This is a genomic window from Bradyrhizobium sp. (assembly GCF_016213215.1).
Lineage (GTDB): Bacteria > Pseudomonadota > Alphaproteobacteria > Rhizobiales > Xanthobacteraceae > Bradyrhizobium.
Map to the genome: position 1 here is coordinate 57,672 of NZ_JACRAW010000002.1, position 49,142 is coordinate 106,813.

Here is a 49,142-nt window from a genome sequence, read left to right on the forward strand (position 1 = left end):
CGCGAAGGCCGGCAGCGAGCTCATAGGATGGAAAAACGGCCTGACGTCTATTCCATATTCGTCAAACCTGCTTCTTATGTCGGCCGTCGTCAGTCCAAGCGAAGGATCGAGAACGACAGTCGTCATCCAGTAGCTGTTCACAAATTCGGGCGGCTCCACGTTTAGGGCTAATCCCGCGACATCCCCCAGTCGCATCCTGTACCATTGATAAAGTTTGCGCTTCTTCTCGAGAAGCTGGTCAATTCTCTCCAACTGCGCCAAACCGAAAGCTGCTTGCAGATCGCTCATTCTATACTTGTATGCGACCTCAGTATTAAGGAAGTTCTTGTAGTTTGCCCGACTACGTCCATGATCCCGGAGAAACTGGGCCCTTTCAAAAATTGCCTCGTCATCCGTGACAAACATCCCTCCTTCCCCAGTTGTCAGCATCTTCGTTCCGTGAAAACTGAAGGCAGCGATATCCGCGGCGCTTCCTGACATCTTGCCTGAGTACTTTCCGCCCAATGACTGGGCCGCATCCTCGATCACGTGAAGGTTGAACTTTTCCGCAATCTTGCGGATCGCCGGCATGTCGGCCGGCAGACCGTAAAGTCCGACCGGAATTACCGCTCGCGTCTTCGCGGTAACGAGCCGCTCAATCGACTCGGGCGAAATGCACCACGTCGTTGGGTCAATGTCCGCGAAGACGGGGTGTGCGCCGACGTACGTAATGGGCGCCGCGCTCGCAATCCAGGAACATTCAGGGACTATTACTTCGTCCCCATTTTTGATACCCAGTGACAGCAGAGCCAAATGAAGAGCCGACGTGCAATGCGGAACGGCAATTGCGTGGCGCACCCTGACATAGTCCGCGAAAGATTGCTCAAATCGACGGACGAAGGTGCCGGCTCCCCGATACCAAGCATCCCGCGCCGCCTCGGCAACATATGCCACCTCGAGATCGCTGACCGAGGGTCCTGCGTACGGTATGTACTCCGTCATGATCGTCACCTCCGGTATTGGCACGACAACTTTGACGCCCCACAAGCGGGCACACGTTAGCGCGACCTATGACCTCATCTCTTATATTTCCAGCACCTCACGTGGCTCATATCCCCATACGTCTTGCGCGCCGTTTCCAGAGATACCTTTGAAAAAGTCTGTGAAATATGGCCACCCACAAAGTAGGGATCAGATTAGCTGCCCTTGGCCCCACCCGAACCCTAATCGCCCAAGCGAATTCTCTTCCCGCTCTCGAACTGATTGCAGGGTCAAGCGTATCTGCAAATACTAATAGCGGCTTGTAGTCGGAGCTGGCTAAACCTCCGCCGGCGAGCGAGAATTCGCGCGCCGCGCAATATCTGATTTCTTTGGCCAAGGACTTCCGTACCAGCATTTCCCACGCCGCCCTCTTGGAATGTGAAGCAATGGTAAGGAAGAATTGCTCGAACGCTGCCCAAAGCTGCTGCATCTCCATCAAAACATTGCGCCGATACGCGACCGAATGGTTGGAAGGATGCCGACGATACAGCGCCTGAAGAGGGCCGGTTAGATATGCCACGTCCGTTTCGGACGCGATCCGCAGCCACAAGTATAGGTCGAACGTGTGAGGCAATTCAGGGGGCGCTGGGCCGACCTTTCTGAGCATCTCAGTCCTGAACATAGCCTCTGGTGCGAAAATCGGGTTAATCCCGCTGCGGCAACGCTCCGTTATCCATGCTTCACCGGAGTGGATAACAGGAGGCGATCCTCTCATCGCATAGGGGGTTTCCGTGGGCGCGTCGTCTCCCGAGAACTCATCCGCAGGCCCAAAAATCAGGCCAACATTCGGATGGAGCTCCATGAAGGCGAGAGAACGAGCAAGAGATCCTGAAGTCAGCAAATCGTCGGCGCACAGAAGAACCGCATACTCTCCCCTCACTTCGGACCAACAGCGATTTATGGACGCGACGATTCCCGCGTTACTGGTGAAGCTGACGAGCCGAACATTAGGATATTCGTTCGCCAAAGAGCGCGCTATGTCCAGCGATCCGTCTGTTGAGCCGTTCTCGACTATTACGACTTCATGATCGACGCATGATTGCTCGGCGGCACTTCTGACGCATTGCCGCAAATATTTGCCGTAGTTATAGGATGGAATTACAACCGATATCTTTGGCGACATGTCGGAGTCGTACCGAGAACAACGGGCTCGAACATGATGGTCCTGAACATTATTGAAGCTTTTCCTTTCGCCCGCCTGGTGAGATCATCTTCGCAAAGTCTACCACCCCGCGAATTGGGCTTGCGTTAGACAACATGAATGTTTGTCCGATACCGTACAACGAATAGTAGGTGGGCAAGGCAACCCTTAGTTGACGCTCGTCAAGTCTTGAGCGCTTAGCTACCTCAAGATGATCTATTTCGTACACATTCGACATCCCGGACACTCTTCGATCGCGATCACCCTCGACCTGTACTCACACGTCATCGGCCCGCTGCAGGAAGATGCGGCGACGCGGCTCGACTTGGCGTTCGGCCCTGCTATAAGGCGCCTGTCGCTGGCATCCAAAAAGCCTCGGTAGCAATTTCCGTAGCATTGGGCTTGTTGCCTCTTCCGCGGAAGTTGTATTTGCCAGTGATAACAATAGTTTGGAAGGGTGGCCGAGTGGTTTAAGGCACCGGTCTTGAAAACCGGCGTGCCCGCAAGGGTACCGTGGGTTCGAATCCCACCCCTTCCGCCAGAAAATCTCTGCAACGTGTTGCGTTCGCTAAACTTTCTTGACTGACTAAGTTGCTCAGTCCCAGCACCAGCCCCAGCGGATAAGGTGGAATGACGGAAGAGCAGAAGGATCCTGGGACTGCGTTTGCCGAAGAACTGGCTAAACAGCTTCCCGTGAAGGCTATCTACAAGGACGCCGGTAAGCCTGCCGCAAAGCAAGTTGGTCAACTCGCTCAGGACCTGGTGAAGACGATACAACTGGCGTTGGCACCGCTGCAATTTGCCGGCGCCTACCAGGATCGATTGAGAGCATTCATTGATCGGTCCGTCCGCGCCGTACCTGAGGAGCGGAGGGTCTCGCCGCCGCCGCAGATATTGGGCCCGATTGTGGAGGGAATCCGCTATGAGCCCGAGGGCACGCCGCTCGATGCGCTGTTTTCGGGCCTTCTCTCATCTTCGATGGATGCAGACTGCGTGGCGGTTGCTCATCCGGCCTTCCCGTCAATCATTCGGCAGCTCTCTTCTGACGAAGCAAAGATCCTAAGCGCGCTTAAAACCGGCAGATATCTGCACGTTTACACTCGTGCGTTCGACCACACGAAAAATCTGTTCGTTGGGCCTATTAAAATCGAGCTCGACGAACTGCCGAAGCAAGATCTCAGCTATCCCGAGAACGTGCCGATTTACATGCAGCATTTGGACAAGCTGGGACTTGCCGGCGTCTTCCAGGAGGGCAATCAAGAGCCGCTTGTCGAGGGAGGGCGTCAAACAGGCGTTCGCGTGCGATCGCTGTACCGTCTTACCGAATTCGGCGCACTGTTCGTAAAGGCTTGCACCTAGAAAGCGAGGCGAATTGTGGATTTGGAAAAAGAGATTCATGCTCTGTCGGCCGAGACGTTGGCGCACAGCATCATGATCGGCAACATCTTGAGCAAACTAGCGCGTAACCCCGACTTGAGATCTGCTATCGCGGAAGGATTTGATCAGTCGCTGGACGTAGCGCAGACCGTCGCTGTTCAATTCGGAACGGCTGCGTCTCCGGATCACACCTTGAAGGCGCTTAAGATTATAGAGGAGATGCGGAGCACGGTGCTGGGAGCAGGCCCTGGCCCAAACCGCCAAATCAAGTAGTCGTTCATTCGACGGGGTGCAAGCTGCGAGGGTGTGTATGCTTAAGCGCACTAGGTATGGTCTTCTTCGAGCCTTTATGCAGCAGCACGGCGCTTTGAGAATGTCTGCTTCTAACTACGACTTCGGGCATTTGGCGGAGGCCGCCAGAATTGCGAACGCAATTTTCATCCTCTTAGGCCCGCCATCGCGAACGCATCTCTCAATCGTCGATGCGCTCAATTGGAACGTAGGTATGCCTAGCACTAGGCCAAACGGAAGTTTGCTATGTGTGGAATGCGTCCCGGTCGAAGCGGTGGGAGCTCGACCGGCCTCTTGGTTTATTTACGCTCTCCCCGCGGGTCGAGAAGCAGTTGCATACCCTCAAACTCCACTCTCCCTGGCGGACTGGTGGGGTGAAAAAATTCTGACTAGGCCGGAAGGCGACCTGACGCGCCTTGAGATGGTGAGGATTATACGTGATCGGGACGGCGGAGCTCATCTGGATCTGACAATCACGTCCCCGGCCTACAAGGCTGTGTTGCTGCACGGGGCGGGATTCAATTACCGGCCATCAGCGGACCAACCCGAGCAGCCGGTCGAACATTCAGTCGAAGCGATCACCCGACAAATCGGAGAGGAAGTGATCCAAGCGCTCAAGGGGAAAGTGCTTGCGGCTCAATTGGAATTGCAGCACTTGGCCGCCGCAGGGTCGACCAAGTTGTTTGAAGAGAAGGACGAGTAACGCGCCCGATTTCAGCTTCGCTTCCCCAATTCAATCGTCATGCGTCGTTCCTTTCAGCGCGAGATAACAGCCCGCCGGCGCGCACCGGCGGGCGCTAGGGTTCGTCAGGCGACGAGAGATCCGCTGGCCAGCGAACGGATGATCGTGGCGATCATTCGATCTTCTACGTTCGCCGTCGGAAACTCCTCAATTTCCCCAGACCATCTGCCGTCGACCAGCGCGGTCGCTAAAGCCTGGATCCCTCGGAGCGTTTTCGGCTTCAAGTCCAGCATCCGCTCGCATAGCTGACGCTGCTCATAGCAGAGCGCGTCGTGAGCCTCGTTGGCGACATCGAGACCAGTTTGCTCCGCGGCAGCATCCGTTTGCGCTTGGTACTGATCGAGAGCTTGTATCAATTCGGCCGCCCGGTGTTGTCGCCGGTCGTCCGGCCTCGCAATGAATAGGTGCTCGAATCCCAGAACAGGCTTCGTGCTGGTGCGATCTTCAGGATGGGGCAGCCCGAGCCGCATCCGTTCCTCCTCGGTGCCGCTGAAATCCCAGCTCAAAAATCTTCGCCCGCGTAGCTTCTCGATGTCATCTTCTGTGCAGATGCATCGGCCTTCGGCCGTTTTCACATAACCGACCAAGCCGGCATCGGTCGGTCGCCAATCGAACGCTTCAGGCCGTTCGGGCCTGATAACCTCGAACCGATCTTCGCATTCGCTCAGGTGCTCATAAGCCTCGAGCTCGGCGGCATGCACCCGGCGGACGCGCTCGGCAAGCGCGACGAGCTCAGCGTCCGGGTCGGCGTCGGCCGCGACGAGCGGTGCGACTGCAGCGCTGGCGGACAGCGCGAGCGCGGCGGTTAGGACCGTGCGCCGGGACGAAATCGCAGATTTTTCGGGGTGAAAACCTGGCTCGGCGCCAGGCAAAATAGTGCTATTCTTAGAGTAAGCCTGAGGCATGGGTGATCTCCGTGCTTTGGGTCAGGCTCGCCGCGGTGGTATCAACACCGCGGTGGGCCGCTTCGTTGTCTACGAAGCGCGCGAATCCTACGGGTACAGAGTCTGCAATGCAAGCGGAGCGCGAGCGGTGCCACGGTACGCGCAATCAGGGGGGAGCAACTTTCTGCTTCCGGCGTCGCCTTACCCGATCGTGAGCCGCGATGAATCGTTCGGCCATTTCCCCCTGGGCGCCGGGTTGATCGGTTGGCTTGCTCGCCGGCGCCGCGGGCCTATGGCGGCTCTTTCTCCACCGATCGATCTCATCCAAGTCGAACATACCGGTATCCGGATCAAGCTTTGGGAAGCCACGCTTCTGAAGCTTCGGCAGCACTTCGTTGAATTGCGACAGAGTCAGGTGCAGCCGGCGTGCCGCCTTTTCCGGTGGCACGTCGCCCGGATCCACACGGTAACGAATTCCTCCCTGCTGAGGCTTGGTCATCGCTATTCCTTACTTGATCTCGCGCGCAAGTTGCGGAAGGCTCCTCATTCGAGGGGGCGCAATGCGCGGTTTTGTAGTCTTGGCAATCGCGATCGGGCTGGTCGTGTACGGCTTCAGCCGACTGTCTGCGCCGCCTGTAGCGCCCGCCATGGTCGCGCAGCTGCCGCCCTCGAAACCGCCTTTGCCAGTCGTCAGCCCCCCTCCCCGTCAAGCAGCCCCGCAGACGCAACAGGCGCGGTCGGCGGCGCCCCTCGACATTACTCCTAGCGCACAGCAGCCGGCCAAGCAGCCCTCGCGGCAAGCCTCGCCAGGGCAGCCTGAACCGTCGAAATCGAAGCGGGCCGCAGAGGTCCTAACCGCCGCCGCGATCGCTGCGTTGATCGTGGAGGAAAGCCGCCGTGCCTATCATGCTGGAGGGCGGCCGTGTGCTTGTCCCGATGACACCATGCGCAACGGCCGTGCTTGTGGCGGCCGCAGCGCGTACAGCCGGCCAGGCGGGGCCGCGCCGCTCTGCTACCCTACTGACGTCACGGCAGAGATGATCAAAAACTACCGAGCTCAGGTTGCACAACGATGAATACCGCGAGCAAATATCTACTTGCAATGGCCGCCCTACTTCACCTCTCAACTCCAGGCTACGGTCAACCTTCGGCGAAGCCCTCAAGCTACGATCAGATCCTGAAGTTCGCGCTCTCATCGAAACCGTACGATGCGGCCGCTCGCGCCACATTAGCACACCTGTTCGCTTCTTACTGTCGTGACGTTTTGGCGGCGGTACCCACGAACACGCCGGCAGAGGACGCCTGGATATCGCAGGAAGGAAATACGACCGACGCCAACAAGATATCGCGTCTGTTGCAAACGGCGGAGTGGTCCAGGCATCAATTGAAAGACACGTTCTCGACTTGTGTAACCAGAGCCTCAGAATTGATGGTCATCCAGTCAAAGAAAGAGTTGGATAGCGAAGCTGCTGCCTTTGTGAGTCTCGCCGCCAATTTCAACGAAGATACAGATCTCAGAAGCTACGCGCGGCGCCTCGGCATGAAGAGCATTGCGGATCAATTTGGCCTTCTCCCTACACTTCGGCGGGTTCTGATGATTGCCGCCTTGAGGACTTTGGAAGGAACGTAGATCACCGGGAGCCACACACGGCACGGCACCTCAACGTCGCGTATTGCCACCGTTCACGGCAGCACCACCACGACGCAGTCAGCGATCGTCGTCGGCTTGCATCTGCCTCTGTGAATAACCGGGATAAGCGAATGTTAGCCGCCACACACGCGCCGGGAGTGTCATGCTGCGCTTACCGAATCAGGATCGCCCTCATGAAGTGCCCCCACTGCGCTATCCACTTCCACGACAACTGGGACGACGAACATTTTAAACGGCGCGATCAGTATCTGGGCGAACTCTTAGGCGATGGTGCGAGAGGCTACTGGAGGTACCGCTCCGCCATCTGCCCCGAGTGCCGAAACTGGACGATCGAGGTGACCGTAACTGGCAGCGATGAGTCAGAAATGCCTTGGCGTCAGATCCACCCGATTGGTGCAAATCGCGGTCCTGTGCCTAATGAGGTACCGCCTCCGATAGCGCAAGATTACATCGAAGCCTGCAACGTTCTTCCCATAAGCGCTAAGGCCTCAGCAGCGCTGTCACGGAGATGCTTACAGAACATGCTGCATGCGGCCGGTTACAAAGCGAAGGATCTCGCGAGAGAAATAGATCTGCTTCTCAACGAAACCGACCCCAAGAAAGCTCTCACGCACCGTCTCCGCGAAACCGTCGATGCAATCCGCAACTTCGGAAACTTCTCGGCCCACCCGATCGATGACAAGACCACGCTCCAGGTCATAGACGTCGAGCCGCACGAAGCAGAATGGTGCCTCGAGGTGATCGAGGAGTTGTTTGATCATTTTTACGTTGGGCCTGCTGCTGCATCGGCAAAGAAGGCCGCGCTCAATGCAAAGCTGGCTGCTGGCGGCAAACCGCCGGCTAAGTGATCAGGATCTGCCTGCGATGAGCAGCGATATTGTATTTCTCTACGACCAGGTAATTGAGGCACTTGTGCGCTTGCACGCCTTCTCGTGCATGCGGGTAGGTGAGCTCGGTGGAGGAAACGATACCGAAGAAGACATCGATCACGTCGCCGAATTGATCGCGAAACGGGATCTCCTGACCTTTGCCGCATCAACTCGGAATTTTGCCGAGGCCACTAAGGCCGTCGCCGATATGCGCTCCATCGGTGTGCCGACTTGCAAGCTTAAGCCGCTGCCGGCGACCGCTCCATTTTTTGCGGAGGGCTCGGAAACAATCACTCTGTATCAAACGCTTAGCCGGATCCTTCACGCCGGATCGATCGAGCTCTTGCGATCCACTGCGGATTACGAATTCCAACTCGCAAGTTCGGACGAAGAATACCTGCAGATGATCGGACGACGACGGGGTCGAGCGACCGAGAAATCTGAGCCGCTGGTCCTGCTGAGAAGCGAGAAGGACCTACCCGCATTGCTGCGCTTAAGGTCAATGATCTTACGAACTTGCGCGTTTCTAAACGTGATCTCGGATAGACTCGCCGAGGAACGCAGCATTTATCTCCAGCGCGACTATCGGGACCTATAAAGTTGGCGTTTGGGGCTGCATCGACATTGTCGCCATGAGAAATCTACGGCTATCTATCTCCACGCCGTCACTCCGCTGTTCGCCGAGAACGATCCCGTCCAAGTTGTAGTTGCCGTGGCAGTTCCTGTCGATGGGGACGGAATTAGGCTGAAGAACAAGAAGGTATTTCCATTCGGGGCATCTATTGTGTACCCGGAAATACTACCTGACTTTGCAGATCCATTGCCCCAAGCCGTCCCACCAAGAACAAAGCCGCCAGCAGTCTGGGACACGGTTGGGGCAACCGATGTTCCGGAGGCGGTGCCAGCAGTTCCGGTCTGAGGCGTGGACGAGAGGAGGGACGAGTCGTCCACTGTGTAGACTGCATACTGCGCCGGCCCGAAGAGCGTGTTGCTCATCGTAAATGTGACCGTAACATTCGTTGTTCCGGTCGGTACAACTGCAGTGATGCAGCCTGCCCACTCCTGAGTTGATCTCGTTGAGTCCAGACAGGTTGTTGCTGCAACCCCGTTTATGCTCCCACTCGTGATCGTTCGTCCGCTGGACAACCCGGACACGGCCATGACGATGACACGGCGCGTGGAGTATGCTGCCCCGATATTGACTGTCGAAGATGTCCATGTTCCGGAGGAGTTGCTCAGCGGCCCATTTCCGACAAATACCGGCGCCGGCAACGGGCGGGAGCCACCAGCCCCCAGCAGCAGCATCGACCCAGCGAACGCGGGCGTGATCGCGAGCCAGAGCGTGAAGAAGATCCTGGCGATTACATTACCGCCAACCCAGACGCAGGCTTGCGCACTAGCCTGACCGAGGAAAGCAAGGCTAACCAGGGTGAGACCAGTCAACAACGAAAGAGCTTTGCGCATTCTAGATCTCCAGGGGCTGGGATGACTTCCGTGGTATTTCGGCGAGTTGCCGGACGTATGCAGAGGTATGGGCGTCTAGCCATGCTGAGATTCGGTCTTCTGAAATGCTGGCGTGGCGAAGGTTCCGGACGCGTCGGCGAACGGTCTGCGCGCCCAGCTTGCGAGCGGCGCGCTGTCCTTTCAGCGTCATGGTGACGACCGCGGCCAGCGCATCCTCCTTGCCCATCTCCTCACCGAGGGCGATCCAGTCGGCGACAGGGGCGTTGCGGGCAGCCTCATGATGCGCCGCCAATTCCTCCTCGGTCATCGCGCCGCCTTTCTTGCTTTCCGCTCGAGCATCTGCTGCCGGAGTCTGGATATACCCGGAGACTGCGCCGGCGCGCGGGCGGCACGCCATTCAGCCCAATCGACCGGTGCCGGCACGATCGGAGACCCAACCACATCTTCCTTCCAACGATGGATGACTCGCTGCGCGATCTGGCCGCGCTCGATCGACGTAAGGACGGCCTTGCCGCCAACCCAGCTCTTGCCGTCGCCGTCCAACTCCTGGCGAGCGATCTCGGCGAGGTGCAGCAGATCAACGGATGGATCGTATTCGGCAGCATCGCGAAGTTCGAAACCGGCCCGGTCAAGCCATTCATGGCTGGGCATCGGGGTGCCGTTGATCAAGCCTTCTCCGATCGGTTTCAGTTTGCCACGCTCTGAAGCAACAGCAGCAAGATCAACTCCGCTTTCCTTCAGCACGACGGCCATCTGCGTCGACGCATCGGTCCAGAAGTTGGCGACGTAACCGCCGGGCCGGTTCTCGCCATCGTGCCAGCCGATCAGATAGATCGTCGACATGGCATCGGAGGCGCGGTGTTCCGCCGCCAAATCCTCAAACGTGTCGGCGAGCCAATGTTCGCCGTATTCGACGAGATCGTCGAAGCTATCGAATGCGCGTTCGACGCGATCGGCGAACATGCGCTGAAATGATGACGGTCCCGGACAGCTGATTGCAGCCGAAAGCGTCGCCATCGTGGTGGCTTTTGTCAGGTTCGTTGCCATGACTGTGCCATCGAGCAGATAGCTGACCGCATCGGTCATCATGTGGATTGAATCAGACTGGCGCAGAACGAAAACGGCGCTCATGCCACCTCCCGCTCTTTCGGCTCGCTGTTCTCATTGGCGGGCTCGGCCGGCGGCTTCTGCGGCAGAACAGCGTTGAGTCGTTTCAGCATCAGATATTCCGCTTCGTCGAAGGCGGTCCGGTTCTGGCTGGCCTGTTGCTCCAGTTGCTGCCGCGCCTGCAGATTGGCGCGGAGTTCGGCCTGCTGGCCGATCGTCTTGCCGACCAGGTCGATCTCGAGTTGGGCGCTTTCGACGCTCTGGTTGGCGGTCAGCGCCCGAACGCGCGCCGCTTCGCTCAGCATCGTGACGGTCTGGTGGAGCGAGAGATTGTAGGCGTCCTGCCCAATCTTGGCCTTCTCGCTCGGATCCAGCCCGCCGGCGGCGCGGTACTGCTCCATGGCCTGCCGCTGCGCCACCGCGGCCTTCGCCGACGGCGAGAAGGCCGTAACGGCATCGTAAGCGATCCTCGAGTTGCTCTGGATCTCCTCGAACGTCGTCTTGAAGTCGTTTTTCAGCTGCTGGAGGATGGCTCTGGCGCGATCGGCCTGAGCTTGCGTCAGGCCCAGCTTCCGGATCAGCAACGGATCCTCAGCCGTCGAGCCGCCCACCGCGGCCGCATCGGCAAGGGCTTGCCGGGCGCCGATCTCGGGCAACTGAGCCATGATCGTTTGTTGGACGCGGAGCGATGCTTGAGCTTCCGCGGCGGTGCGCGAGGCCTGCGCCTGCTTTTCGATGAGTGCATTGATGTCGGCGAGTTGCCGTTTCAGGTTCTCGAGATCCGCGCTGGAGCCGAAGATCCGGCCGAGTCCAGACTCGTAGCCAGAGATCGCTTCCTGGAGTCGTTCCTTTTGCTGCTGAAGGCTGTCGTTGAGGTGCAGGACATTGGCGAGCTTCTCGCCGACGACATCGAGCGCGTTGGAAGCACTGTTTTTGAGCCCGGTCCACGCCCGAGACCAGACGCTGGTCACCTCAGCGGTCCTGGCGAGCGACCCCTGGACGCTATCCAGAAGAGCCCGCTGGGCGTCGTAGAGCCGGTTCTGGGCCATCAGGCTCGAGATCTGCCGCTGCAACCCCGCATCCAGGAAGCCGAGCCGCTCGTTCAACTGCTCGGCGCCGCGCACCGGGTCCGCAAAGGCTGCGGCGAGCTGTTTCGCCGCCTCGACATCCGTAACCCCGAAGGTGGTAGCAAAATCCCGACCGATTTTCACGATAGGCAGCAGATTGTCGTTGGCGATCTTGCCCGTCGTGGCAAGCGCCATCGCCAGTTCGCGGGCACCGGCCACCGAGAGGCCGAATGCGGACGCGCCCGCGCCGGCAATTGAATTGATGCCGCTTACAGATGCCCCGCTGGCGCGGCCGGCGCCTGAGAGCGCGATCTTCACCTTGTCCTGTTCCGTCAAAAAGTTCTCGAGCGCGAGCGTTGCGCCACCGATCGCAACGGCAACGCCCCCGAACGCGACGCGCCCCAGGGTCAGGAAGCTGGAAAGCCATGCGGTGGTCTGCCGGGCAAACCCGCCCAATGTCGCGCTCGAGCTCGCGAAGATGTCGCCGATCTGGGATCCTTGCTGAAGCAGTACGGTCCCAAGCCCCTGCCCGCCGGCGATGCTGACAACAACGTCCTGGGCTTGCCGGCTGAGATTGATCAGTTCGTGCCGCTGCAGCCCCGCGGCCGCTGCGGCTTCCTGGGACGCTGATTTGACCTGCCGCAGTGCCGTGATCTGCTCGACGAAGGCCGCCTTTGTGCGCTCGACCGCGGCGACGCGCTCCGCCTCCGTGATGGCGCCGACATGCAGGGCCCGGTTGATCTCGTCGAGCGTGGCTCGGTAGTCCCGGCCGGCGGCGAAGATCGGATTGAACTTCGCCCGGAGCCGGTCGAGTTCGGCGCCGTAGGCCGCGACATCGGCGGCGCGCGCCGCGCTTGTGTCGGGCCCGCCGATGCCGAATTGGGAATTGATGGCCTGCTGAGAGCTTTGAGCCCGAAGCTGAGCCTGTACCCGCTGCGCATTTTCGGCCGCGGCCGCCATTCGAGCATTCATGGCGTCGATCGCCGGGACGATCGATACGAAGCCGCGCTCAGTAAGGGCGGCGGCATCGGCGACAAGTCCAAACTTTCGGTAGGCTGCATCCAGGAGTGTTTCGGCGCGATCCATCCCGAGCCCGCGGTCGACGGCATTGCCGATCCGTCGAACGATTGCCTCAAATTGAGCGCCGGCGCTGTAGCCGTCGAGCAATGTCTTGCTGAGGCCTCCGACGCCCGGGATCGCCTTGGCCAGGGCAGCATCCGCCTGGGCCATGGCGGCGGCGCGGGCGCGATCGCCAGCGATCATCTTCGCGTCGGCCGCGGCCTTCTGATCGGCGGCTCTAACGTATCCGCTCGAGTCGCCGTCCAAATTTACGCGAAGGCTTTTGAGCGCGACGACCACTGTTCATCTCCCATTTAGGAGAGGCGGACCAGGAACCGCTACCTGGTCCGCCGCTGCTGAGCCGTTGGCACCGAAAGGAGGAAGGCGCTCGTACTCGCGATCGCGTCGACCTTGACCCTCAGAACTCTTGGCGCCGGGAGGTCGACTTGCCGTTATCGGGCGGACCGCTACGCGCCCTCATCGGATCGCGCCAATTAGGTCGAACACTTCAGCTTGCGGAACGCCTCAGCCTTCGCGACACCGCCGCCGACCCGCCGACGAGCGTGGAACCGGGTCTGGCCGCTCGTCGCGATTGTGTACGGGTCGCGAGTTACGCCGAGCTGAATACGGTCATAGATGCGGTAGCCGGACTGGAAGTCACCAATGACGACGGGGAATGCCCCGGCTCCGATATCGGGCATGTCGACGGCTTCGACCACAGGCCGTCCAAGAATCGTCTCCGGCTGACCGGCTGCGATCGATGGCTGCCAAAGATACTGGCCATCGCCACTCTTAAACTTTCGGACGTTCGCGAGGGTCGTCCCGTTCATCATCCAGGCCGATCGATTTCGATAATACGGCGCCAGCGCATACAATGCGTCAATCAACGAGTCGGGGTCGATGTTCGCTGCAAGGCCACTGCTTACCGACGGCACATCGGCATCAGCCATGAAACCAAGCGGCTGTTTGTTGCCGTCCCCGCTGACAAAGCCGGCGCCCTCGAGCCGGCCAAATTCCTCCGCGAGATCGAGTGCGAGCTCCGCCGCGATATCGACGGCTGCATCTTCAATCATCTGGTTACTGACATCGACGTAGCAGGCCGCCTCGTTGACTGGGATCCGCAGCTGCCCGTAGCTCGGCTCAGTGCTCGTCCTGGTTTCCGTCTCGCCGACCCAGCGAGCGGTCAAGCGGCCGGTTCGCTTTGGAATGAGAACCTCCCCCGCCGCTGTCGTGCCGACCCTCGCCGCTGCGCGAACAGGCGAAAACTGCACGAGGCCTCTGAGGATCTCGGCAACGAATTCGGCGGGCGCAAGATACCCGCCCTTCGTGTCATCGCCGACGACGAGAGCTCGCCTATCACCCGGCTCCATGCCCTCAGGTCCGTAACGCAGGAAGGTGGCAAACCGTGCGCGGGCTGCTTGCTGCTCGCTCGTCTCAACTTGATCGCGACCGAAACCAGGGCGGTTAAGGCGCGTCTCGATGCGATCGAGGCGGTCGATGGCGCCGAGATATTGATCGGTCATCATCCGAATGCTTTCGGCCAGCTGCTGGTCAGTGCTGCTCACGTTCGCGTTCCTTCTTGCTGACGACGGCGAACATGCGGGCAATGGCCGCGCTGGTTTCCGGACCGTCGAAGGGATTTTCGTCTTTTGGAAGTTCGGCCCTTGACCGAGCTAATCCCGAGGCCATGGCCCTGGCCTGAGCACGCGACGCGCCATATTCGCGGCAAAAAGCCTCGAATTCACGTTCGGTCATGTCTCGGATAAGCTTGTGGCTCATGGCGTACCTAACGGCGGCGTTTGAAAACGCCTGGGATCACAACATCTGTTTGTGAAACCATCACCGAGGCGCTGCGTCCCGCAGCGGAGGGCCATGGAGCTCGGCAGTTGGGGGCCTGCGTCCCGCAGGCGCGAACTGATTTGCTGTTCGACGAATAAGTGATTTGCCGTGCCGACGTCAAGAAGTCAGTGCGCATTGCGGAGATCCCGCTCGTTCAGTTCGCCCTCGAGCATCTTTGCGGCGGTCCAAATGCGCGAGGCCAGCTTTTTCGCATCGCCCGCATCGAGAGTGACGGACATCGTACCGTCGGTTGTTCGGATGCGCAGCACGACCTGCTGGTGATCTGGTGCTAAGTCGATTTGCACGCCAGCATCGGTAGGCTGTTCGTCACGCAGGAAGGCAGTATCGAAAACTTCCACTTTGCATCTCCTTTTTCATTCGGCGAGGTGCGCGCGCTGAGCGGCGACATGGCATGGCACACTGCAAAATCGACCCTCTTGAACCCGGCCGGCGCGGGCTTTGCTGCTCGGATTCCTCATAACGAACGGTTGCCCACACCGTTCGCAGCTTCGCTGACGACGGGCCTCGGCGTTGCGCCGGCGGCCGGCATCGCCTTTTCGTTTTGCCAACATCCCGCCGCATGCGAGGCCGCATGCCTGGCGCTTTGCATCGTTCGATAGAAACGCCTGACCGCAGACCACGCAAACTTTCGGGATGGTCCTCGGGCGCGGTTTTGAGGGATGCACACGCCGGTATGCCCGATTCAGAACCAGGCTTCGCGCGGCCCGGCATTGCTTGGAGCAGAAGCGCCGGAGCCGGCCGCAAGGTCCGCGCTCGTACTCGAATTCCTGCCGACAAACCAAACATCGGACGCGGGCGATCACAGGACTCTCCCAATTTCAAAGCAGGGTTTTTCCGTCGTTGGAGCGATCTCGGCTGAAATTTCGGAGGCGGCAAAAAAAATTGCGCGAGTGAGGACCAACGCGGTCGGCGGCCCAATCGCGTCCAGACTTTTGACCCCCATACCCCGTCGGTCAGAAATCATCGTCGCGCCTCGGGGTGTGCAGGCCAACGGACATGGCAGCAGACCTGCTGATTCCGTCCCCTCTCGTTGAGCGTGCGAGCACGTCGAGGATGTCTTCGCCCTCGAGGTAACTCCTAATGCCTTCGGACGCGCTGCCGGCTCTCGACTGTTGCTGTACGAATTGAGGCTCGGGTTCGTCCAACCAACGTTCATCATTCAGCCACGCTGCTGGGTGCTTCGTGTACTTGGGATCTTGGTTGATCCGCGCTGCTCCGTAGCGGAAGACACCGGTCATAATGTCTTGGAGCGCGGCTCCCTTTTTCAACGCCTTCATGAAAGCCTTTCGTGCCGCTCCTTTTCCGACGCGCTTGGGATACTGCTTCCAGAAGTCCTCAAACGCATCTCGGGTTGTAGTATCTCCTTCTCTGTTCTCTTCGGTGTTCTCTCCTTCTCTGTTACTTGTGCGGATGGTCGTATAGGGTTCGCCCGGCTCAGTTTCGGGTGTTCGTTCGGCTGAGCGGATAGGGTTGGCTTGTTCGAACCCTGGATTCTCGGCGGGTGTTGCAACCCGCTCCGGCTGGCGCTTGTTCGCGTTCGGGACGGCTGTCACACTTTCCGCCTTGGGAAAGATCAGTTCGTACTGATTGCGATGCCGTCCTCCAGAACTGTGTCGTTTCATGAACCCGGCACCTTCCAGTCGATTGAGCTGCTTGGGGATGGCCGTGACCGTCTTTGCAGTCGCGACCGCCAGGGCCTCGTAGGAGGGGTCGCACCGGCCGGTCTTGATGTTGAGATGGTTTGCCAAACTTGAGCCGAGGACCTTGTCGCCGTCGCCGATGGCGACAGACCGCAGGAGAAGACGTACCCATCGGTCGCGCTGCGCGAGCGTCTCAACAGACTCTCGTTGGTCGTCCCGCACTTCAGCCGCCGCCTCGACATGCTCGGATGGCTGCTGCTTGATTAGGGCGGGAAGGCTCATAGCCCGCCTCCTGGTCTGCCTAGTACCGACTTCCAGAGCGCGGCTCTGATCGCCGACTCCATCATCCGAGCCTCAGCGGCGATCAGTTCCTCGGCAACCCCTTTGCGACGCATCGCGGCGATCTGAAGTTTGATCTGCTGCTGAATGTGCCGCTCGCCGGCATCGGGGCTCAGTTCGGCGGCGCGCCAGGCCTGGCGCTCGATGAACGCTTGACGCCGCACGATGGGGAAAGGCACCACCTTACCCATTTTGAGCGCCTTGGGAGGCAGCCTTGTTGCGTTCGGCCCAACCCTGCGGATCTCGCTTCCAATTCGCGATCTCCGACCGGTGCGCGGCGTTCTTCTTGGGCGACAGCTTGAAGTACCTCGGAAACAGACCGGCCTTCTGCATGCGCCAAATGGTGGGCTGAGAAAGTCGAACCTCTCTCTCGACTTCCTTAGACAACATGATCTCGGAATCACTCATCGCGAACACCTCCAATCTCGGTGGTCGCTCGACAGCGCGCCCAACCTGGAAAAGACGGACCCTGCTGCCGCAGGGCTCGCTGAAATCAGCGACTCGCCTTTCTGGTTGCGCACACTTGCGCGCTGGTTCGGCTTCAGAGGGAGAAGCTGGGCGGGATTATGCCGATCGCCCCAACGCAGAAATCAATCCGCGTTTCAAACCGTCAGTAACTGAATTGATTTTATCGAAAGATGGTAGATGTTAGGCGGCCAACTGAATGTCTTCCGATGAAATATGCGGTGGCGTATGGCTTCCGACGTAGACCGCCCAGGCATCCATTAGTGCGCGGCGCTTTTTCAAAGCATCGCCGCGGCGATACGCCCGTTCAGAGTCATCTCCGACCAAGTGCGAGAGCGCGGCCTCAGCAACTTCGCGGGCGAAATCCGTCTCGTCGCCGGCCCAGTCGCGGAAACTCGAGCGGAAGCCGTGCACTGTGGCCTCTTTTTGCTTCGCCCGGCGCAGTGCTTGCGTAAGGCTCATATCGCTCAATGGCCGCCCGGGCTTCGCCCCGGGAAAAACGAACGCGCTTTGGCGCTTGCCGGCAATGCGCGATGCGAGCTCAAGAATCTCGATTGCGCGGGCGCAGAGCGGGACACGATGTTCTCGCCCTTCTTTCATGCGCTCGGGCGGGACCGTCCAAACTGCGTTTACGCGGTCCACCTCTGTCCAAAGCATCTCCCGGACCTCAGTCGATCGGCCCGCGGACAGAATTGCGAACTCAAGCGCTAAGTTCGACATCGTGATGTTCTGCCGCAGGTGATGCACGAACGCCGGAACGAGCGTGTACGGCATCGCGGGAAAGTGGCCGCGGTTGGTTTTGCTCCGGCCCGGAAGGATCAAGTCCAAATGACCCCGCCACCGGGCCGGATTCTCGCCCTTGCGGTGGCCCTGGGCGCGCGCGGCATCAAGTACCCGCTCTATGCGGCCCCGCAGCCGCGAGGCCGTGTCCGGCTTCGCCTGCCAGATTGGGCGCAGGATCTGGAGGACGTGGTCGGTCTCGACTTTGTCGACGCGGCTGTCGCGGACCACTTTGCAGTAATCAAACTCGGATGGATTGCCCTCCGCATCTCTCCCGAGCAGGGTCATGTACCATTGAGCGGCGTGCTTCTCGTTTTTCCAGGATGGCCGCATGGACTTGATCAGAGCCTCCGCAGCCTCGCCAAACGTTGGAACCGACTCCTCCGCGCGGCGAACCTCGATCGGATCCCGGCCGTCGGCGAGGAGCGCTCGGGCTGTCGCCGCCTTCTCTCGAGCCCGCGCCAACGGAACGTCACGCGCGGAGCCCAGCCCCATTTCCCGCTGCCGTCCGTTTCCGGTGCGGTAGAGGAATATCCATTTCTTCGCTCCATCGGGGGAGACAACCAGGTAGAGATTTCCGCCGTCGGCGTGGCGGCCGGGCGCCAGTTTCTTTGTGAGAGCGTTCGCGGGAAGTCGGTTGAGTTGTTTCGGCATAGCCCCAGCACCAGCCCCAGCAGCAACGTGAAATGTGCTGCATTAATCAGAGCCGATTTGGACTGTGCCGACAAGACGCCGCGCCGAAAAACGCTTTGCTTTGAAGGGGTTTGAAATCTCCTGAACTGAAAAGAATTTCTAAGTGCGAACCTCACCCCTTCCGCCACTGGCAAGCCGGAGCGCTCGATGCGCTCCCGCGGTTTCCATAGTCCCCGACAGGTCCCTGCCTGCATTCGCGCGACCGTCACGTAACTGGGTTAGCGCACCTTGGTCATCATGCCGGGGGTTCTGAGCGACCAGGCTTCCCGGAGGAGCGGAACTGGCCGTCGCCACCCTCCGCGTGCCTCCCTCCATCTCAGAGAGTGCCTTCTTCAGCCATTGCTGCAACTCAGATTGAGGTGGTGGCCTCAGGTGCCCAGGTTTTGATCCTGATCAATTCACGTTGGCCAGACCAGGGTGAGCATGCGCTCGGCGGCTGGGACTCGATCCGAGAGGAGAATGGTCATGGCCGTCATTGTCGGAACGTTGGCAAACGAGATCTTAGCCGGGATCAACTTCGACCCCACGAACTTCGTCTTTGGCGAGGGCGTCATTGACTTCTTCGAAACAGGGGGAAACGACGCCGTCATCGGCGGCAAGAGTTCCGAGAACCACCTGTATGGCGACTCGTTTTTGATCGAATTCGCAACCGGTGGAAACGACATCGTTGTCGGAGGCGACAATTCCCTGAACTTCGCGTGGGGCGACGCCGAGCAGTTAAGGCTTTCAACTGGCGGTGATGATGTCGTCATTGGTGGCCACAATTCCGAGAACCACCTGTGCGGCGAAGGGGCTGTGATGTCTCCCAGCTTCCCCGCTCCGATCTATACGATCGGTGGAAACGATACAATCATTGGAGGTGACAACTCCCAGAACTTCGCGTGCGGCGACGCCGAGACGATGATTGCATTTTCACAAGGTGGCAATGATACGATCATAGGTGGAGCAAACTCCTTCAACGACTTGCGCGGAGACGGTCTCGGAGAAGGCGCAAACGAATTCCGTGGCTGCATCGGCGGGGACGATCTGTTGATTGGCGGCACTAACAGCACAAACTACATGTACGGCGACGCTGGCTTGCTGTTTTTTGGGTCGATCGGAGGCGACGATACGTTGATCGGCGGCGTGGGCGGCATCAACTACATGTACGGCGACGGCCACACCATCAACGAAACTATCACCGGAGACGACCGCCTGGTGAGCGCCGTGCGTACGACCGATCATATGTGGGGTGATGCGCAAACCGTGGAGGACAAGGTCTCACTCTTTGGCAAGAACACGTTTGTGTTCTCACCGCACAACGGCGTGGACTACATTTACGACTTCCATCAAGGTCAGGATACCATCGAACTGGATGGTGTCTTTAATATTCCTCTCTCGGAGCAGGCCCAAGCGCATATTCCGCCGCAGGCGGCAGGTCACCTGCTCGCATCGTTCTCGGATCTTGATATCCAAACCGTGGACACAAATGGAGATCAGTTTGCCGATAGCAGCCTAATTCAGCTCGGCCAAAAGAACAGCATTACGGTGTACGGGGTGACACAACTTACTGAGGCGGATTTCCACTTCCTGGTGTGAACTTTAACGTCAGTCGCGTTGGGAGCGATCCTGGAGCGGTGCGGCCTCGCCGAGGACATGCTGGCTTCGCTGGGCGAGCTGTTCGGCCTGATCCGCTGCGGCGTGGTGCCGTGGATAGGGCTGCTGGTTATCATGGTCGCGATCGTCATCGCCTTCCCCGCTACCGTGACTGCCCTGTTGGACGCGCCGACGAACGTCGATCCGGAAGGTGAAGATCGAGATTCCCCAGATAGAACCGCCACCGCCAATCAATTTCGATCCGCCGCTGAAGTAGACGTTAACGCGCCGCAGGTGCCGCGGTCCGGCCCGTAGTGATCCGGGATGGATGCACTCTGGGATTCCAATTAAGCCACGCCGGTTGGTTCGCGACCAATCATCCGGGCATCACCTTCTTGCGGCCCTGGGGTGGGGGACGAAGCCGCGAGGCCCGGACTCCTAGGCTCCGGGCCTCGCGCATTTAGTCGATCAGTCGCGCTGGGCGACCTGCGCACCTACTCCCGCGGGACCTGGCGCGGCGCTCCCCACCCGCCTTGCCGCGTCTCCCGCCTTACCGTGTCTGCGGCTCGATCGTGATGGTGCAATCGCCCTGCCCTTGCGTTGCAACCACGATGTCGCCCGCCGGGGCGCCGAGCGCGATCGGTTGAGACGAGCCGCCATCCGGCATCTGCACTGTGACTGCGATCGAATCCTGCCGTGCGGTCGAGCCGACTGTCGTCGGGGACACTTCGGCAAGGTTGCCCGACGCGTCGCGTCGCATGATCCGACAGGGTGCGCCGCCGCCACCCGTAGTTGCCGCCGCCGTTGCGCCGCCGCCGCGGAGCTCTGCGCGCGCCCGAGAGGGATCGCGCGGGATCTGACTGACGATACGATGCGTGCGCGGCTCGACAATCACGATGTCCTCCTCGGTCGCGAAGTAATCGTACCCGCGGTACGCTGGCTCGATCGAGACGATCTCCGGCGGCAACCGGTGCAGGCGCACGCGCCGGGGGATCTGCTCGCCGACGCGGATCGAGATGTTCAGGTTGCGCTCCGGCGCGGCGAGCCGTTGCCGGCTGATCGTCTCGGAGATGCGAACCTGCTTGTCAGGCGAAATGCGGGCCTGCTGGTTGATCTGGGTCTGGCTCGTCGAGGTGCCGGACGGCACGTTTTGGGCGTCGGTGCCGGCGGGTTGACGCGTCGTTTCGGTCGCGGTCGCCGGCCGTTTGTCTTGCTGCGGCGCGCCCTGCTGCTCGGCCGAACCCCGCGACGGCTCGCCACGCTGGTCGCGCTCGTTCTGGGTCGTGCCTTGGCGTCCGGACTTCGTCGCTTCGGTGCCGGCCTTCGACTTGTCGGATTCGGCGGTCGACTTCTGCGCACCGGACTTTTCGCCCGTTTCAACATCGGCCTTTGGCCTCTCACGCTGCTTGACACTCTCTGCCTCGCGGCTGCCGGGGCGGGATTCCTGCGCCTGCTCTTTCTGCTTGGCGGGCCGATCGCGCTCGGCGGATGGCGATGGCCGGCTCTTGTCCTCGGCGCCCTGCGGGCCCGAGGGGCCCTTCTGCTCACGGGCGACACCCTTCGTTCGCTCTTCCCGCGCTTGGCCTTGCGCTCGCTCCTGGGCACCTTTCGCGGACTCTTGCTTTGGGGACTCTTGGGCCTTTGTGGACTCCTGGGGTCGTTCCTGCCTTTGCGATGCAGCGCCTTGGGGCGTCTTGGCGGGCTGTTCCGTCCGCTTCGGCTCGTCGCGCTTTTCGCCCGGAGCTTGGGCCAAAGCGTAGCCTGACGCCAGCATCAGGCAAATGGTTCCAGTCGACAACAGCAGCTGCTTGCGCATGTCCTCTCCTCCGCGGCGCGCAAATGGACAACGAAAGCGAACGTCCGCTGCCAATGAAGGTTCCTTCGAGAGGAGAGGAGAGGACAATGCGAAGGCCTACGGGTTTCCGATGTCCGGTCAGAAGTGCTCTGCCCCAAGCGCGTCACGCCTTGGGTACGTTGCGCTCCAGGTCTTCCAGCCAGGCGGCGGCACTGGCATCGGACGGCGCGCGCCAGTCTCCGCGGGGCGACAACGAACCTCCCGCCGATACCTTGGGTCCGTTCGGCATGGCCGAGCGCTTGAACTGGCTGAACGCAAAGAAGCGCCGCACGAAGACCTCGAGCCAGCGCCTGATCTCCGCGAGCGTATAGGCGCGACGACGATCCTGCGGGAAAGCGGCCGGCCAGTCGCCCTTGCCGACGTCCTGCCAGGCCTGCAATGCCAGGAACGCGATCTTGGACGGCCGGAATCCAAAGCGCACCGTATAGAACAGATTGAAATCCTGCAGTTCGTAGGGACCGACGGCGGCTTCCGTGCTCTGCGGCTTCTCGCCGGCCTGAACCGGCACGAGTTCGGGGGAAATCTCCGCAGCGAGAATCGCACCTAACGTGCGGTTGACGTCGTGGCTGAACTCTTTCGAGGCGATCACCCAGCGGATGAGGTGTTGGATCAGGGTCTTCGGCACGCCCGAATTGACGTTGTAGTGCGCCATCTGATCGCCAACCCCATAGGTGCACCAGCCAAGCGCCAGCTCGGAAAGGTCCCCGGTGCCGATGACGATCCCGCCATGTTGATTGGCAAGGCGGAATAGGTAATCCGTCCGCAGTCCCGCCTGCACGTTCTCGAAGGTGATGTCGTAGAGCGGTTGGCCTTGGCCGAAAGGATGGCCGATATCCTTGAGCATCTGGGTCGCGGAGGGACGAATGTCGAGCTCCTGCGCGCTGACTTGAAGCGCGCGCATCAGGGCCAGCGCGTAGCTCTTGCTCTCGGTGCCGGTCGCAAATCCGGGCATGGTGTAGGCAAGGATGTTCGTCCTCGGCAACCCGAGCAGGTCGACCGCCTTGGCCGTGACGATCAGGGCGTGGGTCGAATCGAGGCCGCCGGACACGCCGATCACGACGCGCTTGGTGCCGATGGCGCGCATGCGCTGCACCAGGCCGGCGACCTGGATGTTGTAGGCCTCGTAGCAGTCCTGCTCGAGCCGGCTCTCGTCGCTGGGCACGAATGGAAAGCGCTCGACTATCCTGCGAAAGCCGATGTCGTCTGCCGGCGGCTTGAGCGAAAACCTGACCGTCCTATAACTGCCGGCCCGCTGCCTTCGGTTGTCATCGAACGTTCCCATCAGCGCACGTTCCTGCCGCAACAGGTCGAGGTCGACGTCTGCAAGCGTGATCTGCCCGCCCTGGCGGAAGCGTTCGCCTTCGGCCAGCAGCACGCCGTTCTCGAAGATCGAAGTCTGGCCGTCCCAGGCGAGATCCGTGGTCGATTCGCCGGCCCCTGCGGCGGCGTAGATGTAAGCCGCCAGACAGCGTGCCGAACAGGATTGACACAGCAACGCGCGCGAGCGCGCACGTCCGATCGTGATCGGGCTGCCGGAGAGATTTGCCAGCAGGGTCGCGCCTGCCAGCGCGAGCTCGGACCCAGGGGTGACCGGGATCCACATATCCTCGCAGATCTCGACGCCGATGGTGAGGCCGGTGACATCGTCGGCTTCAAAAAGGAGATCGACACCGAATGGTGCCTTCATCGCGCCGATCGTGATTTCCGATCCGCTCATGCCGGCACCGGAGGCGAAGTGGCGGCCTTCATAGAATTCGCGGTAGGTCGGCAAATAACTCTTCGGCACAATTCCGAGAATGCAACCGCGATGGATGACGACGGCGCAATTGTAGATGCGAGCGGCAAAGCGCAGCGGCGCGCCGAAGATCAGGACCGTCATCAAATCGGCGGACGCCTCCACGATAGCGGCAAGCCCACGCTCCACAGCATCCAGGAGCGGATCCTGCATGACGAGGTCTTCGATCGCGTAGCCCGAGAGACAAAGCTCGGGAAACACGGCGACCGCGACTGACTGCTCATGACAGGCTCTCGCCGCATCGACGATCGCCGCGGCATTGGCGGTCGGATCGGCAACCTTGGAGGTCGTGACACAGGCCGCCACACGTGCGAATCCCTGGCGATAGATTGAGCGAAAAGTCATTGAGAAGGGCAGCTCCTGTTTGCGTCCGGACCTACACGATAACGTTCGACATGAGACGAGCGATCGCCGAGTTCATCATCCTGCATTCGGTTCGCAGAATGTCTCTGCATCATCGCATACGCTGTCCACACGTTGACCTGGATCAATGAAGAAATTTCGCAGATGTGAATGATGAATTTGCGTAAACATCCTCCCTACTCCACTACGGCCGCCAGGACTGCCCAAGCCTGACGGCCTTTTTTTGTGGACGCAACAGCGCGCTGCGCGTCGGTCGCGTGGCAGGTGTTCCCCAGGCCAAACGCCATGCCAATTCACTTCGCTGCCGGACCGTGCGCGAATGCCCGCGCAGTGGAAAAAGCAGACGCTGCTGCGGACAGACGCGTTGGATCATCTGCTCCGAAAGTATAATTTGGGTGTATTAGTCAAATGCCAACCCATGCCATGGGGTGCGGATGGCATCGCGTCCGCTGCGGTGGCGGGCTTGAGGCCCCGGGCTCGATTGGGCCCACCTCGCCAGGTTCCAGTTGCTGAGCTTGCCGCCAAACCAAATTTGATGTGCTGAAACTGCGTCGCGACCATAAGGTCGGACAATCCACCCGTGGAGAAATCGGCCTGCGCCACGGAGGACGCAAGCGAACCGAAAGTGATCGCGATCAAATGACGTTTGTGACCTCATGTCGCCTCCCGCGCGCCAGTTAGGCAACCGGCGCGGTTACCCCTGATCAAGAGCAGCCGTCCAGACCAGACCAATTCTGTTTGCTCATTGGAGATCATTGCATGCGCGCGCACCAGATCATGTCCCGCCAGGTGATCACGATCGGCCCTGACGCCTCAGTGGCTGATGCCATCGACACCATGCTGGCACATCATATCTCCGGCCTTCCGGTCGTGGACAAGGACGGCAGGCTGGTCGGGATCCTGTCGGAGGGCGATTTCATCCGCCGAGCGGAGATTGGTACCGAGAGAAAACGAGGCCGGTGGCTCATCATGTTGGCCGGCGCGGACCGGGTCGCGCTCGATTTCGTCCGCGAGCACGGCCGCAAGGTGCAAGAGATCATGACCGAGGCGCCGGTCACGATCAGGGAAGATACCTCGCTCGAGGAGATCGCCCAGATCATGGAATTGCAGAAGGTCAAGCGCGTTCCGGTGATGCGCGACGACCGTGTCGTCGGCATCGTCACCCGTTCGGACTTCCTGCCCGCAATCGCCCGCCTCTCTCAGATGAAGAGCGACCCGGATGGTGACGACGAGATTTGCAACGCCGTGGTCGACGCGATTGCGGCGATTCCCTGGGGACCTCGCGGCCTCAATGTTACCGTGACCGATGGCATCGTTACGTTAAGGGGCGTCGTGAGAAGCGAGAACGTCCGTAAAGCGGCAGTCGTTGCCGCGGAAAACGTTCCGGGTGTCAGAAAGGTCGAGGATCTCTTGTCCAAGCCGGCACTGTACCCCGCCCCGGAAGACGATTACGGCGGCGGCGATATCGTGTCGCTGCAGGAAGAGCCGTCCACCACCGACGACGAGCCGTTGTAGCGATCGCGCCGGAGACGTCAGGCCGGAATTGTTCGGGCACGAAATCCGGCCGGCTCGCTCCCAAGCCAACCGGCGATGTGGCGCCACGAGCCGGCGTGGGTCCCGGCCCCCATGAACAGGCCGAGATGATTGCAGGGTTCGATCACGGTGTGCATCAACGGCGCCGGCGTGCCGAGCAGTTGCGAGGTAGCCAGCGCCTGCTCGGCCGGAACGACCTCGTCATTTCGTCCGACCACGAGGAAGACCGGTGTCTTCAGCTCGTGCAGATCAATCGGACGGCCGAGCGCCACGAACCGTCCCGTGGCGATGCGGTTCTCGCGAAAGATCCAGTTGATGACCTGGCGATAATACGCTCCCGGCAAGTCCAGCGTTTCTTCGTTCCACTGCCTGAAGCGTTCGAGCAATTCCCTGCCGTGTAGAGCCTCGGCGGAAAGGAGAGGCCTTTGCAACGTCGCCTCGATTTCCACGTTGCTCAGCGATGGCGACCAGAGATTCAGCATTTCTTCGCCGCTGACGTTGCCGCCTCCGCGTGCGACCAGTTGCTCCAACACCGCTTGCGGCATACTTCGGGCGACCTGTGACAAGGTGGATTCGATCGACAGGTCGACGGGCGCGCCGACCAGCACCAGGCGACGGACCTTTTCGGGAAAGCGCGCGGCAAAGACCAGCGACAGCCAGCCACCCTGACACAAGCCGACAAGATCAACCGGCGAGCCGAGGTCGTCGACAGCGACGTTGAGATCGCCGAGATAGCTGTCGATGGACAGATAGCGCATGTCAGACGAGGCCGAACGCCAATCGGTGACGTAAATTCGATCGAGACCTGCCTGTCGCAGGCTCTCCACGATGCTGTGACCGGCGGCGAAGTCGGCGATTTGCGCTCGGTGCAACGCACAGGGCGCGCAGATCAGGACGGGGCGTCCCGAGGAATTTCGCGAGAAATCGCGCAGCCGCATTGTCGAGAGTTCGAGCGCGACCGTGTTGGGAGAGGTCCAGGCAAGGGCCGATTCACGCGAGCCCCGCGCGGAATTGCCATGATCAAGCCAGGACAGATATGCATCCATTGCCACCTTTGCCGCGGCAAACGGCCACTGCAAGGGATCATGCGCCCAGGCAGCGCCTGGCTCCGCTTGCTTTGCCCCCTTGTCCGTTTGCCGTTCCAAGCCCTGCTCCTCCCATGTTGCCGGCCCTGCGGCCAGCTCAGAAGAACGCTTCGATACTGACCACAGGTATGCCGAATTCCTTCAAGCTGTGATGGGTCGCCGCCACGGAGCCGTCGATATCGATGCCGCGGCAAGCATCCTCAATGACGGCCACCTCCAATCCGGCCTTGCGAGCATCCTCCGCCGAAAAGCGGACGCAAAAGTCGAACGCAAGGCCGACCACGAATACCGTCTTCAGTTCGCGCTCGCGCAAATACCCGAGCAGCCCCGTCGGCGTCTTATGGTCGTTCTCGTAAAAGGCCGAATAGGAATCGATATTCCGGTGGATTCCCTTGCGGATGATGAGGCTCGCCTGCGGAACCTGCAGCGACTTGTGAAACTCGGCACCCGGAGTTCCCTGAATGCAGTGGGCAGGCCAGAGCACCTGGGTCCCATAATCCAGTTCGATCGTATCGTGCGGCCGCTTGTGCGGATGATTGGAAGCGAAGGAGACGTGGTCACGCGGGTGCCAGTCCTGCGTCAGGATCACGTTCCTGAATCGCTGCGCGATCCGATTTACGGCCAGTACGATCTTTTCCCCGCCGGGAACCGCCAGCTCTCCGCCCGTGCAGAAGTCATTCTGCACATCGACGACGAGAAGCACGTCCCTCTCGGAAATCTTCATCGCTGATCCCTATTGTGCATGTGCGAGGCTCGCCGCCGGCGGACTTGCTCGCCCGCAAGTATCTATTCAGCTTATCACAGGCCTTCTGTTGACCTCGGTCAAAACCAGCTGACCGCCGGTGAGCTTCCCTGTCGTTCCGGTTCGATGGGCCGTGCTGATCTGCAAAGGGACTTCCCGAGGTTGTGGGAGGCCGACGTTCACCAAATTTCAGCAACCTGGCGTCAATTTAGCCGTGTTCCAAACGTGATTCCCCAGGCAGCCAATGATGACAGCCAAGAGCAACTCGCAGACACGACGGGCCCTTCACAGCCCGAAATCCGGCTTTCTCTGGGGCGCTTCAACTTCCTGCTTCCAGATCGAGGGCGCCGCGCACATTGACGGCCGCGGTGACAGCATTTGGGACGTGTACTGCCGCCAGCAGGGTCGCGTGAAGGATGGCGATACCGGTGAGGTGGCCTGCGATCATTACCACCGCTATGCGGAGGACGTTGCGCTCATGCGCGACATGGGTCTGGACGCCTATCGCTTTTCCATCGCGTGGCCGCGGGTGCTGCCGACAGGACGCGGGGCCGCCAACGAACCGGGGTTGGCGTTCTATGACCGGCTCGTCGATGCACTGCTTGCAGCGAACATCGAACCCTGGATCTGCCTTTACCACTGGGACCTGCCGCAGGCGCTCGATGACGTCGGCGGCTGGCAGAATCGCGATATCGCGGGCTGGTTTGCCGATTATGCCGCCCTCATCGGCCGCCGCTATGGCGATCGCGTCAAGCGCTTCGCCACCTTCAACGAGCCGTGCGTCTTCACCCTGTTCGGGTATGGGTTTGGCTGGCATGCGCCTGGGATTGCCGACAAGGCGGCGCTGCACAAGGCGATCCATCACGTGAACCTGAGCCATGGTGCGGCCATCGACGCGCTGCGGTCGGCCGTGCGCGACGTTTCCGTCGGGGCGGTCCACAATCGTCAGCCTTGTTATACGGCCACGCCTGGTCCCGATGATGAAGCGGCTGCGCGCCGCTTCTCGGTCTATTGGAACGACGCGTTTCCCCATCCGCAGCACTTCGCCTGCTATCCCCCTGCTCTCGCGGAGGCGATCGAGCCCTACCTGCGGCCCGGCGACATGGCGCAGATCGCGCGTCCGGTCGACTGGTTCGGCCTCAATCATTACTCGCCGCATTACATCAAGGCGGATTCCAATCTGCTCGGCGCGACTTTCGGCGCGCCGCCTGCGGAGGTACCGCGCACCTCGATCGGCTGGCCGATTGTGCCCGGTGCGTTCCGCGACACCCTGCTCGACCTGCACCGGCAATTCAGAGTGCCGATCTACGTCATGGAGAATGGCACGGCCTCGGAGGACCAGTTGGACAGCCGCGGCGCCGTGCAGGATGACAACCGTATTCTCTACCTGCGGGCGTATACGGATGCGATGAACGAAGCCATTGCCGCCGGAGCCGACGTTCGCGGCTATTTCGTATGGTCCCTGCTCGACAACTTCGAGTGGGGTTCGGGCTATTCGCAGCGGTTCGGCCTTGTTTACGTCGATTTCGCCACGCAACGTCGGATACCCAAAGCATCCGCGCGATGGTACTCCGACGTCATCGCGGCGAAGCGGAGCGCACGGGTTTCCGTAGCGGCTCATGTTCCAGCGGAGGCGGTAGCCGCACAATCATGACGAGCGGCGGTACGGCACATTCCGACCAGGCCTTGCTCGCCGATATCGGCGGCACCAATGCGCGTTTTGCCCTGGCCCGCGGCGACGAGATCGGCCCGATCGAGTACGCCAGGGCCGCGGACTTTCCGGGGGCAAAGGAGGCTATTGCAGCTTTCCTGGAACGGCACGCGGCGAGCGGAACGGTGAAAGCCGCCGTGCTCGGCGTAGCCGGGACCGTGGAGAACGGCCGTGCCTTTCTGACCAATAGCGGCTGGATCATCGATCGCGCCGAGCTCCATGCCGCATTCGGCATCGACACCGTCCACGTTCTCAACGATTTCGAGGTGCTGGCATGGTCGCTGCCGGCGCTGAAGTCGGACGATCTGTTTGCTCTGGGTTCGCAAGAGCCGCTGCCGGGCGCTCCCATGCTGGTTCTCGGACCGGGCACCGGGTTCGGCGCCTCCTGCCTCGTCGCGCGGGACGGCTCGGAGATTGCGATCATTACCGAGGCGGGCCATGCGACGCTGCCGGCGGCCTCGGAGCGCGAGGAGCGGGTGATCGACAGCCTGCGGCAGCGCTTCGGTCACGCGTCGATCGAGCGAGCCGTTTCCGGGCCGGGCCTGCTTGCCCTGTACGAGGCGCTGGCCGCCATCGAAGGCGTCAGCGCGCCACAGCGCGACGCAGCGGCGATCACGCAGGCCGCGCTAGACGGCAGCTGCGTGGTCAGCGGTGCCGCGCTCGAGATGTTTTGCTCCTTCCTCGGTACCGTGGCGGGAAACCTCGCCCTCACCTTCTGCGCACGCGGCGGCGTCTACATTGCCGGCGGCATCGTTCCGCGCTTTCCGGACTTCCTCGCCCGCTCCAGCTTTCGAACGCGCTTCGAATCCAAGGGACGGTATGAAGGCTATTTGCGAGACATTCCCACGAACATCATCATCCGGCCCGATGCAAGCTTCGTCGGGCTCAAGACCTTTTTCGACCGTCGCATAGCCGGCCGATCACCAGTTTGAGGATACCATGAGCGATATTGTGACCATCACCGTCAATCCATCGCTCGACCTTTCGACCGAGGTCGAAAAGATCATCCCAGTGGCGAAGCTGCGCGGTACCACGCAGCGACATGATCCCGGCGGCGGCGGTATCAATGTCGCCCGCGTCATCAACAGGCTGGGAGGTGATGTCAGCGCGATTTATCCCGTCGGCGGGGTAATCGGAGACTTGGTGCGCAAGCTGCTCGAAGAAGAGGGGGTTGCGAGCCAAACCTTCCGGATCAAGGGCGAGACGCGGCAGGATTTCTTCGTCCACGAAATCAGCACCGACCAGCAATATCGTTTCATCCTGCCCGGACCTCGGCTCGTCGACAGTGAATGGCAGGAATGTCTGAAGCTGATCGCCGCGCTGGAGCCATTTCCCCGGTTCGTGGTGGCGAGCGGCAGCCTGCCCCGCGGAGTCCCCGATGATTTCTACGCGAGGGTCGCGCGGATCGCCAAACAGCGCGGCGCAATGATGATCCTCGACACTGCGGGGCCTGCGCTCGCCGCCGCCGTGTCCGAAGGACTCGACATGATCAAGCCGAACCTGCGGGAAATGCGCGATCTGAGCGGGGTCGAGGCCACGGATGAGTTGGAGTGGGAGGCTGCCGCCAGGGAGATCGTCCAAGCACTAAGGGTCAGGATCGTGGCGTTGACGATGGGACATTTGGGGGCGGCCCTGGTCACACGGAACCAGGTCCTGCGGGCGCATCGCCTGCCCGTGACTCCGCTCAGCGCCGTCGGCGCCGGCGACAGCTTCCTGGGGGCGCTGGTGCTACGACTCGCACAGGGAGCGGATATCGTGGATTGCTTCCGTTACGCCATGGCGGCTGGCGCTGCAGCCCTTCTCCATCCGGGAACCGACCTGTGTCGGCCGGATGATATCAAGCGGCTTGCCGAGCAAGTCGACATGGAAGTCATGGAAGTGGCGTAAGCGACCCAGCCTCGATCCCGACCTGATCGATCTTGGCCGCCGGGCTGTGATGGTTGAGGCGGTCCAACGAAATCAACAATCGCCCCACCCTCTCGACGGAAGAGATCCAGTCCGCCACGCGCCCGTAATTGTCGACGAGGTAGTTGAACGAGCTCTGTACCAGCGTGAAGGCTGCGGCCGCCTGGGTGAGTTCTCCAAGCGTCATCGTTCCCGCCAGGAATTTGGGGGCGCACAGGATCAATCCTATGATCGGCGCCAGCAATGAGTTGCCATGGGAAACCAGGGTCATGCGCATCAGGCGCCAGCAGAGGCGCCGCCACTGCTTCAGCACATTCCGCACCGCGTCGTGAATGCCCTCCTTCACACTCGACTCGTCCTCTTTCGGAGCGTGGCCCTCGCCGATGTCCCGCAACTGGTGCGCCGCTGTAATCAACTCTGCCTCGGTCTGGTTCTTGGTCTGGATGACCTGTGTCAGGGGTGAACCGACCAGCACCATGGTCCCGGTGATCAGGCTCGAATAGAGCACCACGCTGATGACGAGATACCCCGGAATCCGGGCGCTGAGGCCGAAGGCGTTGAAAGTAACATCACCTCCGACCCCCCACAGGACCTGGATGAAGATGAAGGCCGTTAGCAAGGAAGAGACCGCACCCAGCGCCAGATCGATGGGCGCGTCAGTTGCTATCCTTGCGTCTTCGGCGATACGGTATTCGGGTATTTGCAGCTCCGATTGAACCTGAGCCAGACGGGCATACCGCTCGTTCTCGGTCCAGTACTGGATCAAGTGATTGGTCAGCCATTTGCGCCACATGCGCTGTACGGTCATCCGCCCCCAGACCGAGGTGACGGCGAGTGCGATAGAAGCGCCGCAAAGCGGAAGCAGCAGCAAAGCCTGAAATTGCAGGCGTCCCGGATCCCGGCGCTCGAGGGCGTCAAAGAAATCGCGGTTCCAGTAGTTGAACCGAAACTGCACGTAGAGCTGCAGCCCGACGATCGAGAGCAGCACCACGCAGAGCAGCCAGACACGCCATGCCCCAAGGCCGCGCCAGAAGCCTGAAGCGCTTGCCCAGAACCGGATCCAGTCTTGACGGGGGTCTGTAGTGGTTTCGACGGCCATGATTCTCTTCGCAAAAACCTCTAGAGCAGATCACCCCGCAATGGTTGATCTTTCGCAAATGCCGGAACCGCTCAAGCGGCCACATTCGCCAGCTAATCGGCGCGCGGTTGCCGATCCATGATGCAGTGCGGAGACCCGAGATGACCAGCCCCGATTACGTGCGGTGGTTCAAGGATATCGGATTGGATTACGTCCCCCTGGTAGGCGGCAAGACCGCTTCGCTCGGCGAACTCTACTCCGAGCTCTCGTCTCAGGGTATCTTGGTGCCTAACGGCTTTGCGCTCACGGCCGAGGCCTACCGCCACGCGTTGACCGAAGGTGGAGCGTGGCAAGAGCTACGCAAGCTGCTCGGCTCCATTGACAAGCGGCGCATTTCCGATCTCGCCAGACGCGCTGCCGCGGCCCGTGCCATCGTCTACGCCGCCACCGAACGTGAGGACCTGCGTCGCGAGGTTGCCAGCGCCTATCGGCAGCTCGAGCAGGAATACGGCGCCAATGTCGCGGTTGCCGTCCGCAGCTCTGCGACCGCGGAAGACCTGCCCAACGCCAGCTTCGCTGGACAGCACGAGAGCTACCTCAACGTCCGCGGCGCGCGCGATCTCTTCGACGCTTGCCGGAACTGCTTTGCTTCGGTCTTTACCGACCGGGCGATTTCCTATCGTATCGACAACGGCTTCGATCACTTCAAGGTGGCGCTATCGGTCGCCGTCATGAAGATGGTTCGTTCCGATCTCGCCGCCAGCGGCGTGATCTTCACCCTCGACACCGAGTCCGGATTCCGTGACGTGGTGTTCGTGACCGGAGCCTACGGACTTGGCGAGAATGTCGTCCAGGGCGCCGTGGAGCCGGACGAGTTCTACGTGCACAAGCCCACGTTCGAGGCCGGCTTCCGAGCGGTGCTATCGCGCCGGCTCGGCGGCAAGGACAAGAAGATGGTCTATGCACGAGGCCACGCGACCACACGCAACATTACGACATCTCGCCGCAACCGCGAGCGCTTCTGCATTTCCGATGAGGACGTGCTCAAGCTCGCGGGCGATGCCATTGCCGTCGAGAAGCACTATTCGCGGCGCGCCGGCCACCCAATGCCGATGGATGTCGAATGGGCAAAGGACGGAGCCGACGGCGAACTTTACATTATCCAGGCGCGCCCTGAGACAGTCGCCTCGCGCCGCACGCCGGATGCCCTCGAGAACTACATGCTCAAGTCCAAGGGAACGCTTCTTGGCGAAGGCCGTGCGGTGGGAGAAAAGATCGCATCGGGCAAGGTTCGCCTGATCAAGCGGAAGCAGGACCTTCATGCGTTCAGGTCCGGTGAGGTGCTGGTTGCGCCGGCCACGAGCCCGGATTGGGAGCCGGTGATGAAGATCGCCTCCGCCATCATCACCGAACATGGCGGTCGCACCTGCCATGCCGCCATCGTGGCAAGGGAGCTCGGCGTTCCTGCGGTGGTCGGGATCGAAAATATCACCGCAAAAGCCAGGAACGGAATGGCTGTGACGGTCTCCTGCGCCGACGGCGAGGTCGGACACGTCTACGCCGGCAGCCTGCCGTTCGAAGTGGAGCGGGTGTCGATCACAAACCTGAAGAAGCCCCGCACCGAAATCATGGTCAATCTCGGCAATCCGGAAATCGCGTTCAAGACTGCCCTGATGCCAAGCGACGGGGTCGGCCTGGCGCGGATGGAATTCATCATCAACCAGCACATCGGCGTCCACCCCATGGCGCTCGCCATGCCGGAGCGGATCAAGGCGCCGAGAGACCGGCAAGCGGTCAAGCAGCTTACCCGCCTTCACAAGAAGCCCGCCGATTTCTTTGTCGAGCGGCTGTCCGAAGGCGTGGGGACGATCGCGGCGGCATTCTACCCGCGCCCGGTGATCGTGCGGCTATCCGATTTCAAGACCAATGAATATGCGAACCTGAAAGCCGGGGCAGACTTCGAGCCTAAGGAGGAAAACCCGATGCTGGGCTTTCGCGGCGCGGCGCGCTATGCGCATCCCGCCTATGCGCCGGGCTTTGCCCTGGAATGCGCGGCGCTCCGCCGTGTGCGCGACGAGATGGGGCTCACCAACCTCAAGATCATGATCCCGTTCTGCCGGCGCGTCGAGGAAGCACGCAAGGTGATCCAGACGATGGGTCAACACGGCTTGCAACAGGGCGACGGCGGCCTCGAAATCTATGTGATGTGCGAGATTCCCAACAACGTCATCCTGATTGACCAGTTTGCTGCGCTATTTGATGGATTCTCGATCGGGTCGAATGACCTCACCCAGCTCACCCTCGGCGTCGATCGAGACTCCGACATCGTCGCGTTCGATTTTGACGAGCGCGACCCCGGAATGCTGGAAATGCTCAAGCTTGCCGTGACCGGTGCCCGGCGCAACAAGCGCCATATCGGCATCTGCGGCGAGGCGCCGGCGAATTATCCGGAGATCGCCCGCTACCTTGCGCAGCTGGGGATCGATTCCATCAGCGTCAATCCATCGAGTCTCCTGCGGACCATCGCGGTCGTCCATGATGCCGAGCAGGCGATCGAGACCGACAACGTCGTAGAAGCCTCGCCGGCCAGGAGAGCCTGAAAAGGCCCGGCGTCAGGCCGGCTCGCCTTCGTCTGTCTTCTGCACGCCGGAGTGGAGCCGTTTGAGGGCTTCCCTCACCTCATCGTCCTCGATCACGTCCTGAAGATGCGGCTCCTCTTCCAGACGCTCGTCCTGCTTGGGGTCGTGTGGCAGATGGGCGGGTATGCCTTCCTTGCCGGCGACCTGATCCTGTGGGCGGGCCATTTCTCCCTCGTGCTTGCTCGATCGGCGGCGCTGATACGGCCGCCAATGTGCGCCAGAATGATCTGTCTGGCCGTCCTCGTGTTGACGAAGGTCAAGCGGTTGCCGGGCGGCGCGCGAGGCAACCCGCAGCTCAGGCAAACCGCCGCGGGAGGCTGTTATGGATCGCGCAGGCGGCGACCGCAGCGTGGCCAAAAGCCACCGCGATCTGATGGAGATCGGTCACGACGTCGCCAATGCCATAGAGATTGGAAACCGTGCTGCGCTGATGGTCGTCCACCTTCAGGAAAGCGCCTCGGTCGTGCGCTGCACCAAGCGCGAGCGCAAGATTTGAGCGCACATCGGCCCCCATAGCGGGATAGAGCACGTCGAACTCCGCCAGCTCCGCGCTGTCACTCATGACCTGGACGCGATTGCCGCGCCGGCTCAGCCTGGGGCGTGGGGCCATCAGCATCCCCACTCCCGCCGCGACCAGCCGACCGGCGACTTCGCCCTGCGGCAGCTCGTCCGTGGTCAGCAAGGTGACGTCCCGCGAATAGTCGCGCAGAAAGAGTGCCTTGCCGGCGGAATGCTGCCATGGCCCGATAACGGCGATGCGCTTGCCAGTCGCCTCGAAGGCGTCGCAGATCGGACAGTAACGCAACAGTCCGTCCCGGACTGCGGTTTCCCAGTCTGTGAACGGTGGCTGTGTGTCGACGATGCCGCTGGCAAGGATGACCGCCGACGCCCTCGCCTCGCCCCGATCCCAGGCCGCGCTAAAGCTGCCACCATTCTGCCCCAAGGCCGCAACCTCGGCCTTGATCATCGGCACCCCGAGATCACTGACCTGCTGCTGCATGCGGGCCAGCAATTCCGAACCCGAAAGGCCGTGGGCGAAACCCGCAACGTTATGGCTGCGAGGAATCAGCGCGGCGCGGCTTTGCCCGGCATCGACAAGGCAGACCTTGCGCCGGAAGCGGGCGAGATAGATCGCCGCCATCAGGCCTGCCGGTCCGCCACCAATGATCAGACAATCGAATGAGGCTTGCATGTGAGCTCGCTGGTTGGCTGGACAACGCAGGAAGCGAGCCAATTGTGCCATTTCGCCGTACGGCGCCGGCCGGTGCTCATTGCGGGCTGCTGGTTGATCAAACGAGCCAGGACGCCGAATGTGATCGTGCAAACGGGCGCCGGGCAAATATCCCCTGACACAGGACAGGAAACGAGGCTCGGAGTGCCTAGGAGTCCGAGCCTCGTAACCGGAACAACCCCCGCGCGAGAGCCACTCGGTATGTTTTAGAATTTACACCGGTACGCCAGAGAAGCCTTGACATGGCGCAAGCTCTCGCCGTTCTCGTGAATCGGCACCAAAGCGAGCGCCCGAAACTGAGCGGAGATCTGGCAGCGCATAGGCTCTTACGCAATCGCAAGCTTGGTGCCGTAGGAGCCGTGGCCGCCGTCAACTGTCGACACATATTGACTGCCGCCTGCCGCCCGCTTCAACGGTCATCGGTGTCGACTTTCACCTTCGGGAAGACGATCCTGCCACGATAGCTTGCCCGTCGTTCACGTCGAAGACGCGGACGTAGTAGTCGCTCGAGGAAGGCGATGCCGCCGCGCCTTCCACGAGAATTGCACGTGGTTCCGCGAGAAACCCACAGCTCTTTTCACTTCGCAGCCCTAGCTGCCCTTGCGCATTTCCAAGCATTGCGAAACACTCGCGACGTGTAGCGTATGTAGCGGGGGCGTGACATGCGTAGCGAGGAAACGGAATTTGACTATGATCGCTATCGGCAACTGTTGGCCGACGCGGTCGACGAGAAGAAGAGACTGGCACTGATCGAAATCCTGATCGAAGAGCGGGCCAGGGACCGTCTCGCGGCGCAACGTGCGTCGGACCGCGCGGGCATGACGGCAAGGACCATCGCTAACGTTCTGGGCAGTGCCGCCAATCCGAGATCGGGTTCCGTGCCGCTGCGCCCTGTCGGTGCGCAACTACAAATCCGTTAGGACTTTCGCCGTCCGACAATCACGCGTTTGGATGAGGACCGTCTCACCTGACTTCACCGGGGGTCCTGCGCCAGCGGCGTGGCGTCTTCTGGCGATCGATGCTTCAAAGCGGTCGCATTGGTTTGTTGCCTCAGCCTGATTGACGCTCGGCCACTGGCCTGAGCGAGGATGATTTCAGTGCGCCTCAGGTTCTTGCGGCGATGCAACGAAGGCGAGTCCGATCCGGTTCTTCTGGATCCACACGACCCTGCAGTCACGAACCGACGAATCCCTAGCCATAATCAGTCGAAACCGCGGCGGAATAAATGCCGGGTTCTCGACGTCAATGGCGGCGCCCGCGACGGACATGTTCGTGACCGTGCAGCTCATCACGGAACCGCCCGACGACACATATGCCGGTTCGTCGATTTGAATTCGTTGGTGTTTTCGCTTTTCTTCCATCAACTTGAGCCCAAAAATACCCCGCCTTGCGAGCGGCAAAAAACCTGAGCGAAATGGCGCCGTCCTCGACTTCGGCACCCCTGCCGAGGCACTCATCGCCGACAGCGTACCGAGAGTTCCCGATAAGGCCCTCAGTCAGCCATGACTCAGGCGTGAATCGGCCAGCGTTTCTTCAACTTTGCGTGACGAATAAGAGAAGCCGCGCCGCTGCGGCAGGATAGCCGGGCGCCGCGCCTTCCACCTACCCCAGGGCATGGCTGCCTGGCTATTCGCGGCGCGGCAATGGAGCGATGTCAACGAGCAGATCCTTGGTCTAGCAATGCCACTCGCGTTTGCTAATCCAGCCCCCGCTCGTGGCTGAGGCGCACCATTTGCTGGATGAAGATTTGCTTCTGCTTGTCGTCAAGGGTCGCATAAAGCGGCTCGGCGGCATCGGCGACGCTGCGCTGGTCGGCGGCCCGATCGACCAAGAACTGGGCCTCATTGCGCATCTGCTCAACGATGTCGTCCGGCGGATCACGCTTTGCACGCGCGACGCGCAGGTTCAGGCGTTCGGCACCGTTGTGACCAAGATAGTGCATCGCGCTGCTGAAGTTGTACCAGTGCTTCTCCTGTTCTGGCGTCAGATTCAATTCCGTCTTGATGCGTTCGATATAGGCGTCGCTATTGGCGACGATCTGCTCGGCTGTGAGTTGCGGTTCGCCTTCCTGGGTGAGTACCGTCAGCTGCTTGGCTGGCGGCTGGCCGGCCTTGGCAGCCGTCGGACCGTGGCCCTTGGAATTGGCGCCCGTCGGGCCGGTGCTCTTGGAATTGGCGCTCTTGGCATTCCCTTTGGCATTATCCGACTTGGGATCTGCCTTGGCATCTGTCTTGGAGGAGCCCTGCGGTTTGTTCCCGCTCGGCGCGGCCGGTTTATTGTCGACGACACCGAGCACGCCAGTCACGGCGCCGACGACGCCACCGATCGCGCCGCCGAGTACCCCGCCGACGGGTCCTGCGGCCTTATTGCCTGCTGCGGCTCCCTCCTGAACGCCCTTAACCAGGCCTTGCGCGTCCGCCGCTGCGGTCACGCCCAACAACAGCACGACAACTGACCCGAGCGCGATGCACCATCGCAGAAGCGCGCGCACTGAACGCGTCAGGCTCATCATTCTAATCTCCATCGTCTGATCTATTCGCTTGGACTTCCGGGGAGAGACGGCAGGTGCTGCCGAGTCGGAATCTTAACGTTTTGGTTTAGTGCAATCCACCGGTGCCCTCGTTCAAGGAAAGTCTTGCCGCGAAAGCGGGTTATGCAGCGTTGACGCGAACTGCGGCGTAATTGCGCACCCCGCTTCATCGTTGGGGGAATACCTCCTGGGTGCAGCGCAACAACCTCAGCATGCTGAAAATGATAGCGCGCACATCCCCGCCGTCCTGGGCTCAACGTTAGTTCAAGAACTATCGCTACGGGATTTCTCGACAGGTGCGAACAATTCTGATTTGATCGCGCTACCAAATCTCCTCGCCTCGCGCGCGCTGCTCAGCGCGGGGAAAGAAGGAGCGCAAGAAAAACGAGAACAAAAATCAGATTAGCGAGGGAACGACATGTCACGCAGAAAACTGTCTCGACGACAATTTGTTGCTGCCACCGCGATGTCTTCGGCTGCGCTCATCACCGCGCCGTATGTGCGGGGCGCTTATGCCGCCGGCAAACTGTCGATCGGCTTCTGGGACCATTGGGTGCCCGGGGCCAACAAGGCCTCCACCGAACTGGTCAACGAGTGGGCCGCCAAGGAGAAGGTAGAGGTTACGATCGATTACATTCCGAGCCAGGGCAACAAGTTGCTGCTGACAACACAAGCTGAAGCCCAGGCGAAATCGGGACACGATATTCTCGCGATGTCGACCTGGTTGCCGCACGCGCACGCTGAGCAACTCGAACCCGTAAACGATGTCGTCGAAGCGGTCATCAAGCAAAGCGGCGACGTCAACGGCACCGTCAGATATCTGGGCCAGGCGGGAGGAAAATGGCTGGCTGTTCCTGCCTGCGTCGGCAGCCAAATCAAGGGCCCCTGCTCCCGCATCGACCTGATGAAGAAGCACGCCAACATCGACGTCCAGGCGATGTATCCGGCAGGCCAGGCGCCAAAAGCCGACGCATGGACAACGGACGCGTTCCTGAAGGCGGCCGAAGCTTGCCAGAAAGGCGGGGTTCCCTTCGGCATCGGTCTTGGTGAGACCAGCGACTCCGTCGATACCGTGGGCGCCTTCTTCCTGGCCTTCGGGGCGGAGGTCGTCGATGCCAAGGGCAACGTCGTCGTGAAGAACGACAACGTGCGGCAGGTCCTCGAATTCTACAAGAAACTGATGGCATTCCTGCCGCCGGATGCGCCGGCATGGGATGACTCCTCCAACAACAAATGGCTGGTTTCAGGCCGTGGCGCCTTGATCATGAATCCGCCGAGCGCCTGGGCCGTAGCCAAACGGGATGCGCCGCAGGTTGCCGAGCAATGCTGGACCCACGGCTTCCCGGTCGGTCCAAAGGGACGGTTCGCGCCATTCCTTCCCTACTACTGGAGCATCTGGAAGTTTGCCCAGAACAAGGAGGCCGCCAAGAGCCTTCTGCTGCGACTCTCGCAGCCGGATGCCATTGAGAAAATGGTCACTGCCAGCGGCGGCTACGACCTGCCGGCGTTCGAGAAGCTGACCACGCTCAAGACATGGGCAGAGGAAGGCCCGCCGAAGGGTACGCTGTACCACTACCCCAACCCGCACAAGCATCAGGTGCTGTCGATCTCCGCATCGCCTGCGCCGCCAAAGGTTGCCCAGCAGATCTACACGCAGGCCACCTTGACCAAGATGTGCGTGCGTTTCTACCAGGGCGAGCCCATGGAGAAGACACTGGCCTGGGCCGAGGGTGAACTCGAAGGCTTCATGCGGAGCTGAGGATCCCCGCCGCCGCGGCCTGTCCGAGTGCAAGCCGCGGCGGCATGCACCCGCTTTCATGTCCACGAGATCGAGCAGTCGGCGACGCCGACTTCTCGACATCAGGGAAGGCGCATCATGGTCGACGTCGCATTTCCGCCAAACCGAGTTGCCGGTGCCGGAGGCACACGCAAGCGCTCCAGCTTGCGGACCGCGCTGAAGCGAAAATCGACTACCGCGTTCCTGATGACGCTGCCCTTGATCCTCCTGATCGTAATTCTGGTGATCTATCCGGCGTTCTTTTCGCTGCACCTGGCAACGCTGAACAAGTCGATGCAGCGATTTGTCGGCCTGGGCAATTTCGAATTCCTGTTCAAGCGTGACACTTTCTGGCTGGTGGTGAAGCAGTCGTGCATCTTCGCCCTCACGGCGGTCTTTTTCAAAGCGCTTATCGGGTTCATCGTGGCCCATTTCGTTCACAACATTCCGGCAAAGGGCCAGCGCAAATGGCGCGGCATGTTGCTGGTGCCCTGGGTGATCCCGCCTGCGATGAGCACCTTGGCCTGGCTGTGGCTGTTCGATCCTTCGTACAGCGCCTTCAACTACACGCTGTCGTTTTTCGGAGTCGGTCCAATCCCATGGACCGGCGACGCCGCGTGGGCGCGCTTCTCGGTCATTCTTGTCAACATCTGGGTCGGCGCGCCGTTCTTCATGATCATGTATCTGGCGGCGCTGAAATCGGTGCCGGACCAACTCTATGAGGCCGCCGCCATCGACGGCGCCAACTGGTGGCAACGCATCTGGTACGTGACGCTGCCGATGATGCGCAACATCATCGCGATTACGACGCTGTTCTCTCTGATCGTCACGTTTGCAAACTTCGATATCGTGCGCATTCTCACGGCCGGCGGGCCGCTGGACCACACGCACATCTTCGCAACATGGGCGTTTCGTGTCGGCATCGAAGGCAGCGATGTTCCATTGGGCGCCAGTGTCTCACTCTTCATGTTGCCGATCCTTGCCATCGCAGCGATCTTCATCCTGCGGGACATCAACAAGCGCGGGAACGAAGCCTGATGAGCACCGCAACGATCGACAAGGCCGCGCCGACCCGCAAGGTCAAGTACGGCAGCATGAGCCGCGACCGCACGTGGGCGCTGAGATGGTCGTATTTCTTTCTGGCGCTCTTCGCGATGTTTTCGTTGCTGCCGCCGCTCTACATGCTGATTACGTCGCTCAAGAGCAGCGCGGAGATTTCGGCCGCGACCAACCCATGGTGGGTATTTCATCCAACGCTCTCGAACTACATCGAGATTCTAACGTCGAACCAGTTCCTGCGGTTCTTCTGGAACTCGGCGATGGTCTCGATCTTCGTCGTGACAATCACCATGCTCATCAGCGTACCGGCAGCTTTTGCCCTGGCGCGGATGCGGTTCTGGGGTTCGGCGACGCTCGCAACCGGGGTTTTTCTGACCTACCTAATCCCCGAGACGCTGCTGTTCCTGCCGCTGTTCAAGATGTTTGCGGCATTCGGCGAGTTCACCGGAATTCCGCTGATCAACAGATGGTACGTGTTGCTGATCGTCTATCCGACGCTCACGGTGCCGTTTTGCACCTGGATCATGATCGGTTACTTCGCATCGATCCCGAAGGAACTCGATGAAGCCGCCGTCATCGACGGCGCGTCGTGGTTTCAGACGCTGACGCGCATCTTCATTCCCGTTGCCTTCCCCGGCATCATTGCAGCGACCATCTTTGCCTTCACGGTCTCATGGGCGCAGTTTCTCTATCCGCTGGTGTTCACGACGTCGATCGACCAGCTGGTGCTGCCGGTCGGCATCATCACGACGCTGATCAAGGGCGACGTGTTCAATTGGGGACAGATCATGACGGGCGCCCTGCTCGGCGCCGCGCCGCCGCTCATCATCTACGCTTTCCTGATGGACTATTACATTGCCGGCCTGACCGCCGGCGCGACGAAGGGTTGAAACTCCCATGGCTGACGTTTCGCTGCGCAAGGTTGTCAAACGGTACGATGAGGTCGAGGCGGTGCGTGGCATCGACCTCGACATCTCCGACCACGAGTTCATCGTGCTGGTCGGCCCGTCGGGCTGCGGCAAGTCCACCACGTTACGGATGATTGCCGGGCTCGAAGACATTACCGACGGCGATATCACGATCGACGGCGACGTCGTGAACGACGTTCCGCCCAAGGATCGCGACATCGCGATGGTGTTCCAGAACTACGCGCTCTATCCGCACATGACCGTCGCCGAGAACATGTCGTTCGGACTGCGGCTGAAGCATTATCCCAAGGCCGAGATCAAGGCGCGGGTGACCGAGGCGGCACGCCTTCTCGACATCACGGATCTGATCGACCGCAAGCCGAAGCAGCTCTCCGGCGGACAGCGCCAGCGCGTGGCGATGGGTCGCGCGATCGTACGCAACCCGAAGGTCTTTCTGTTCGACGAGCCACTGTCCAATCTGGATGCCAAGCTACGCGTGCAGATGCGCATCGAGATCAAGAAGGTGCACCAGAAGGTGCGGACCACGACCGTCTACGTCACCCACGACCAGGTCGAGGCGATGACTCTCGCCGACCGCGTGGTGGTGATGAACAACGGCCGGATCGAGCAGATCGGCACGCCGAACGAGCTCTACCATCGGCCGGCGACGCGCTTCGTTGCAGGGTTCATCGGTTCGCCCGCGATGAATTTCATGCCGTGCCGGCTCGAGGACGCCGGCGGCACCCTCACTATCCGCCTCACCGACCGCATCGCCTTCCCGCTGCCCGGGCCGCGCGCCGCCCGTTACACTGCATTGCCGCGGAGCGAGGGGCTGTTGCTTGGCATCCGGCCGGAGCACATCACCGAAAAGCGGCCGCATGCCGAGCCGGGTATCGAGAGTTTCGATGCTGTGCTCGATGTAACCGAGCCGATGGGCATGGAGACGCTCGTCTACTTTACGCTGGACGGCATCCAGGTGTGCGGCCGCGTCAATCCCGGTGCCGGAGCGAAGGACGGCGCGCCGATGCGATTGGCCATAGACCTCAACAACATGCACCTGCTAAACGAGGCGACAGGCGTCGTCCTTTGACGACGGACAAGAAGAAACGGGGCAGGCAGGGGAATGGCGACGAACAAGAAGAAGATTCTCGTCACTGAATCATTTTCAAAGGCAGGACGGACGCTTCTCGCGACGCGAGACGACATCGAGTTTGTCGAATTCCCCAACATGATCTCGGCCAAGGATTTCGAGGCGCTGTTGCGGCAGCATGCCCCGGTCCATGGCGTGGCGCTGGGCGCAACGCGCTTCGGGGAGCCCGAGTTAGAAGCCTCCGGCGACATGAAGGTCGTCACCCGCATCGGTGTCGGCTTTGATGCGGTCGATATTCCGGCGCTGAGCCGCCGCAAGGTGCCGTTAATGGTGGCCGGGACCGCCAACTCGCCGTCGGTGGCCGAGTGCGCCCTTTTCATGATGCTGTCGCTGGCCAAGCGGGCCGTGGAAATGCACGCCATGGTCAGGAATGGCACCTGGGCCGAGCGGCTCGGCAAGCTGCCGTTCGACCTTTACGGCAAGACGGTGCTGATCGTCGGTTTCGGCCGCATCGGCACACGAACGGCCAAGCGGTGCCTTGCCATGGAAATGAACGTGCTGGTCTATGATCCCTACAAGCCAGCGTCGGAAATCAATGCGGCGGGCTGCGAACGGGTAGCCGATCTCGATGCTGCCCTGCCGCGTGCCGATTTCGTCAGCATTCACTGTCCAAAGACGGCGGAAACGGTCGGCATGTTCAATGCGGCCCGGTTCAGGCGCATGAAGCCGACCGCCTGCCTGATCAATACCGCGCGCGGCGGCATCGTTGATGAAAGAGCGCTCTATGATGCGCTCGTCTCCGGCCGGCTCGCCGGGGCCGGCCTTGACGTCTTCGAATTTGAGCCGCCTCCGGCGGGACAGGCCCTCTTCGAACTTCCCAACGTGATCACGGCGCCGCACGTTGCAGGCGTCACGGTCGAGGCCGTCGACCGCATGAGCGAGCAGACGGCGCGCAATCTCCTGAGCGCGCTGGACGGGGCGCCGATCCGCCAGAACGTCATCAATCAGGACGTGCTAGGCTGAGTTGAATGCGCTTCCGCCGGAAGCGCACGCATGAGCGCCGGCGCTCAACGTCGGTGGAAATTCCACACAGGCATTCCAGCACCATGGGTTTCAAGGAATTCGGCAGCTATGACGCGGTCGCCCTCGCCGAACTTGTCCGCAAGAAAGAGGTCAGCGCGAAGGATCTGCTGGACGAGGCGATCGCCCGTACCGAGAAGGTCAATCCGCAGCTCAACGCGGTGGTGATCAAGCATTACGACTACGCCGAACGGCAGATCGCCAAGGGCTTGCCGGCAGGCCCGTTCACCGGCGTGCCCTTCCTGATCAAGGATCTCGAGCTTCTGGAAGGCACCTGCACGACCTTCGGCGCAAGCGCCTTCCGGACCGATATTGCCGATCATAGCGGCACCCAGGCCCAGCGCTTCGTCAACGCCGGCCTGACGATCTTCGGCAAGACCGCGAGCCCAGAATTCGGTCTGGTGCCGACAACGGAATCGCGGCTGTTCGGCCCCACGCACAATCCGTGGAATCTGGCGCATTCGTCCGGCGGCTCGTCGGGCGGCGCGGCCGCGGTGGTCGCTGCCCGCGTGCTGCCGGTTGCGCATGCGACCGACGGCGGCGGGTCGATCCGGATCCCCGCCTCTGCCTGCGGGGTGTTCGGCATGAAGCCGACGCGGGCGCGCAACCCGGTGGGGCCCGACCGCGGCCAGGGTTGGGCAGGCCTCACCTGCGGACATGTGGTAAGCATCAGCGTGCGGGACAGCGCAGCGATGATGGATGCGATCTGCGGCCCCGAGCTGTCGAGCCCGTATGTTGCACCGCCGCCGAAGCGGCCCTTCGCCGAGGAGGTCGGGCGCGATCCGGGACGCCTGCGCATCGCCTTTACCGACAGGTCGCCCTATGGCGACGCCATCGACCCGGAAGTCGCGGAGGCGGTTCGCGACGTGGCGCGGATGCTGGAAGGACTGGGCCACAAGGTCGAGGCGCGCGCCCCTGTGCTGCCCGCCGATCCGTCCATCGCGATGTCGACGATCGTCGCTAGCCATACCAGCCTGAACCTGCGCCTCGCCGAGCAGCGCTTCGGGCGTGCCCTGACGGGAGATGATTTCGAAGCCCTGACGCTCGCCAGCGCCTTTATCGCGAAGGCACTCACGGCAACGGACTATGTCGCCGCCGAGCTCGACGCGTTCCGGATTTCGCGGGCACTGTCGGAGTTTCTCGCGAGCTGCGACGTCTTTCTGTCGCCTACGTTGTGCCTTCAGCCTGTGCGGCTGGGCGAGATCAATACGATGTCGCAGGACCTGTCGCAGATCGGCCCGACGCTCCGCCGCTACATGCCGGGTACGGCGATGTTCAACATGTCCGGTCAACCGGCCATGTCGGTGCCCCTGGCCTGGAGCAAGGCCGGCCTTCCCCTCGGCATGATGTTCGCCGCACGCCTTGGCGATGAGGCGACCTTGTTTCGGCTGGCGGCGCAACTCGAGCAGGCCCGTCCTTGGAAAGACAAGAAGCCGCCGGTTTGTGCCTAGGAACCTGCGCCAAAGGGCCCAAACTCAGCCTTAATCAACAGCAAGGTAAGTAGTTGCGCCGCGCCGGCAGCGGGACTTTTGTGCCGGACGCGTGCCGCCGGAGGATGGACCTTGTCTGCTATCGACGCGACCAAAAACGCGCTGGCGACGATCGCCAGCATTCTCGAGCCCGGATCCCATCGCGAGCCGGAGCACCCGGTGACGGATCAGCAGCCGGCGGCGAACGAGCCACCGCTGGTGCCCGAGCCGGCCGATGCCGACGGCTACACCAAGTTCGGCCCCGGGCCGATGGCTGCGATCCGTTTCAAGTGGACGGTGCAACGCGGCGAAGACGGTGAGTACTATGTCCACGAGACCATCGGCGAGCATTCCGCGCCGGTCGTCAGCGGCCCCATGACCGGCGAGGCAGCGGTCCGATTTGTTGACGATCGCGAAAGCGAAGCGCGCCAGCGCTTCGAGGCGCTCAGAACCGAGATCGCCGGCCGTGCTGCGGTCGCCGAGCTGATGCGCAACGATAGGGGCGATGTCTAGCCGTCGCGCCTGTCCGATCGATCTTTCACATGCTCACACTCATTTGCGAGCGCAGCCCACGGCTCTTCAGGAGCGGTGGGTTTGTTTTTTCCGGAACAAATGTTCATGCCTAGAGCCTTCCTGCCCGTTTCCCTATTACCAACCTAGGCTATGCCGGCCGCGTTGAACCCAGACCCGCTGGCTCACGACTTATACCGTTGAAAGTGATCTGGATCACGTTGCGTAAAGGCCCCGAAGGATAAGTTCCCGTGGGGACCACCTGCTCAGGAGACAGAGATGAAGAAGTTGTTGGCGTTAGCCGCATTTCTTTTGGCGAGCACGGCTGCACAGGCGCAAATGACCTTCCAATACGGGGGCTATACCATCCACGTCGATCCGGACCGTGGCACGGTGCAAGTCCCCGGCGTCTACGACAATACCGGGCAAAAATCCAAGCGCGCGAAGACGGACCAGGACAGCCGGAAGGCTCAGGATCCGCAGCAGGCCAAGGTCAACCCGCAGCCTGTGGATCCGCCGCCCGCAGCAGCCCCGGCCACCGCTAACCCGGCGCCCGCGCCAGCGGCTGCTCCGGCCGCCCCGACAAGCACGGCCAAGCCAGCTCAAACGGGCGTGGCGCCTCCCCCACTCCCAGCGTTGCCTTCGACGCCTGCGCCAGCGCAACAGGAAGCAGCCCCCGCGGTAACGCCTCCGCCTGCGGCGCCTCCGCTCGCCGCCGCGGCTGCAGCGGTGCCACCGCCCGCTCCTGCCCAGGCGGCTCCTGCGCCCGTACAGCGGGCCGCTGCTCCGGCACCTGCCGCAGCCCCCGTTCGCGATCCCACTTCGCCGCTCGGCCTCTGGCTGACGGAAGAGAAGGAAGGCAAGGTGCGCATCGAGCAGTGCGGCACCAACCTGTGCGGCTATTCGGTCGATACCAAATCGAATCAGAACGGCGAGCAGGTCCTGATCAACATGAGGCCAGAGAAAGATCTCAAATGGGCCGGGCGGATTGTCGATCCCAGCACCGGCAGCACATACGATTCCACGATCTCGCTGAGCGGACCGGACAGGCTGCGCGTGCAGGGTTGCGCCTTTGGCGGCATGTTCTGCGGCGGCCAGACCTGGACGCGCGTCAATTGAGAACCCGGCCAGCGTCTAGACCGATGGTCTAGGCGATGGCCGTGATCACATGCGCCTGGATTTTGGCGGCAACTTCGCCGTCACCGTGGCGGCTGGCGATCTTTCTGGCGGCATGATCAGTTGCAGCTTCCAGAGTATGACCACCTCTCGTCTCGATCTCGTTCCGTAGCGGTGTGCCCTGGCAGTAGCCCAGCGCCGGATGGCGCGGCGATGGCGCACGGCTCTCGCCCGCTTTGGTCTCGATGCTTTCCACCGAAAGGCCGGCTTGCTCGAGCTCGCTGCGGATCAGCGCGACGTCGTGATAGCCGTGCGGGGTGCGTGCCAGAAAACGCGGCGGATCGCCCGGATACAATTCGGCCAACGCGTCGGTGACTTCCCCGGCGAGAACGTTTTCCTCGATCCGGTCCCAGACGTTGAACACGAATACGCCACGCGGCCTGAGCACTCGCCTGGCCTCGCCATACGCCTTGATCCGATCCGGGAAGAACATCGCTCCGAACTGGCAGCAGACCGCATCGAAGCTGCGATCCTCGAACGGCAGTGACTGGGCATCAGCCGGCTGCCAGGAAAACCGCATGTCGCCGGCCTGCCGGCTCCGCGCGTAGTCAAGCATCGGCTGATTCAGATCGGTCGCGACGCAAGCAACATCCCGCGGCAGCGCCGCCGCCATCGCCCTGGCTACGACGCCGCTGCCGGCTGCGGTTTCCAGCACTGCTCTTGGCGATCGCGCCGCCACGCGCTTCGCCATGTCCTCGGCATAGCCCTGAAAGATCAGCGGCACGAGATAGCGATCGTAGTTCGCCGGGATTGAGCCGGCGAAGACCTTGTCACCCTCCGACATCGTGTGGCCTCCCAAGCCGCTTCTGCGGGGAGGCGTATTTTACCTCTTGCGGGCCGTGGCTGGAAGGATCAGCGGGCTGCGATGGCGTGCCAGCGGGCAACTGCCTTTGGTGCCGGCCTCAACGGCTCGGACAGCGACCATTTGGTCCGGCGGCATTCGCGAAGCAGCGTGACGACCCTCACATCGCCCGGTCAATGGCCGTGACATGGTGGTCGCGGTCCAACCACAGGGGCGGGTCATGGGATACGTTCGCAAGGTGCTGATCGTCACCGTGTTTGCTTTTGCTCTGCCGCTCGCGCGTGCCGGCGCGTCCACGAGCTTCGACGGCGAGTGGAATGTTCGGATTGCATCCTCGAACGCTGCCTGCGGGAACGGATCGACTGTCTCGATCGGGATCAGCAATGGCCTGGTCGCGTCCAGCAACACCCAGCTCATCGCCTCGGGGCGGGTGGCGGATGCCGGCAATATCAGCGTCACCCTGAGCAGCGGCGTCAAGCGCGCCGTAGGCTTGGGCCGCCTCAGCGGCTCGTCCGGTTCGGGCACATGGCGCGGGACCATGTGCTCGGGAACCTGGACGGCGCAGCGGATGTAAGAGGTCCGTGGCTCGAACACTAGTGCAGCGTTTCGGAGCAGCGTTCAGCTGGGACCCAAAGGCCAGAGCTAGCTGTGGAGCCTCAGGAGGTTGTTCCCGGCCAGACCGAGTCTGCTGATCGGTGGCTTTGATCCGATACTGCCATGAGGGCGATGCCAGTTGTAGCGGTGAAGCCATCTTGGCAGCTCGGTGGCGCGTTGCTCGGA

At 61.4% G+C, this 49,142-nt stretch carries 48 protein-coding genes and 1 tRNA gene (1 of these 49 only partly in view); 24 read left to right on the plus strand and 25 right to left on the minus strand.

All coding sequences use genetic code 11. From position 1 onward, the window contains the following. Together HY852_RS00330 and HY852_RS00335 are read right to left on the minus strand one after the other, a co-directional pair. Window positions 1-981: the 5' portion of a DegT/DnrJ/EryC1/StrS aminotransferase family protein gene (locus tag HY852_RS00330; protein ID WP_291601551.1), read on the minus strand. It extends 270 nt beyond the left edge of the window; 981 of the gene's 1,251 nt are visible here — the first part of the coding sequence; it begins with the start codon at window positions 979-981; the stop codon falls past the left edge of the window. Window positions 982-1,087: 106 nt separating this feature from the next. Next, window positions 1,088-2,143, minus strand: coding sequence for a glycosyltransferase family A protein (locus HY852_RS00335; RefSeq protein ID WP_291601552.1), 1,056 nt, complete (start codon window positions 2,141-2,143; stop codon window positions 1,088-1,090). 469 nt (window positions 2,144-2,612) lie between these two features. On the opposite strand from HY852_RS00335, the gene HY852_RS00340 reads away from it, so the two are divergent. From HY852_RS00340 to HY852_RS00355, 4 genes are all read left to right on the plus strand, one after another. Continuing rightward, window positions 2,613-2,702, plus strand: a tRNA-Ser gene (locus HY852_RS00340). An 89-nt stretch (window positions 2,703-2,791) separates the two neighbouring features. Beyond that, on the plus strand, window positions 2,792-3,520 hold the full coding sequence (locus HY852_RS00345) for a DUF4393 domain-containing protein (protein ID WP_291601553.1): 729 nt from the start codon (window positions 2,792-2,794) through the stop codon (window positions 3,518-3,520). A gap of 15 nt (window positions 3,521-3,535) precedes the next feature. Continuing rightward, complete coding sequence (locus HY852_RS00350) at window positions 3,536-3,811, plus strand: hypothetical protein (protein WP_291601556.1); 276 nt, start codon at window positions 3,536-3,538, stop codon at window positions 3,809-3,811. A 76-nt stretch (window positions 3,812-3,887) separates the two neighbouring features. Beyond that, window positions 3,888-4,532 (plus strand): hypothetical protein, encoded by a 645-nt coding sequence (locus HY852_RS00355; protein WP_291601559.1) that lies wholly within the window; start codon window positions 3,888-3,890, stop codon window positions 4,530-4,532. Between the two features lie 104 nt (window positions 4,533-4,636). Here the strand turns inward: HY852_RS00355 and HY852_RS00360 are convergent, their stop codons facing one another. Continuing rightward, window positions 4,637-5,476: a hypothetical protein gene (locus HY852_RS00360; RefSeq protein ID WP_291601561.1), complete on the minus strand. Its 840-nt coding sequence runs from the start codon at window positions 5,474-5,476 to the stop codon at window positions 4,637-4,639. Window positions 5,477-5,621: 145 nt separating this feature from the next. Further along, a complete protein-coding gene (locus tag HY852_RS00365; RefSeq protein WP_291601562.1) occupies window positions 5,622-5,954 on the minus strand; it encodes a hypothetical protein in 333 nt (110 codons plus the stop codon). A 573-nt stretch (window positions 5,955-6,527) separates the two neighbouring features. On the opposite strand from HY852_RS00365, the gene HY852_RS00370 reads away from it, so the two are divergent. From HY852_RS00370 to HY852_RS00380, 3 genes are all read left to right on the plus strand, one after another. Next, window positions 6,528-7,085: a hypothetical protein gene (locus HY852_RS00370; RefSeq protein ID WP_291601563.1), complete on the plus strand. Its 558-nt coding sequence runs from the start codon at window positions 6,528-6,530 to the stop codon at window positions 7,083-7,085. 194 nt (window positions 7,086-7,279) lie between these two features. Continuing rightward, window positions 7,280-7,954, plus strand: coding sequence for a DUF4145 domain-containing protein (locus tag HY852_RS00375; protein WP_291601564.1), 675 nt, complete (start codon window positions 7,280-7,282; stop codon window positions 7,952-7,954). Beyond that, on the plus strand, window positions 7,914-8,573 hold the full coding sequence (locus HY852_RS00380; RefSeq protein WP_291601565.1) for a hypothetical protein: 660 nt from the start codon (window positions 7,914-7,916) through the stop codon (window positions 8,571-8,573). Before HY852_RS00375 ends, HY852_RS00380 begins: the two co-directional genes overlap by 41 nt. A gap of 867 nt (window positions 8,574-9,440) precedes the next feature. Here HY852_RS00380 and HY852_RS00385 read toward each other — a convergent pair. The 10 genes from HY852_RS00385 to HY852_RS00430 form a co-directional block, all read right to left on the minus strand. Next, window positions 9,441-9,746: a hypothetical protein gene (locus tag HY852_RS00385; protein ID WP_291601566.1), complete on the minus strand. Its 306-nt coding sequence runs from the start codon at window positions 9,744-9,746 to the stop codon at window positions 9,441-9,443. Then, complete coding sequence (locus HY852_RS00390; protein WP_291601567.1) at window positions 9,743-10,570, minus strand: hypothetical protein; 828 nt, start codon at window positions 10,568-10,570, stop codon at window positions 9,743-9,745. The genes HY852_RS00385 and HY852_RS00390 overlap by 4 nt, the downstream gene beginning before the upstream one ends. Continuing rightward, window positions 10,567-12,876, minus strand: a complete 2,310-nt coding sequence (locus HY852_RS00395) for a phage tail length tape measure family protein (RefSeq protein ID WP_291601568.1) — start codon at window positions 12,874-12,876, stop codon at window positions 10,567-10,569. The genes HY852_RS00390 and HY852_RS00395 overlap by 4 nt, the downstream gene beginning before the upstream one ends. Window positions 12,877-13,166: 290 nt before the next feature. Beyond that, entirely contained in the window at window positions 13,167-14,237 is a 1,071-nt protein-coding gene (locus tag HY852_RS00400; protein ID WP_291601569.1) for a phage major capsid protein, read from the minus strand. Next, a complete protein-coding gene (locus HY852_RS00405) occupies window positions 14,224-14,427 on the minus strand; it encodes a hypothetical protein (protein WP_291601571.1) in 204 nt (67 codons plus the stop codon). Before HY852_RS00405 ends, HY852_RS00400 begins: the two co-directional genes overlap by 14 nt. 209 nt (window positions 14,428-14,636) lie before the next feature. Beyond that, entirely contained in the window at window positions 14,637-14,870 is a 234-nt protein-coding gene (locus tag HY852_RS00410; protein WP_291601573.1) for a hypothetical protein, read from the minus strand. A 615-nt stretch (window positions 14,871-15,485) separates the two neighbouring features. Then, window positions 15,486-16,454: a hypothetical protein gene (locus tag HY852_RS00415; RefSeq protein ID WP_291601575.1), complete on the minus strand. Its 969-nt coding sequence runs from the start codon at window positions 16,452-16,454 to the stop codon at window positions 15,486-15,488. Then, window positions 16,451-16,702 (minus strand): DUF6074 family protein, encoded by a 252-nt coding sequence (locus tag HY852_RS00420; RefSeq protein WP_291601578.1) that lies wholly within the window; start codon window positions 16,700-16,702, stop codon window positions 16,451-16,453. Before HY852_RS00420 ends, HY852_RS00415 begins: the two co-directional genes overlap by 4 nt. Further along, the gene (locus tag HY852_RS00425) at window positions 16,695-16,919 is read right to left on the minus strand and encodes an AlpA family transcriptional regulator (RefSeq protein ID WP_291601580.1); all 225 of its coding nucleotides are present in this window, start codon (window positions 16,917-16,919) and stop codon (window positions 16,695-16,697) included. The genes HY852_RS00420 and HY852_RS00425 overlap by 8 nt, the downstream gene beginning before the upstream one ends. A 240-nt stretch (window positions 16,920-17,159) precedes the next feature. Then, complete coding sequence (locus HY852_RS00430) at window positions 17,160-18,410, minus strand: site-specific integrase (RefSeq protein WP_291601582.1); 1,251 nt, start codon at window positions 18,408-18,410, stop codon at window positions 17,160-17,162. 504 nt (window positions 18,411-18,914) lie between these two features. Between HY852_RS00430 and HY852_RS00435 the strand changes: the two genes are divergently transcribed. Together HY852_RS00435 and HY852_RS27875 are read left to right on the plus strand one after the other, a co-directional pair. After that, on the plus strand, window positions 18,915-20,027 hold the full coding sequence (locus tag HY852_RS00435) for a hypothetical protein (RefSeq protein WP_291601584.1): 1,113 nt from the start codon (window positions 18,915-18,917) through the stop codon (window positions 20,025-20,027). A gap of 18 nt (window positions 20,028-20,045) precedes the next feature. Further along, window positions 20,046-20,339, plus strand: coding sequence for a hypothetical protein (locus HY852_RS27875; protein ID WP_367116299.1), 294 nt, complete (start codon window positions 20,046-20,048; stop codon window positions 20,337-20,339). Window positions 20,340-20,574: 235 nt separating this feature from the next. Here HY852_RS27875 and HY852_RS00445 read toward each other — a convergent pair whose 3' ends face one another. Together HY852_RS00445 and HY852_RS00450 are read right to left on the minus strand one after the other, a co-directional pair. Continuing rightward, window positions 20,575-21,840, minus strand: coding sequence for a DUF1236 domain-containing protein (locus tag HY852_RS00445; RefSeq protein WP_291601586.1), 1,266 nt, complete (start codon window positions 21,838-21,840; stop codon window positions 20,575-20,577). A 142-nt stretch (window positions 21,841-21,982) separates the two neighbouring features. Next, window positions 21,983-24,019, minus strand: coding sequence for an NAD(+) synthase (locus HY852_RS00450; RefSeq protein ID WP_291601587.1), 2,037 nt, complete (start codon window positions 24,017-24,019; stop codon window positions 21,983-21,985). A gap of 777 nt (window positions 24,020-24,796) precedes the next feature. On the opposite strand from HY852_RS00450, the gene HY852_RS00455 reads away from it, so the two are divergent. Beyond that, on the plus strand, window positions 24,797-25,552 hold the full coding sequence (locus HY852_RS00455) for a CBS domain-containing protein (RefSeq protein WP_291601589.1): 756 nt from the start codon (window positions 24,797-24,799) through the stop codon (window positions 25,550-25,552). Window positions 25,553-25,569: 17 nt separating this feature from the next. Here the strand turns inward: HY852_RS00455 and HY852_RS00460 are convergent, their stop codons facing one another. Both HY852_RS00460 and pncA read right to left on the minus strand, forming a co-directional pair. Continuing rightward, a complete protein-coding gene (locus HY852_RS00460) occupies window positions 25,570-26,616 on the minus strand; it encodes an alpha/beta fold hydrolase (RefSeq protein ID WP_291601631.1) in 1,047 nt (348 codons plus the stop codon). Between the two features lie 136 nt (window positions 26,617-26,752). Continuing rightward, entirely contained in the window at window positions 26,753-27,379 is a 627-nt protein-coding gene (gene pncA / locus HY852_RS00465; protein WP_291601591.1) for a bifunctional nicotinamidase/pyrazinamidase, read from the minus strand. Between the two features lie 265 nt (window positions 27,380-27,644). On the opposite strand from pncA, the gene HY852_RS00470 reads away from it, so the two are divergent. The 3 genes from HY852_RS00470 to HY852_RS00480 are packed head-to-tail and all read left to right on the plus strand — an operon-like array spanning window position 27,645 to window position 30,995. Beyond that, entirely contained in the window at window positions 27,645-29,051 is a 1,407-nt protein-coding gene (locus HY852_RS00470) for a GH1 family beta-glucosidase (protein WP_291601594.1), read from the plus strand. Beyond that, on the plus strand, window positions 29,048-30,040 hold the full coding sequence (gene glk, locus HY852_RS00475; protein ID WP_291601596.1) for a glucokinase: 993 nt from the start codon (window positions 29,048-29,050) through the stop codon (window positions 30,038-30,040). Before HY852_RS00470 ends, glk begins: the two co-directional genes overlap by 4 nt. Before the next feature lie 7 nt (window positions 30,041-30,047). Beyond that, entirely contained in the window at window positions 30,048-30,995 is a 948-nt protein-coding gene (locus tag HY852_RS00480; protein ID WP_291601598.1) for a 1-phosphofructokinase family hexose kinase, read from the plus strand. On the opposite strand, the gene HY852_RS00485 is transcribed toward HY852_RS00480, so the two are convergent. Beyond that, window positions 30,979-32,112 (minus strand): SbmA/BacA-like family transporter, encoded by a 1,134-nt coding sequence (locus tag HY852_RS00485; protein ID WP_291601600.1) that lies wholly within the window; start codon window positions 32,110-32,112, stop codon window positions 30,979-30,981. The genes HY852_RS00480 and HY852_RS00485 overlap by 17 nt on opposite strands. A gap of 140 nt (window positions 32,113-32,252) precedes the next feature. On the opposite strand from HY852_RS00485, the gene ppsA reads away from it, so the two are divergent. Further along, on the plus strand, window positions 32,253-34,691 hold the full coding sequence (gene ppsA, locus HY852_RS00490) for a phosphoenolpyruvate synthase (RefSeq protein WP_291601603.1): 2,439 nt from the start codon (window positions 32,253-32,255) through the stop codon (window positions 34,689-34,691). A gap of 12 nt (window positions 34,692-34,703) precedes the next feature. On the opposite strand, the gene HY852_RS00495 is transcribed toward ppsA, so the two are convergent. Together HY852_RS00495 and HY852_RS00500 are read right to left on the minus strand one after the other, a co-directional pair. Next, window positions 34,704-34,895: a hypothetical protein gene (locus tag HY852_RS00495; protein WP_291601605.1), complete on the minus strand. Its 192-nt coding sequence runs from the start codon at window positions 34,893-34,895 to the stop codon at window positions 34,704-34,706. A gap of 130 nt (window positions 34,896-35,025) precedes the next feature. After that, the gene (locus tag HY852_RS00500) at window positions 35,026-35,922 is read right to left on the minus strand and encodes an NAD(P)/FAD-dependent oxidoreductase (RefSeq protein WP_291601608.1); all 897 of its coding nucleotides are present in this window, start codon (window positions 35,920-35,922) and stop codon (window positions 35,026-35,028) included. A gap of 701 nt (window positions 35,923-36,623) precedes the next feature. Here HY852_RS00500 and HY852_RS00505 point away from each other — a divergent pair. Next, the gene (locus tag HY852_RS00505) at window positions 36,624-36,881 is read left to right on the plus strand and encodes a hypothetical protein (RefSeq protein WP_291601610.1); all 258 of its coding nucleotides are present in this window, start codon (window positions 36,624-36,626) and stop codon (window positions 36,879-36,881) included. A 174-nt stretch (window positions 36,882-37,055) separates the two neighbouring features. On the opposite strand, the gene HY852_RS00510 is transcribed toward HY852_RS00505, so the two are convergent. After that, window positions 37,056-37,322, minus strand: coding sequence for a PilZ domain-containing protein (locus tag HY852_RS00510; RefSeq protein WP_291601611.1), 267 nt, complete (start codon window positions 37,320-37,322; stop codon window positions 37,056-37,058). Window positions 37,323-37,657: 335 nt separating this feature from the next. Then, window positions 37,658-38,473 carry a Spy/CpxP family protein refolding chaperone gene (locus HY852_RS00515; RefSeq protein ID WP_291601613.1) on the minus strand — a complete coding sequence of 272 codons (816 nt, stop codon included), beginning with the start codon at window positions 38,471-38,473 and terminating at the stop codon, window positions 37,658-37,660. Between the two features lie 436 nt (window positions 38,474-38,909). Here HY852_RS00515 and HY852_RS00520 point away from each other — a divergent pair, with 436 nt between their 5' ends. From HY852_RS00520 to HY852_RS00555, 8 genes are all read left to right on the plus strand, one after another. After that, entirely contained in the window at window positions 38,910-40,250 is a 1,341-nt protein-coding gene (locus HY852_RS00520; RefSeq protein WP_291601615.1) for an extracellular solute-binding protein, read from the plus strand. Window positions 40,251-40,367: 117 nt separating this feature from the next. After that, window positions 40,368-41,306, plus strand: coding sequence for a carbohydrate ABC transporter permease (locus tag HY852_RS00525; protein WP_291601617.1), 939 nt, complete (start codon window positions 40,368-40,370; stop codon window positions 41,304-41,306). Next, complete coding sequence (locus HY852_RS00530; protein ID WP_291601620.1) at window positions 41,306-42,217, plus strand: carbohydrate ABC transporter permease; 912 nt, start codon at window positions 41,306-41,308, stop codon at window positions 42,215-42,217. The genes HY852_RS00525 and HY852_RS00530 overlap by 1 nt, the downstream gene beginning before the upstream one ends. A 7-nt stretch (window positions 42,218-42,224) precedes the next feature. Then, window positions 42,225-43,325 carry an ABC transporter ATP-binding protein gene (locus HY852_RS00535; RefSeq protein WP_291601622.1) on the plus strand — a complete coding sequence of 367 codons (1,101 nt, stop codon included), beginning with the start codon at window positions 42,225-42,227 and terminating at the stop codon, window positions 43,323-43,325. Between the two features lie 33 nt (window positions 43,326-43,358). Further along, the gene (locus tag HY852_RS00540) at window positions 43,359-44,348 is read left to right on the plus strand and encodes a hydroxyacid dehydrogenase (protein ID WP_291601623.1); all 990 of its coding nucleotides are present in this window, start codon (window positions 43,359-43,361) and stop codon (window positions 44,346-44,348) included. Between the two features lie 83 nt (window positions 44,349-44,431). After that, complete coding sequence (locus HY852_RS00545) at window positions 44,432-45,856, plus strand: amidase (RefSeq protein WP_291601625.1); 1,425 nt, start codon at window positions 44,432-44,434, stop codon at window positions 45,854-45,856. Between the two features lie 111 nt (window positions 45,857-45,967). Continuing rightward, complete coding sequence (locus HY852_RS00550; protein ID WP_291601626.1) at window positions 45,968-46,387, plus strand: hypothetical protein; 420 nt, start codon at window positions 45,968-45,970, stop codon at window positions 46,385-46,387. Between the two features lie 276 nt (window positions 46,388-46,663). Next, window positions 46,664-47,503 (plus strand): DUF2147 domain-containing protein, encoded by an 840-nt coding sequence (locus HY852_RS00555; RefSeq protein WP_291601627.1) that lies wholly within the window; start codon window positions 46,664-46,666, stop codon window positions 47,501-47,503. A 28-nt stretch (window positions 47,504-47,531) separates the two neighbouring features. Here the strand turns inward: HY852_RS00555 and HY852_RS00560 are convergent, their stop codons facing one another. Further along, window positions 47,532-48,344, minus strand: a complete 813-nt coding sequence (locus HY852_RS00560; protein ID WP_291601628.1) for a methyltransferase domain-containing protein — start codon at window positions 48,342-48,344, stop codon at window positions 47,532-47,534. Between the two features lie 238 nt (window positions 48,345-48,582). Here HY852_RS00560 and HY852_RS00565 point away from each other — a divergent pair, with 238 nt between their 5' ends. Then, entirely contained in the window at window positions 48,583-48,936 is a 354-nt protein-coding gene (locus tag HY852_RS00565; RefSeq protein WP_291601629.1) for a hypothetical protein, read from the plus strand. A gap of 68 nt (window positions 48,937-49,004) precedes the next feature. On the opposite strand, the gene HY852_RS00570 is transcribed toward HY852_RS00565, so the two are convergent. Next, the coding region (locus HY852_RS00570; protein WP_291601632.1) for an integrase core domain-containing protein at window positions 49,005-49,142 on the minus strand (138 nt) is incomplete at its 5' end.

Bases quoted from the DNA above. Each gene is read 5' to 3' on its own strand.
- HY852_RS00335 (WP_291601552.1), bottom strand. From the start codon at position 2,143: ATGTCGCCAAAGATATCGGTTGTAATTCCATCCTATAACTACGGCAAA.
- HY852_RS00345 (WP_291601553.1), top strand. From the start codon at position 2,792: ATGACGGAAGAGCAGAAGGATCCTGGGACTGCGTTTGCCGAAGAACTG.
- HY852_RS00355 (WP_291601559.1), top strand. From the start codon at position 3,888: ATGCAGCAGCACGGCGCTTTGAGAATGTCTGCTTCTAACTACGACTTC.
- HY852_RS00360 (WP_291601561.1), bottom strand. From the start codon at position 5,476: ATGCCTCAGGCTTACTCTAAGAATAGCACTATTTTGCCTGGCGCCGAG.
- HY852_RS00365 (WP_291601562.1), bottom strand. From the start codon at position 5,954: ATGACCAAGCCTCAGCAGGGAGGAATTCGTTACCGTGTGGATCCGGGC.
- HY852_RS00370 (WP_291601563.1), top strand. From the start codon at position 6,528: ATGAATACCGCGAGCAAATATCTACTTGCAATGGCCGCCCTACTTCAC.
- HY852_RS00375 (WP_291601564.1), top strand. From the start codon at position 7,280: ATGAAGTGCCCCCACTGCGCTATCCACTTCCACGACAACTGGGACGAC.
- HY852_RS00380 (WP_291601565.1), top strand. From the start codon at position 7,914: ATGCAAAGCTGGCTGCTGGCGGCAAACCGCCGGCTAAGTGATCAGGAT.
- HY852_RS00385 (WP_291601566.1), bottom strand. From the start codon at position 9,746: ATGACCGAGGAGGAATTGGCGGCGCATCATGAGGCTGCCCGCAACGCC.
- HY852_RS00390 (WP_291601567.1), bottom strand. From the start codon at position 10,570: ATGAGCGCCGTTTTCGTTCTGCGCCAGTCTGATTCAATCCACATGATG.
- HY852_RS00395 (WP_291601568.1), bottom strand. From the start codon at position 12,876: ATGATCGCTGGCGATCGCGCCCGCGCCGCCGCCATGGCCCAGGCGGAT.
- HY852_RS00405 (WP_291601571.1), bottom strand. From the start codon at position 14,427: ATGACCGAACGTGAATTCGAGGCTTTTTGCCGCGAATATGGCGCGTCG.
- HY852_RS00415 (WP_291601575.1), bottom strand. From the start codon at position 16,454: ATGAGCCTTCCCGCCCTAATCAAGCAGCAGCCATCCGAGCATGTCGAG.
- HY852_RS00420 (WP_291601578.1), bottom strand. From the start codon at position 16,702: ATGGGTAAGGTGGTGCCTTTCCCCATCGTGCGGCGTCAAGCGTTCATC.
- HY852_RS00425 (WP_291601580.1), bottom strand. From the start codon at position 16,919: ATGAGTGATTCCGAGATCATGTTGTCTAAGGAAGTCGAGAGAGAGGTT.
- HY852_RS00430 (WP_291601582.1), bottom strand. From the start codon at position 18,410: ATGCCGAAACAACTCAACCGACTTCCCGCGAACGCTCTCACAAAGAAA.
- HY852_RS00435 (WP_291601584.1), top strand. From the start codon at position 18,915: ATGGCCGTCATTGTCGGAACGTTGGCAAACGAGATCTTAGCCGGGATC.
- HY852_RS00445 (WP_291601586.1), bottom strand. From the start codon at position 21,840: ATGCGCAAGCAGCTGCTGTTGTCGACTGGAACCATTTGCCTGATGCTG.
- HY852_RS00450 (WP_291601587.1), bottom strand. From the start codon at position 24,019: ATGACTTTTCGCTCAATCTATCGCCAGGGATTCGCACGTGTGGCGGCC.
- HY852_RS00455 (WP_291601589.1), top strand. From the start codon at position 24,797: ATGCGCGCGCACCAGATCATGTCCCGCCAGGTGATCACGATCGGCCCT.
- HY852_RS00460 (WP_291601631.1), bottom strand. From the start codon at position 26,616: ATGGATGCATATCTGTCCTGGCTTGATCATGGCAATTCCGCGCGGGGC.
- pncA (WP_291601591.1), bottom strand. From the start codon at position 27,379: ATGAAGATTTCCGAGAGGGACGTGCTTCTCGTCGTCGATGTGCAGAAT.
- HY852_RS00470 (WP_291601594.1), top strand. From the start codon at position 27,645: ATGACAGCCAAGAGCAACTCGCAGACACGACGGGCCCTTCACAGCCCG.
- glk (WP_291601596.1), top strand. From the start codon at position 29,048: ATGACGAGCGGCGGTACGGCACATTCCGACCAGGCCTTGCTCGCCGAT.
- HY852_RS00480 (WP_291601598.1), top strand. From the start codon at position 30,048: ATGAGCGATATTGTGACCATCACCGTCAATCCATCGCTCGACCTTTCG.
- HY852_RS00485 (WP_291601600.1), bottom strand. From the start codon at position 32,112: ATGGCCGTCGAAACCACTACAGACCCCCGTCAAGACTGGATCCGGTTC.
- ppsA (WP_291601603.1), top strand. From the start codon at position 32,253: ATGACCAGCCCCGATTACGTGCGGTGGTTCAAGGATATCGGATTGGAT.
- HY852_RS00495 (WP_291601605.1), bottom strand. From the start codon at position 34,895: ATGGCCCGCCCACAGGATCAGGTCGCCGGCAAGGAAGGCATACCCGCC.
- HY852_RS00500 (WP_291601608.1), bottom strand. From the start codon at position 35,922: ATGCAAGCCTCATTCGATTGTCTGATCATTGGTGGCGGACCGGCAGGC.
- HY852_RS00505 (WP_291601610.1), top strand. From the start codon at position 36,624: ATGCGTAGCGAGGAAACGGAATTTGACTATGATCGCTATCGGCAACTG.
- HY852_RS00510 (WP_291601611.1), bottom strand. From the start codon at position 37,322: ATGGAAGAAAAGCGAAAACACCAACGAATTCAAATCGACGAACCGGCA.
- HY852_RS00515 (WP_291601613.1), bottom strand. From the start codon at position 38,473: ATGATGAGCCTGACGCGTTCAGTGCGCGCGCTTCTGCGATGGTGCATC.
- HY852_RS00520 (WP_291601615.1), top strand. From the start codon at position 38,910: ATGTCACGCAGAAAACTGTCTCGACGACAATTTGTTGCTGCCACCGCG.
- HY852_RS00525 (WP_291601617.1), top strand. From the start codon at position 40,368: ATGGTCGACGTCGCATTTCCGCCAAACCGAGTTGCCGGTGCCGGAGGC.
- HY852_RS00530 (WP_291601620.1), top strand. From the start codon at position 41,306: ATGAGCACCGCAACGATCGACAAGGCCGCGCCGACCCGCAAGGTCAAG.
- HY852_RS00535 (WP_291601622.1), top strand. From the start codon at position 42,225: ATGGCTGACGTTTCGCTGCGCAAGGTTGTCAAACGGTACGATGAGGTC.
- HY852_RS00540 (WP_291601623.1), top strand. From the start codon at position 43,359: ATGGCGACGAACAAGAAGAAGATTCTCGTCACTGAATCATTTTCAAAG.
- HY852_RS00545 (WP_291601625.1), top strand. From the start codon at position 44,432: ATGGGTTTCAAGGAATTCGGCAGCTATGACGCGGTCGCCCTCGCCGAA.
- HY852_RS00555 (WP_291601627.1), top strand. From the start codon at position 46,664: ATGAAGAAGTTGTTGGCGTTAGCCGCATTTCTTTTGGCGAGCACGGCT.
- HY852_RS00560 (WP_291601628.1), bottom strand. From the start codon at position 48,344: ATGTCGGAGGGTGACAAGGTCTTCGCCGGCTCAATCCCGGCGAACTAC.
- HY852_RS00565 (WP_291601629.1), top strand. From the start codon at position 48,583: ATGGGATACGTTCGCAAGGTGCTGATCGTCACCGTGTTTGCTTTTGCT.